A 57,671-nucleotide genomic window follows, 5' to 3' on the forward strand; every position below is an offset into this window, starting at 1 on the left:
GCGGGGTTCATCACCTCCGACGCCATGCACGCCTGGACCTTCGGGACGTGGGAGCAGCGGCTCTCCGCCGACACCTGGCGCAGCTTCTACACGGTGAAGGCGCGCGACGTTCTCGGCGTCCCGCTGATCGTGCTCGCAGCCCTCGTCGGCGTGGGGCTCGCCCGACGCCGCATCGGCCTCTTCGTCGCCGCGGTGCTGCTCTTCCTGCTGCCGCTGGTGCTGTTCGTGAACCTGCACCTCGTCCACGACTACTACACGTACGCGAACGGCTGCTTTCTCGTCGCCGCCGTCGGCGTCGCCGTGCTCGCGCTGCTCGAGGCGGGCGGATGGCGGCGATGGGGCGGCGTCGTGCTGCTCCTCGCCGCCGTCCTCGCAGGCGGTGGCGGCTATCTTCGCGACCGGCGGCCGACGCAGCTCCGCGCCGTGCCGGACCTCGGCCGCTCGGAGCTTGCACGGGCGGTACGGGCGTCGACGCACCCGAGCGACGTCCTCGTCGTCTACGGTGAGGACTGGTCGTCGGTGCTGCCGTACTACCTCGAGCGGCGCGCCGTCATGGACCGCGGTGCGCGCGATCCGGCGGCGCCGCCCGAGCTCGCCGGCGCCCTCGATCCGCTCGGCCCGCCGATGCAGGCGGCGCTGCGGCGCGTGGGGATGGATCGCGTCGCGGCGCTGCTCGCATGCAAGGGGACGCGGCAGCAGGACGCCCTCCTGCGCCGGCTGCTCGCGGCGCTGGAGCTCGAGGGCGCGCGCCGCGTGCCCACCCGGCGCTGCGACGTCTACTTCCGCAGCCGCTCGGAGCCGGGCTGAGGCGTCGGGTTGCCTCGCCGGCCGGCGCGCCGTACCGTCGTGTCGTGTCGCGCTCCCGCCGCCGTGCGCTGCTCCTCACCGTGCTGCTCGCGGTCGGGTTGCGCGCCGGCCACGCGGCCCCCGCGCTCGCGGCGGCGCAGGTCCGTGCGGTCGCCTGCTGCGCGGCCCACGAGAAGGCGGCGCCGCCCGTGCGCGAGGCGGAGCGCTGCTGCCAGATCGCGTCGGACGCCGGCGACCCCACGCTGCCGGGCGCCGGGCACGCGCTGCCGCCGCCGCTCCTCTCGGGCGCGGTGACGCTCCCCGTCGGCGTACCCGCCCTGGCCCTGGCGCTCGTGCCGCTCGCCCGCACCGGCGATCGCGCGACCGGGCCGCCGCGCTACCTGCGTCTCCTCACGCTGCTGCGTTGAGCGGGCGTCCTCGCCCGTTCACCCGGCGCTCCGCTGCGTGCGGGGCGTCAACCCGCCGGCACGGGTGTGCCCGCGGGCAGACGCCGGACCACGTCCGGCCGAGGAGACCCCGCCATGCATCCCGCTCTTCCCGCCGTGGCGCTCGCGCTCGCGAGCGTCGCCACGGCCTGCTCGCTCGCGCCGCGTGCCGCGACCACGGAGCGCCAGCGCGCCGAGGCCGCCGGCGGCGCGTGGATCGTACCGCGTGCCGACCGGCACCTTCCCGCGCTTCCGCTCGCGCCCGGCTGGCGCGACGTGGTCGGACGGGCGCTGGTCGCCAACGGCGAGCTCGAGGCCGCCTACCGGGAGTGGCAGGCGGCGCTGGCCCGCATCGACGCGGCCGCCGCCTACCCGAACACGAACGTCTCGGTGGGCTTCGAGTACCTCGTGTCCGGGCAGGGCCTCTCGGCCTGGGATCGCACCACGCTCGAGTTCGGGTTCGACCCGATGCAGAACCTCGCCTTCCCGACCAAGGTGCTCGCCGCCGGCGAGATCGCGCTGGCGGAGGCGCGCGCGGCCGGAGAGCGCTTCGCAGCGGCGCGGTTCGCGCTGAAGCGGCGGGTGCTCACCACCTGGTGGCAGCATGCCCTCGCCGGCGAGCGTGTGCGCCTGGCGTACGACGCGCAGGCGCTCGCGCGACTCGCCGTCGCGACGGCGCGCGCCGCGACCGGCGCCGGAGCCCAGGCGGCCGACGCGGTCACCGCCGACGCCGCGCTGCTCGAGGCGGGCGCCGAGATCGGGCGGCTCGAGGCCGAGCGCACGGCGTTGCGTGCGACCCTGAACGCGCTCGTCCTCCGTGCCGCCGACACGCCGCTCGACCCCCCGGCGACGCTGCCCGCGCCGCGCCCGCTTCCCGTGCCGGACGGGCGCGGCATCGCGGGCAACCCGGGCCTGCGCGCACTCGCCCACGACCTCGCCGGACGCGAGCACGCGCTCGACCTCGCCTGGCAGCAGATCATCCCCGACGTGAACCCGTTCGTCGGGCTCACCGGCAGCATGGAGCGGGCGGCGGGGGTGGTGCTGTCGATTCCCGTGCGCATCCCGCTGATCCGTGCCGGCATCGCCGAGGCGCGGGCGATGCTGTCGCGGGCGGAGGCCCTGCGCGACCAGGCGGGACACGACCGCGACGCGGACCTCGTCGCGACGCTGGCGGCACTGCACGACGCCGATCGGCGAGCGACGCTGTGGTCGGAGCGGATCGTCCCCGCGCTCGCCCAGGCGGCGGCGACACGGCGGGCCGCCTACGCCGCCGAGGCGGGCGGGCTCGGGGATCTGCTCGACGCGGAACGCGCCGTCGTCGATGCGCGGCTCCTCGCCGCCGAGCTGCACGTGGCGCGCGAAACGCGTCTCGCCGAGCTGGAGGAGCTCGTCGGCGCCGACGCCGAGACGCTCGCGGGAGGTGCGTCGTGAAGGCCCGCGTCGCCGTCGCCGTCGCCCTCGCGGCCGGCCTGGCCGGAGGCTACTTCCTGCGCGGCACGCCGGCACCGGCGTCGCCCGACCTCGCCGCCGCGCCGGAGCAGCTGTGGACCTGCGGCATGCATCCGCAGGTGCTGCGCCACGAGCCGGGCAGCTGCCCCATCTGCGGCATGGCCCTGACCCCTCTCCGGCACGAGGCCGCGACCCCGGGGACGCGCGAGGCGGTCACCATCGATCCGGTGGTGGTGCAGAACATGGGCGTCCGGGTGGCGCCGGTGCGGCGCGGCGCGCTCGCGGCCTCGGTCCGCGCGGCCGGCGTGCTCGCCGAGGCGCAGCCGGCGCAGCACGACGTCACGCCGCGGGTCGGCGGCGTCGTGACGCGGCTGTGGGCCGACACCGACGGCATGCACGTGCAGCAGGGCGCACCGCTCTTCGCGCTCCAGAGCCCCGAGCTCGACGCCGCCGTCGGCGAGCTGATCGCAGCGCGACGCGCTGCCGAGGAATCCCCGACCGCCGCGTCGTCCACCGCCGCCGCCGTGCGGACGGCGGTGGAGCGCAAGCTCGCCCGCTGGGGCGTGGCGCCGGACGACGTCGCGCGTCTGGCCCGCCTCGACGCACCGCCGCCGGCGGTCACGTTCCGCAGCCCGATCGACGGCCACGTCGTGATGAAGGAGGTCGTCGAGGGCGACGGCGTCGAGGCGGGGAGGACCGTGCTGCGGATCGTCGACCACCGGGCGCTGTGGCTCGAGGCGCGGGTGTTCGAGCGCCAGCTCGGGGCCGTGCGCCTCGGCCAGCCGGCGACGGCGACCCTCGACGCCGACCCCGGCCGGCCGATCACCGGCACGGTGTCGTTCGTCCATCCACATCTCGATGCGGCAACGCGGACCGGCATGGTGCGGGTCGCGGTGCCGAACCCCGACCTCGCGCTGCGCCCCGGCATGTTCGCCACGGTGGAGCTGCACGGCGAGGTCGCTGCCGACGCCGTGCTCGTGCCGCGCGAGGCGGTGATCGACACCGGGACGCGCCAGCTCGCCTTCGTCGCCCGGCCGGGCGGCCGCTTCGAGGCGCGCACGCTACGGCTCGGCGAGGCCGGCGTCGGACCGGACGGGCCGGCGTTCGCGGTCCTCGACGGGCTCGCGCCGGGCGACGACGTCGTCGTCAGCGGCCAGTTCCTGCTCGACGCGGAGAGCCGTCTGCGCGAGGGCATCGCCCGCTTCCAGGCGACGGAGGCGGGGCGGTGATCGCCCGCGTCATCGCGGCCTCGGTCCGCAATCGCCTGCTGGTCGTGCTCCTCACCCTGCTCCTCGTCGGGCTCGGCCTGCACGCCACGCGCACGATCCGGCTGGACGCCATCCCGGACCTCTCCGACGTCCAGGTGATCGTGGTCACCGACGTACCCGGTCAGAACCCCCAGGTGGTGGACGATCAGGTCACCTATCCGCTCGCCAACCTGATGCTCGCCGTCCCGGGCAGCACGGCGGTGCGCGGCTTCAGCATGTTCGAGCTCTCCTTCGTCTACGTGCTCTTCGAAGACGGGACGGACCTCTACTGGGCACGCAGCCGGGTGCTCGAAGCGCTCAGCGCGGCGCGCGAGCGCCTGCCTCCCGAGGTGCAGCCCCGCCTCGGGCCCGACGCGACGGGCGTCGGCTGGGTGTACCAGTACGTGCTGTACCCCGGCTGGTACTGCGCGTCGGCTCCGCGCGGCGTGTGGCGCGACGATGCCGCCGATCGCTGGTGGGCGCGCCCCGACGACGCGCCGCCCGACCGCCGGCCGGCGCTGCGACGGGTGCGCGGCTTCGCCGATCCGGGGACGTGCCCGCTCGACGGCTCCCCGCTCCGGGCCTCCGATCAGGACCTGAGCTCGCTGCGCGCGCTCCAGGACTGGTACGTGCGCCAGCCGCTCAACGCCGTGCCGGGCGTGGCCGAGGTGGCGTCGATCGGCGGTTTCGTCCGCGAGTATCAGGTGGTGCTCCGTCCCGAGCGGCTGCTCGCCCTCGATCTGCCCATCGGCGACGTCGTGCGCGCGGTCGAGCGCTCCAACCGCGACGTCGGCGGCGCCGTCGTCGAGATGGCGGAGCACGAGTACATGGTGCGCAGCCGCGGCTACCTCGGCGGCGTCGACGATCTCGCGCAGGTGCCCGTGCGCGTCGGTGCCGACGGTACGCCCGTGCTCCTCGGCGACGTGGCGACCATCCAGGTGGGCGGCGCGGCGCGGCGCGGCGTCGGCGAGCTCGACGGACGGGGCGAGGCGGTGGGGGGCGTCGTCGTCGCCCGCTTCGGCGAGAACGCCTACCAGGTGATCCAGGCGGCGAAGGCGAAGCTCGCCGAGCTCGAGGCGGGGCTTCCGCCCGGCGTCTACGTGCTGCCGACGTACGATCGCTCGGCGCTGATCGAGCGCGCCGTCGGCACGCTACGGCGCGCGGTGATCGAGGAGCTGATCGTGACCGCGCTCGTCTGCCTCGTCTTCCTGGCGCACGTGCGCAGCGCGCTGGTGGCGATCGTGGTGCTGCCGATCGGGCTCCTGGTGTCGCTGCTGGTGATGCAGCTGCTCGGCATCAACGCCAACGTCATGAGCCTCGGCGGCCTCGCGCTCGCGGTCGGCGTGATGGTCGATTCCGCCGTCGTCATGATCGAGAACGCGCACAAGCACCTCGAGCGCGAGCGGGCACGGGTGGGGGCGGGCGGCACGCCGCGCGGCCAGGCGGCGGTCGTGCTCGCGGCGGCCGTCGAGGTCGGACCGAGCCTCTTCTTCTCCCTGCTCGTCATCACGGTGTCGTTCCTGCCGATCTTCGTCCTCGGCGAGCAGTCGGGACGGCTGTTCGGCCCGCTCGCCTACACGAAGACGTTCGCCATCGCCGCCGGCGCCGTCCTCGGCATCACCGTGGTGCCGGCGCTGATGGTGTGGCTGGTGCGCGGGCGCATCCCGTCGGAGGCGGCGAACCCGCTGAACCGCGCCGGGACGCGGCTCTACGAGCCCGCCTTCCACCTGACCATGCGCCATCCCGTCGCCACCCTGGCCGTGGTCGCCGTGCTGGGCGCGTCGGCCCTGTGGCCGCTGTCGCAGCTGGGTGAGGAGTTCATGCCGCCGCTCGACGAGGGCGACCTCCTCTACATGCCGACCACCGACCCGGGCATCGGCGTCACCGCGAGCACGGCGCTGCTCCAGCAGACCGATCGGCTCATCAAGACGTTCCCCGAGGTCGTGCGCGTGCACGGCAAGATCGGTCGCGCCGAGACCGCCACCGACCCGGCGCCGCTCTCGATGATCGAGACGGTCGTGCAGCTCGAGCCCGACCCGGCGCGCTGGCGCACGCGGACGGTCGCCCGCTTCCATGACGGCTGGCCCGACTGGCTCGCCGCGCCGCTGCGCTGGATCTGGTCGAGCCGGCGCACCATCACGCGCGAGGAGCTGACCTACGGATGGACCGAGCCGGACGGCACGCGGCATCCGGGGCTCCACCAGAGCGTCAGCTTCCCCGGGGTCGCCAACGCCTGGCCGTATCCGATCGAGAACCGCCTGCAGATGCTGACCACCGGCATCAAGACGCCCGTCGGCGTGAAGGTCCTCGGGCCCGACCTCGACGTCCTCTCCGCCCTCGCCGAGCGCACGGCCAACGTGCTCCGCACCGTGCCCGGAACGGTCAGCGCGTACCCGGAGCGCACGACCGGCGGCTACTACCTCGACGTCGACGTCGACCGCGGGGCGGCGGCGCGCTACGGCCTCACCACCGGCGACGTGCAGGACGTCGTCCAGACCGCCGTCGGCGGCATGGCGGTGACGACCGCCGTCGAGGGGCTCGCCCGATACCCGGTGACGGTGCGCTACGCGCGCGAGCTGCGCGACGATCTGCCGGCCCTGCGGGCCGTCCTCGTGCCCACGGCGACCGGTACGCAGGTGCCGCTCGGGCAGCTCGCCACCCTGCGCGTGACGCCCGGCCCGCCGATGATCCGCAGCGAGGACGCGCGCCGGAGCAGCTGGGTCTACGTCGACATCACGGGACGCGACCTCGGCGGCTACGTGCGCGAGGCACGCGCCCGCGTCGACGCCGAGGCGCCGCTGCCGCCGGGGTACACGCGACTCTGGTCCGGCCGTTTCGAGCAGCTCGAGCGCGCGAACGCCCGCCTCCGCGTGGTCGTGCCGATCACGCTCGTCCTCATCGTGCTGCTGCTCTACGCCGCGAACGGCAGCTGGCTGCGGGTCGGCATCGTGCTCCTCGCCGTGCCCTTCAGCCTGATCGGCGCGTTCTGGTTCCTGTGGATCCTCGACTACGACCTCAGCCTCGCGGTCTGGGTCGGCATCATCGCGCTGCTCGGCATCGACGCCGAGACCGGGCAGGTGATGCTCCTCTACCTCGACACCACGCTCGAGCGCTGGCGCGACGCGGGCCGGCTGCGGACGGCCGACGACCTGTACGCGGCCATCCACGAGGGCGCGGTGCAGCGCCTGCGGCCGAAGACGATGACCGTGGCGACGGACCTGATCGGGCTGCTGCCGCTGCTGTGGGTCACGGGCACCGGCGCCGACGTCACCCGGCGTCTGGTCGCGCCGCTGGTCGGCGGCATCACGGTGAGCTTCGTGATGGAGCTGCTCGTCTACCCGGTCGTCTTCTACCTCGCGCAGCGCCGGCGGCTGCGCCTCGGGTGAGGCTCGGGCCGAGCTCAGGACGCGCGCGGCGACGGCGCCGGTTGCTGCGGCTTCGCGGCGACCCAGTCGGGGTTCAGCGCCACCAGGTCGCGCGCCATGCCGAGCGCCTGCGGGAGGTCGCGCGCGAACACGACGCGCTCGTGCGCGGCCTCCCACTGCGCGCGCGCGAAGACCCGGCGCGGCTCGGGCAGGGGTCCCGCCACGATGACCAGACGCCGCTCGCGCGTGAGGCGCGCGAGCGCGCTCTCGAGCGCGACGAGCCCGGTCGCGTCGATCACCGGCACGCGGCCGAGCCCCAGCACGACCACCTGGGCGCTGGCGCCGATGGCGTCGAGCGCCGCGACGGCCTTCTGCGCCGCGCCGAAGAAGAGCGGGCCGGCGATCTCGTAGACCGCGATGCTCGGCGGCAGCGCGCGGTCCTCGGCTTCCGGGCTCTCGTCGACGAGGATGCGGGCGCGGGTGAGGACCGCCATGCGGTTCATGAAGAGGAACGCCGCCAGGACCACGCCGACGCCCACCGCCATGACCATGTCGAACGCCACGGTCAGGGCGAAGCAGGTGACCAGGACGAAGACGTCGCTGCGCGGCGCCACACGCAGCATGTGCGCGACGTGCTGCCGGTCCGACATGTTCCAGGCGACGAGCAGCAGCAGCGCCGCCAGCGAGCCCATCGGCAGGTGCGCGACGAGCGGCGCCAGGACGAGGATCGCCCCGAGCACGACCGCGGCGTGGACGAGGGCCGCGACCGGCGAGCGTGCGCCGCTGCGGACGTTGGTCGCGGTGCGGGCGAGGGCGCCGGTCGCGGCGATGCCGCCGAAGAACGGTGCGATCACGTTGGCGAGCCCCTGGCCGACGAGCTCGGCGTCGGGGTCGTGACGCTTGCCGGTCATGCCGTCGGCAACCACCGCGGAGAGGAGCGACTCGATCGCCCCGAGCATGGCGATCGCCATCGCCGCCGGCAGCAGGGACGCCACCAGGTCGAAGCTCAGGTCGCCGCCCCAGGGCAGATGCGGCAGCGGCGGCAGCGGCGGGATGCCCACGAACGGATGGCCGTCGATCGTGCCGTGGAAGCGCGAGCCGATCGTCGCCACCGGCACGCCGAGGGCCCAGACGCAGGCGCCGACCAGCGCGAGCGCCACGAGCGGCCCCGGCACCCGCGGCACCAGGCGCGGCGCGACCAGGAGGAGCCCGAGCGTCGCCAGGGTGACGCCGAGCTCCACGGCCGACCACGTCCCGCGCGCCTGCCACAGCGCCGCGACCTTCTCCGGGAAGCGCTCCGGCAGGCGGTCGACGCGGAGCCCGAAGGCGTCCTTCAGCTGGAGCGTCGCGATCACCGTCGCGATGCCCGCGGTGAATCCGGTCGTCACCGGATAGGGGATGAACTCGACGAAGCGGCCGAGCCGCGCCACGCCCATGGCGACGAGGATGAGTCCGGCCAGCAGGCCCGCGACGAGGAGTCCGGCGAGCCCGTGCGCGCCCACGATCGGCGCCAGCACGACCACGAATGCCGCCGTCGGCCCGGTCACCTGGAACTTCGAGCCGCCGGTCAGCGCCGCGACCGCGCCCGCGACCACGGCCGTGTAGAGGCCGTGCTGGGGGGGGACGCCCGAGGCGATGGCGAGCGCCATCGAGAGCGGGATCGCGACGATGCCGACGACGCTTCCCGCGAGGAGATCGGCCCGCAGGTCCTGCGCGCCGTAGCCGGCGGCGAGCGCCCGGCGCAGCCCGACGGCGAAGGGGCGCGTGGTCGGGCGCGGCGGCTGGTCGCCGTCGAGCGACGCGCGCAGCCGACTAGGCATCGCACGTCGATCGCGCCGCGGTATCCATGCCGTCACAGTGGCACACGGCCCCGGCCAGATGAAACCCGGGCGTCGGCGGCACGGTGCACCGCCGCTCGACGCGCACCCGGCGATGTATGCGCATCCATGCCCGGCGCCGGACGTGCGAGACGAGCGCCAGCCCGCAGGCGTCGGTGGGACGCTGGCGTCGCGAGCTGCCGGCGGAGCTGGCGGCGTTCCTCACCGCCGAGCTGCGCGACGAGCTCGCGCGCTTCGACTACGACGCGGACGCCTGACCGGCGCTCGCGGCGTCCTCGGCCTTGCCCGCGCTGCCGAGGAGCATGATGCGCTCCATGGTCGCGGCGCGGATGGCACGCTCCATCTCGCCCATGAGCTCGTAGAGGTTGAAGAGGTCGGGCCGCTCGCTCAGGACCTGGCGCAGCCGGCCGAGGGCGGCGAGGCGGAGGTCGGAGTCGGTGTTCACCTTGGCGACGCCGAGCGCCACGGCCTCGGCGATGAGATCGGGCGGAATGCCCTGGGCGTGGGGCAGCGTCGCACCGTAGCGCTCGGCGAGGGCGACGCCCTCGGCCGGCAGCGTCGAGGCGCCGTGCAGCACGAGCGGCTGGGGGACGCGGGCGGCGATCTCGCGCAAGCGCTCGAAGTCGAGGTACGGCGTGCCCTTGAACTTGTAGGCGCCGTGCGACGTACCGATGGCCACGGCGAGCGCGTCGACCTGGGTCTCGGTCGCGAAGCGCACGGCCTGATCGGGGTCGGTCAGCATGGAGCGGCCGCTCTGCTCGCCGAGATCCTCGATGCCGGCCAGCGTCCCGAGCTCCGCCTCGACGTGGACGCCGCGCGTGCGTGCGTAGCTCACGATGTCGCGGGTCTCGCGCTCGTTCTCCTCGAACGTCTCGCGCGACGCGTCGATCATCACCGACGGGTAGCCCGCGTCGATCGCGGCGCGCGCCAGCTCGACGCTCCTGCCGTGGTCGAGGTGCAGCGCGATCGGCGCCTGCGTGCCGCTCGCCAGCTTCGAGACGATGGCGACCATGGTCTCGAGCCCGGCGTGCTTCACGGCGCCCTCGGACGTCTGCACCAGGACCGGCGCCGAGAGCGCGTCGGCGGCGGCGATCACCCCGCGCGTCGATTCGAGATCGTAGACGTTGAAGCCGCCGAGCGCCCAGCCTTCGCGGCGGGCGCGGATCAGATACTCTCGCGGATTCACCAGCATGTCCCCTCCCTGGCACGGCGCCGGCCCCGGCGCGAGGGGGGGCACGCCGCTCATCCCGCCACGCCGAAGAGGAGGAGCGAGCGGCTCGTCACCTCGTAGAGCGTGCCCGCGGCGAAGCGCCCGCCGTCGGGGCGGTCGGGCTCGTGCGTATCCACGAGCACGCTCCACGTCCCGTCGCCCGGAACCGGCGGCAGGGTGAAGAGGACGACGTCGTGATGCGCGTTGAGGACGAGGAGGATGGTCGCGTCCTCGCCCCGCTGGTGGACGCCGGTGGTCTGCGCGCGGCCGTCGAGGAGCATGCCGAAGCAGCGCGTGTTGCCGTCGGCCCAGTCGGTCTCCTGCATCTCGGCGCCGGTGGCGTTCACCCAGGTGACGTCCTTGGTCCCGAGCTCGGGGTCGAACCGGCCGTCGACGAAGCGGGTGCGGCGCAGGGTCGCGGTGTCGCCCCGCAGGCGGGTGAGACGGCGGACGAAATCGGTCAGCGCCTCCTCGTCCGCGTCGCGCTGCCAGCGCACCCAGCTGATCTCACCGTCCTGACAGTAGGCGTTGTTGTTGCCGCGCTGGGTGCGGGCGCACTCGTCGCCGGCGAGCAGCATGGGCGTGCCCTGGCCGAGGAGCAGCGTCGCGAGGAAGTTGCGACGCTGGCGCGCCCGCAGCGCCACGACCTCCGCATCGTCGGTGGGACCCTCGATGCCGCAATTCCAGGAGCGGTTGTCGGACGTGCCGTCGCGGTTGTCCTCGCCGTTGGCCTCGTTGTGCTTGTCGTTGAAGGAGACGAGGTCGTGCAGCGTGAAGCCGTCGTGGGCGGTGACGAAGTTGACGCTCGCCCAGGGCTTGCGGCCGCGATGCTTGAACTCGTCGGGCGACGCGCACAGCCGCGGCGCCATCGCGCTCGCCGGCGCGTCACCGCGCCAGAAGTCGCGCGTCGTGTCGCGGAACTTGTCGTTCCACTCGGCCCAACCCGGCGGAAAGCCGCCGACCTGGTAGCCGCCGGGACCGCAGTCCCAGGGCTCGGCGATCAGCTTGACGGTCGCGAGCACGGGGTCCTGGCAGCAGGCCTTCAGGAAGCCGCTCTGGGTGTCGAAGCCGTCGGGCTCGCGCGCGAGGATCGTGCCGAGGTCGAAGCGGAAGCCGTCGACGTGCATCTCGGTCACCCAGTAACGCAGGCTGTCGGTGACCATCTGGATGACGCGGGCGTGGCTCAGGTTGAGCGTGTTCCCGGTGCCGGTGTCGTTGATGTAGTAGCGCGGCTCGTCGGGCAGCAGGCGATAGTAGCTGACGTTGTCGATGCCCTTGAACGACAGCGTCGGCCCGCGCTCGTTGCCCTCGGCGGTGTGGTTGTAGACCACGTCGAGGAGCACCTCGAGGCCGGCGTCGTGGAAGCGGGCCACCATCTCCTTGAACTCGCGCAGGCTGTTCGGGACGTCGGCGGCGTAGCGCGGATCGGGCGCGAAGAAGCCGATGGAGTTGTAGCCCCAGTAGTTGACGAGACCCTTCTCGAGCAGATGGCTGTCGTCGACGAAGGTGTGGATCGGCAGCAGCTCGACCGAGGTCACGCCGAGGCTCTTCACGTAGTCGACGACCTCGCGCACGCCGAGCCCGGCATAGGTGCCGCGCAGGTGCTCGGGGACGCGCGGGTGGAGCTTCGTGAAGCCGCGGACGTGCGTCTCGTAGACGATGGTGCGGTCCCAGGGGACCGCCGTACGTCCGGGCTCGCCCCTCCAATCGAAGTCGGGGTCGACGACGACGGAGCGGGGCACGAACGCGGCGCTGTCACGCTCGTCGAAGGTGCGGTCGTCGGTGGTCTCCATCTGGTAGCCGAAGACCGCCGGGTCCCAGCGCAGCGCGCCGGCGTGGGCGCGAGCGTACGGATCGAGGAGCAGCTTGCTCGGGTTGAACCGGTGCCCGGCGTCGGGCTCGTACGGGCCGTGGACGCGGTAGCCGTAGAAGGTGCCGGGGCCGACATCGGGCAGGTAGCCATGCCAGACCTCGTCGGTGAACTCCGGCAGCGCGATGCGCTCGAGCTCCTGCGCGCCGGTCTGGTCGAAGAGGCACACCTCGACGTTCGTGGCGTTGGCGGAGAAGAGCGCGAAGTTCGTGCCCTGACCGTCCCAGGTCGCGCCGCGCGGGTAGGGCAGCCCCTCGCGGATCGGACGTGCTCTGCGGTTCGCCACGACGCCTCCCCCGCACCGCCGCAGCGCGGGCGACGCGTGGCGCGGAGGGTAGCAGCCGCACGCGGGCTGACAATGCGGGTCGTGCCGCGGCGGGCGGGCCGGGATCACGCAATCGTCACGCCTGCGCCCGCTCCGGCGTCACACGTACGGGGTAGAAACCCGCCGTGCGCGAGGACGAGGTACGCGGGCCCGAGACGATCGCGTGTCCGCGCTGTCTCTGGGCGCGGATGGCGCAAGGAGCCGATGCCTGCCTGCGCCTGCGCGTCGGCCTGCGCGCGCACCTGGCCGTCTGCCACCCGGGAGTCCCGGAGGCCCGCGCGTCCGCCGTCGCCGACGGCCTGGCGGCCCGCCCCGCGCCGCCCCCGCGCCGCCCGCCGAGCCTCCCCACCGCGCTGCCCGCAGCGATCGGCTGACGCGCCGATCGTCCCGCCGCCCCGTCGTGTCCGCCGCGCGTCCTGCGGCGGACACGACGCCCGCCGCGCGCGTCGTGAAGACCGTCGCGAACCCTGCTACAAGCCCGCCCCGGCGATCGGGCTCGGGGAGAGGGAACGCCGACATGAGCGAGACGACGGCGGAGGTATACGGCGAACGGACGGCGACGGTCGACGAGGTGCGGGCCGAGCGCTTCGTGCTGGTCGACGGCGACGGGCGCCGGCGTGCGGCGCTCGGCCCGGCCGACGACGGCGCGACCGGGCTGCTCCTCTACGACGCGCAGGAGCGGGCGAAAGCGCAGCTCGTGCTCGACGGCAGCGGCGCCGCGCACGTGAAGCTGCACGAGCGCGACGGCGACGTCGCCGCCTGGCTGGCGGTGGCGCGCAGCGGCTCGCCGAGCCTCTACCTGCGCGGCGTCAGCCGGCACGACCGGGGTGTGCGCGGCCACGCCGAGGTGTGCGTCGACGAGCACGGCTGCCCGGTCCTCAGCCTGCACGACCGCGAGGGCCAGGCCCGCGTCCTGCTCAGCCTCGACGACCGCGACGGCCGCCCGAGCCTCAGCTTCTCCGATGCCCAGGGCAACTCGCGCCTGGTCCTGAGCGAGGACGGCAGCGGTGGCCTCCTCTACCTGTTCGATCGGGCGGGGGAGCCGCGCGGCGACGGCGTGCCCCACCTGCCGCTCGCCGAGCCGGCGCCCGCGGCCCCGGAGGCCACGCCGCCGCCGGTCGCGCCCATGGTCGCGCCGGCCCCGGCGGCCGACCCCAGGCGCTGGCCGCCCGGTCGCGCGGCTCGAGCGCGGGCGTTGGCGACGTCGCCTCGCGACCATCGCGGTGGCGCTCGTCGCCGCGGGCGGCGGCGCGCTCGGCGGCCGACTGCTGCCGCCGCTGGCGCCGCCGGCGAGTCGCCCCTGGCGCTCGCCACCACCGCGCCGGCCCCGGCGGCACCGCCCATCGTCGCAAGCGCCGGGCCGCGGCTCGAGGCCGAGGAGTTCGTGCTGCGCGACGCCGCCGGGGGCACGCGCGGACGCCTCGGGCTGCTGCCCGACGGCGCCCCGTATCTCCAGCTCGCGGGCGCCGACGGCGCCGGGCTCGTACAACTGGCCGTGCTGCCCGGCCCCGACGTCGTCTTCCAGCTCACCGCGGGCGACAGCGCGCTCCTCCTGAGCGCGGCGCCCGACGGGGCACCCTCGATCAGTCTCTACGAAGGCGATCGCGTCGTCTTCCAGGCCCCCGCCGGCGTCTCGCGCTTCCCCCCGCCGAGCGTCTGGCCCTGACGCCGGCGACCAGGCGTCAGCGCTTGCGGCTGCCGTAGTCGCCGAAGGGATCGTCGCGCTCGCGCACCGCCTGGCGGAAGCCCACCCCCTGCGCGCGCGACACGAAGTCGAGCCCTTCCTGCGTGTGGCGCGCGATGCCGTCGAACAGCGTGCCGAGCAGACGGCTGTTCGCGAAGCCCATGTGCTCGACGCTCTGGTTGCAGAGGAGCTTCAGCATGACGAGCTGGTTCAGGGGCACGCGGGCCATGCGCTCGGCGAGCGCGGTCGCGTGCGCCTCCAGGCGGTCATCGGGCACGGCCTCGAGGACGAGGCCCAGCTCGACCGCGCGGCGCGCGGGGATCTCGTCGCCGGTGAGGAGGTAGCGCTTCGCGCGCTCGAGGCCCATGCGGTAGACCCACATGGCGGTCGTCGGCGTGCCCCATACCCGCGACGGCGGGTAGCCGAAGCGGGCGCCTGCGCCGGCGACGATGAGGTCGGCGCACAAGACCATGTCGGTGCCGCCGCCGATGCACCAGCCCTGCGTCGCCGCGATCGTCGGCTTCTGCGCGTACCAGAGCTTCATGTAGGTATCGACGAAGCGCTTCATCATCCGGTAGTCGGCCACCGAGTCCCACGCGCGCTCGCGGCCCGCGGTCGCGCCCTCGGTCTCGGCGGCCTGCGCGACGGTCGACCAGTCGAGCCCGTAGCCCGCGCAGAACGCCGGCCCCTCGGCACGCAGCAGGATGACGCGCGCGTCGCGCTCGGCGTCGCCCGCATCGACCGCCGCGGCGAGCTCGTCGCGCAGCGTCGGCGTGATCGTGTTGTACTCGGCGGCGCGGCTGAGAACGATGTGGAACACGCCGTTGCGGGTCTCGGTGCGCAGCGTCTGCATGCGACGACCCTAACCCGGCAGACGCTGCAGCGGAACGGCACGACTCGACAGCAACGCCGCCCTCGTCGATGCTACGGCGCCATGCCGGGGCTCCTGGTGGCCGCGCTCGCGCTGGCGGGCGCCCTGACGACGCCCGCGGCCGCGCAGGTCCCGGGCGCCACCGCGACGGTGCTGCCGCCCGTCACACCGGCGGCCCGCGACCACGGCCCGGCGCGCAAGCTCGACCGGCGGCTGCGCCGGCTCGCCGAGGCGCCGGCCAGCAGCACGGCGCGGCAGACCGAGACCGTGGCGGTCACGGTGCGGCTCGGCGATCCCACGGGCCTCGATCGGCTCGCCGGGCTCGGGCTCGTCGTCGAGCGTCGCGCCGGCCGCGTCGTCGAGGGCCGCATCGCCCTGGAGGCGCTGCCGGCGCTCGCTGCGGACGCCGCCGTGCGCACGGTGCGGCCGACCGAGCGCGGCGTCCTCCGCGCCGGGGCCGTGGTCACCCAGGGCGATGCGGCGAGCGGCGCCGACCTCGTGCGCGCGCAGCGCGGGTTCACCGGCAGCGGCGTCACCGTCGGCGTGATCTCGGACGGCGTCGACTCCGCCGCGGCCGCGGCGGCGCGCGGCGAGCTGCCGCCGGTCGTCGTGCCCGCCGACGCGCGCTGCGCCAACGGCAGCGGCGACGAGGGTACGGCGCTGCTCGAGATCGTCCACGACGTCGCCCCGGGAGCGAGCCTGCTGTTCTCCGGCGGACTGTCGAGCCCGCTCGGCTTCGCCGACTCGGTGCGCTGCCTCACGGCGGCCGGGGCGCAGGTGATCGTCGACGACATCGCCTTCTTCTCCGAGCCGTTCTTCGAGGACGGTCCGGTCGCGCAGGCGGTGCGCGAGGCGGTGGGCGGCGGCGTCTCCTTCCACAGTGCGGCCGGCAACCAGGCGGGGACGCACTGGGAGGGACCGTTCCGCGCCTCGCCGGGCACGGGCTTCCACGACTTTCGCGGTGGCCCCGTCGACAACGTCGCCGAGGTGCTCGTGGCGCCGCAGGGCAGCGTCGGCTGCGCGCTCCAGTGGGACGATCCCTTCGGCGCCTCGGGCAACGACTACGATCTCTTCCTCCTGCGCGAGCCGTTCGCCAACTTCGACGCCGTCGACACCAGCGAGAACGTCCAGAGCGGCGACGGCGACCCGTTCGAGCTGGTGTCGGCGCGCAACAACACGTCGGGGACGCTGCGGCTCGGGCTGGCGATCCGGCGGCGCAGCGGCGCCGCGGCGCGCACGCTCGAGCTGGTCTGCTTCCGCAACGTCTCGGGCTTCGAGTTCCCCGTCCCGGCGGGCAGCATCGTCGGGCACCCGGCGGTGCCGGAGGTGGTCGCGGTGGGCGCGATCGACGTCGCCGATCCCGGCCTCGACACGGTCGAGGGCTTCAGCTCGCAGGGCCCGTCGCGCATCGTCTTCCCGGCCCCGGCGATGCGCACGAAGCCGGACCTCGTGGCCTTCGACGGCGTCGCCACCTCGGTTCCCGGCTTCGCCCCGTTCTACGGCACCTCGGCGGCGGCGCCGCACACGGCCGCCGTCGCGGCGCTCATGCTCCAGAAGAACCCGTTCCTGCGCCCGGCGGAGATCGCGAGCGCGCTCACGACCTCCGCCATCGACATCGGCGCGCCGGGCGTCGACACGGTCTCGGGCGCCGGACGCCTCGACGCGCTCGGCGCCGTCGACGCCACGCCGGCGCCCGAGTGCTTCACCGACGCCGACCCCGACTGCGTCGACGGCGACCCCTGCACGCAGGATCGCTGCGAGCGCGGGCGCTGCGTCCACCCGCCCGTCCCGTGCGACGACGGCGACCCGTGCAACGGCATCGAGACCTGCGAGCCCACGACGGGCGCGTGCCTCGCGGGCACGCCGCAGCCGGACGGCACGCCCTGTCCCGACGGCGACGTCTGCGACGGCGACGAGGTGTGCGCCGGCAGCGTCTGCCGCCCCGGCGTCGCGCTCGAGTGTCGCGACCCCGACCCGTGCAGCATCGACGCCTGCGACCCGGCAGGGGGGTGCTTCTTCCCGCCGCAGCAGGGCTTCGACGCCGTCCTCTGCCTCCTCGGCCAGGGCCTCCCGGACTGCGACGGCGAGGCGCTGCCGCGGCTCGTCGAGCGCCGCTTCGCGCGCGCGAACGTGCTCGTCGAGCGGGCGACGCAGGCGAAGAAGGTCCGCAAGCAGCGGCTCCGCCTGCGGCGGGCCGCGCGGCAGCTCGAGCGCGCGGCGGCGCGCGTGCGGCGGGTCGTGCGACGCGGGCGGCTCTCGGAGAGCTGCGGCGCCGCGGTGCAGGCACGGCTCGGCGAGGGCGCGGGCCGCGCGCGCGGGATCGCGGCGTCGCTCTAGTCCAGCTCTCGTCCGCCGGTGCGGCTCGGGACCGCGCGGCGATGGGCTTCGCCGCGTCGGCGCGCGGATCGCGAACGGCGGCGCGCGCCCGCGGGCGGTCGACGTCGGGCCTGGCATGCGTGCTACAGGTCGCGCCGATGCGGTCGTCGCCGTTCCTGCGTGCGCTCGAAGCCGGGCTCGCGCCCGTCGCGCCGGGCGAGCATCTCGTCCTCGCGGTATCGGGGGGCCCCGATTCGACGGCGATGCTGGCGGGCGTCGCCGCGCTCGCGGGGGCGCGGGGCTGGACGGTCACGGCGGTGCACGTCGACCACGGCCTCCGCGGCGCCGAGAGCGCCGACGAGGGGGCGCGCGTCGCCGCGCTCGCGGCACGGCTGGGCGCCGCCTGCGTGCGCCGCACGCTGGCGATGACGCCGGGCCCCGGCCTCGAGGCGCGGGCCCGGCGCCGGCGTTACGCGGCGCTGCTCGGCGTCGTGTCCGAGCTCGGCGCGACGCGCCTCTGCACGGCGCACACGCGCGACGATCAGGCCGAGACCGTGCTGCTGCGCCTGCTACGCGGGGCAGGGCGCCGCGGCCTCGGCGGCATGCGCCCGCGCCGCGGCAAGCTCCTGCGTCCGCTGCTCGGTGCCAGCCGTGCCGACGTCCGGCGCTATCTCGCCGAGCGCGGCCTCGACGCCGCCGTGGACCGCACCAACGCCGACCTGCGCCACACCCGCAACCGGGTACGGCGCCTGGCGCTGCCGTTCCTGGCGGCAGAGTTCGACGCGCGGCTTCCGGAGCGTCTCGCGGCGCTCGCGATGCGCCTGCGCGACGAGGACGACCTGCTGGCCGCGCTGGCGGCCGAACGCCTGCGGGCGCTCGCCGACGCGACGGGCCTCTCCGTCGCAGCCGCGGCCGAGCCGCCGGCGCTGGCCCGCCGCGTGGTGCGTGCCTGGCTCGAGCAGGGCCGGCGCGCCGACGTCGATGCCCGTCACGTCGAGCGGGTCCTCGACCTGGCCGCCGGCCGGGAACGCGGCACGATCGCGATCCCCGGGGCGTCGCGGGTGGTCCGCGAGGGCGATCGGCTCCTCCGCCGGGTCGGGCGCGCGGCCCCGCCGGCGGTGCCGTTCGCACTGCGCGTGATGCCGGGCGAGACCATCGAGGCGCCGGACGGGGAATGGCGGATGGCGCTGTCGGCGGTGCGGGCGCGGGCCGAGGACGAGTGGCGTCCACCACCGGGTCCGCAGGCGCTCTTCGACGCCGCCCGCCTGCCGACCGGACTCGTGGTCCGGCCGCCGCGGCCCGGCGATCGCGTCCGCATCGCCGGCGTGGGTACCCGCAAGCTGAGCGACGTCCTGATCGACCGCAAGGTACCCCGCGAGGCGCGTGGCCACCTCCCGGTGCTGGTCGGTGACGGCACCGTCCTGTGGGTCCCCGGGGTCGTGCGCGCCGCGACCGCGCTCCTCGAGAGCGACACGAGGTGGGTCGTCGCGGCGACCTGGGTCACGAAAGGCTGAGCTGCATTGCCCCTGAAAAACCCCCGTGGTAGCTTTTCGAGACGCGCAACGGTGAAGAGGAATCCTTGACCCCGGTCTCCCGTAATCTCGGACTCTGGCTGCTCCTTCTCCTCATGGGCCTGCTGCTGTGGTCGATCGTGACCAAGCAGGCGCCGCGCGAACCCGAAATCAGCTTCTCCCGCTTCATGCAGGCGGTCGAGGAGGGACGGGTTCAAGAGGTGGTGATCCAGGGCCAGAACATCAAGGGCCGCTACCGGGCCGAGCGCGGGGAGGGCGGCGAGGGCTTCAAGACCTTCACCCCGCAGGACCCGAACCTGGTGTCGACGCTGCGCGAGAAGGGCGTCGAGATCGAGGCCCGACCGGAGGACTCGGAGCCCTGGTACGTCGTCGCCCTGGTGCAGTGGGCCCCGATGCTGCTCCTGATCGGCGTCTGGATCTTCTTCATGCGCCAGATGCAGGTGGGCGGCGGCAAGGCGATGTCGTTCGGGAAGAGCCGCGCCAAGCTGCTCTCCGAGAACCAGCACAAGGTCACCTTCGCCGACGTCGCCGGCATCGACGAGGCCAAGGCCGAGCTCGAAGAGATCATCGCCTTTCTGAAGGACCCGAAGAAGTTCACGAAGCTCGGCGGCCGCATCCCGAAGGGCGTGCTGCTGGTCGGCCCCCCCGGCACGGGCAAGACGCTGCTCGCGCGCGGCGTCGCCGGCGAGGCGGGCGTGCCCTTCTTCTCGATCTCGGGCTCCGACTTCGTCGAGATGTTCGTCGGCGTCGGCGCCTCGCGCGTCCGCGACCTCTTCGTACAGGGCAAGAAGAACGCCCCCTGCATCATCTTCATCGACGAGATCGACGCCGTCGGCCGGCACCGCGGGGCGGGGCTCGGCGGCGGACACGACGAGCGCGAGCAGACCCTGAACCAGCTCCTCGTCGAGATGGACGGCTTCGAGACCAACGAGGGCGTCATCCTCGTCGCCGCGACCAACCGTCCCGACGTGCTCGATCCGGCGCTGCTGCGGCCCGGCCGCTTCGACCGCCGCGTGGTCGTCGCGCGCCCCGACGTGAAGGGCCGCGAGGGCATCCTGCGCGTGCACATCAAGCGCGTGCCCACCGCGGAAGACGTCGACGTCGAGCTGCTCGCGCGTCAGACGCCCGGCTTCGCCGGCGCCGACCTCGAGAACCTCGTCAACGAGGCGGCGCTGCTCGCCGCGCGCCAGGACAAGGACCGCGTCGCCATGCGCGACTTCGAGCTGGCGAAGGACAAGGTCCTCATGGGCACCGAGCGGCGCTCGATGATCATCAGCTACGAGGAGCGCAAGAACACGGCGTACCACGAGTCCGGCCACGCGCTGGTCGCCAAGCTGCTGCCCAACGCCGACCCGGTCCACAAGGTGACCATCATCCCGCGCGGCATGGCCCTCGGCCTGACGCAGCAGGTCCCGATGGACGATCGCCACACCTACGACCGCGGCTTCCTGCAGGACAACCTCGCCATCCTCTTCGGCGGGCGCGTCGCCGAGGAGCTGGTGCTCGGCCACCAGACCACCGGCGCGGGCAACGACATCGAGCGGGCCACCGAGATGGCGCGCAAGATGGTCTGCGAGTGGGGCATGAGCGAGAAGCTCGGCCCGATGACGTTCGGCAAGAAGGAAGAGGAGATCTTCCTCGGCCGCGACTTCACGCAGCGGGTCGACTACTCCGAGAGCACGGCGGTGCAGATCGACGGCGAGGTGCGCCGCATCCTCATGGAGGCGTACGAGCGCGCCAAGCTGCTCCTGCGCCGCAATCTGAACGTCCTGCACAAGATGGCGGAGGCTCTCTTGGAGCGCGAGTCGCTCGACGGGCCGGAGATCGACGAGATCATCCGCGCCAGCGCGGCCGAGCAGGGCGCCGTCGCGGCGTCGGCCTAGCGAGGACGTGGGTCGGGCCGTCGCTGCTGCGCCGCCGTCGCCTGCGGGCCACGGCGGTCAGGGGAGCGCGGGGAGGGGGGAGTGAGCGAGCTGATCCTGGGCTTCCGCTGGCAGGACGGCGTCGACATCGTCCTCCTGACCATCGGGATCTATTCCGGGATCAACCTGATCCGCGGGACCCGCGCGGCGCCGATGCTGATCGGCCTCGCCATGGTCTACGGGGTCTACTTCCTCTCGGCGCAGTTCGAGATCTACACCGTCAACGTCCTCCTCAACTACGTCCTCGGCTGGTCCCTCGTCCTCGTCTTCATCGTCTTCCAGAACGACATCCGCCGCGTGCTGACGCAGGTGGGGACCGGGCCGCTGTTCTCGCAGCGCGACCGCGTGCAGCAGAACCAGGCGGTGGAGGAGCTGGTGAAGGCGGTGTCGCACCTGGCGGGCCGCCGCACCGGCGCCCTCATCTGCCTCCAGAACGAGGTCGGCCTGAACGAGTACGTCGACGTGGGCACGCGGCTCGACGCGCGCGTCTCGCGCGAGCTCGTGACCAGCATCTTCCTCCCCGACTCGCCGATCCACGACGGCGCCCTCATCATCCAGCACGGCCGCATCACCGCCGCCGGCTGCTTCCTGCCCCTCACCACCAACCCCAACGTTTCGAAGACCCTCGGCACGCGCCACCGCGCCGCCATCGGCCTCACGGAGGAGACGGACGCCGTCGTGCTGGTCGTCTCCGAGGAGGACGGCACGATCTCCCTCGTCCGCGAGGGCAAGATCACGCGCGACGTCGACGCGGCCACGCTGCGCACGACCTTGCAGCAGCTGCTCGTAGGATGAGCGGACCGCGATGAGGCTGCCCGATCTCCGACTGCGGCGCCGGCCGCGCCGCGACGGCGGCGACGAGCCGGGCGGGTGGCAGCTGCCGGAGTGGCTGCGGCCGCGGCTGCCGCGCCCGGGTCAGCTGCGGGCCTCGTTGCGCCACAACAGCGGACTCAAGCTGATCTCGCTGATCCTCGCCTGCTTCCTCTGGTACTCGATCAACGCGCTCGAGCGCGACGCCGAGCGCAGCATCGAGGTGCCGGTGTCGATCCGCCGCACGCCGCCCGACCTCATCGTGACGACGCCGCCCACGAAGCCGGTCATGGTGACGCTGCGCGGGCCGCGGACCATCCTCGACGGCGTCGACGAGGGCAAGTCGCGGCTCGTCGTCGACCTGTCCGGTGCCGCCCCGGGCGAGGCTCGGGTCGAGCTCAACGAAGGCATGCTCCAGCCCGAGATGCCGCGCCGTCTGAAGGTGCTGCGCATGCAGCCCGCGCGGCTCAAGGTCCGCGTCGAGCCGCTGGCGAAAAAGCGCCTGCCCGTGCGGCTCAACCTGGCAGGCTCGCCGGCCCTCGGCTATAGGATCACCGGCTCGAGCATCACGCCCGACCACGTCGAAGTGAGCGGCCCGAGGAGCAAGGTGGACGGCCTGACCGAGATCGCCACCGAGTCGGTCAGCCTGCATGGGCTGGCGAAGCCGCTCGACCGGGGCGTGCCGCTCGAATGGGTCGCGGACTACGTATCGGTGGTGCCGGACCGGGTCCGCGTGCAGGTACAGTTCGAAGAGGAGATGGTCGTCCGCGAGTTCCGCAACGTACGGGTACACGTGCTGAACGCGGACGACGCCAAGATCAGCCGGGCCATGGTGGACATCGCGGTTTCGGCGCCGCAGCGCCTGCTGCACAACTTCAAGCTGAGCGGCCAGGTGGCGACGGTGGACGCCGCCGGGCTCGAGCCGGGCGTGCACCAGCTGCCGGTGCAGGTGAACATGCCGCCGGGATTCGACGTGACGGCGGTCGAGCCGCAGACGCTCGAGGTGACGCTGCCGCCGGCGTCGGGGGGACGTTGATGGGAGAGCGACGGTTGTTCGGAACGGACGGCGTGCGGGGCATCGCCAACGTCGAGCCCATGACCTCCGAGACCGCCCTGCGGCTGGGGCGGGCGCTGGCCTACGTCAGCAAGCGCTCGTCCCACCGCCACAAGATCCTGATCGGCAAGGACACGCGCCTCTCGGGCTACATGCTGGAGACGGCGATGGCGTCGGGCATCTGCTCGATGGGCGTCGACGTGCTCCTCGTCGGCCCGCTGCCGACGCCCGGGATCGCGTTCCTCACCCGCTCGCTGCGCGCCGACGCCGGCGTGGTGATCTCCGCGTCCCACAACCCCTTCCAGGACAACGGCATCAAGTTCTTCTCCTCGCAGGGGTTCAAGCTGCCCGACGACGTCGAGGAGGAGATCGAGCGGCTCGTCGGGTCCGACTCGATCGACGCGCTCCGGCCCACGGCGACCGAGATCGGCAAGGCGTTCCGCATCGACGACGCGACCGGCCGCTACAACGTCTTCGTGAAGAACGTCTTCCCGCGCCAGCGGACGCTCGAGGGCCTCGCCGTCGCCGTCGACTGCGGCAACGGCGCGGCCTACCGCATCGCCCCCGAGGTGCTGGCCGAGCTCGGGGCGCGCGTGGTACCGCTCGGCGTCGAGCCCGACGGGGAGAACATCAACCGCGACGGCGGCGCGCTCCACCCGGGCGCGCTCCAGGCGGCGGTGCGCGCGCACGGCTGCCAGGCCGGCATCGCCCTCGACGGCGACGCCGACCGCTGCATCCTCGTCGACGAGCAGGGCGACGTGGTCGACGGCGACGCGGTGATGGCGCTCCTGGCGACCCACCTGAAGGCGCGCGGCGAGCTGCGCCACGACACGCTGGTCGCGACGGTCATGAGCAACCTCGGGCTCCACGTCGCGATGCGCGAGCGGCAGATCCGCGTCGTGACGACCGCCGTGGGCGACCGCTACGTCGTCGAGGAGATGCTGAAGAGCGGCTACAATCTCGGCGGCGAGCAGTCGGGCCACGTCGTCTGCCTCGACCACAACACCACCGGCGACGGCCTGGTCACGGCGCTGACGGTCCTGGCGCTCATGCTCGAGACCGGCAAGCCGCTCTCCGAGCTGCGCCGGATCATGGAGCGCTTCCCGCAGGTGCTGATCAACCTGAAGGTGCGCAGCAAGCCCGACGTGGCGACGCTGCCGGCGGTGGCGACGGCCATCGCACAGGCGGAGCGCGAGCTCGGCGACCGCGGCCGCGTGCTGGTGCGCTACTCGGGCACCGAGTCGCTGCTGCGCGTGATGATCGAGGGCGAGCGCGAGCCGGCGATCCAGCGCATGGCCGAAGGCATCGCCGAGGCGGCGCGGGCGGCCATCGGCGCGTGACGCTGGTCACGGCGGCCGAGATGCGCGCGCTCGATCGCTTCGCGATCGAGCACGGCACGCCGGGACGGGTCCTCATGGAGCGGGCCGGCGCCGGCGCGGCGCGCGCGCTGCGGGCCCGCTTCGGCCGCGTGCGCGGGCCGGTGGTGATCGTCTGCGGCAAGGGCAACAACGGCGGCGACGGCTTCGTCGTCGCGCGCCACCTGAAGGCGGCGAAGCGGCCCGTCGATGTGTGGTTGGCGGGCCGCCGCGAGGACCTGCGCGGGGACGCGGCCTGGGCCGCCGGACGCTGGCGCGGGCCGGTGCAGCACCTCGCCGGCGACGGCGACGTCGCCCGGCTCGCGGTGCGCCTGGCGCGGGCCGGCGTGGTGGTCGACGCGCTCCTCGGAACCGGGCTCGACAAGCCGGTGACGGGGACCTTCGCCCGCGTCATCGAGGCCATCAACGCGAGCGGCCGCCCGGTGCTCGCGATCGACCTGCCCTCGGGGATGCACGCCGACACCGGGGCGCCGCTCGGGGTCGCGGTGCAGGCGACGGCCACGGTCACGTTCGCGTTCGCGAAGATCGGGCAGGTGACGTACCCGGGGCTCGCACGCTGCGGCCCGCTCGACGTGGTCGACATCGGCATTCCCGACGCCGCCCTCGCCGCGGTCGCCCCGCGTGCCCGTCTGCTCGACGACGCCGGCGTCGGCGCCCTCCTCGCGCCGCGGCGCCCGGACAGCCACAAGGGGACCTACGGCCACGTGCTCGTCGTCGCCGGCTCGCGCGGCAAGGGCGGGGCGGCGGTGCTGTGCTCCCATGCCGCCGGGCGCACGGGCGCCGGACTGACGACCCTGGCGCTGCCGGCGGCGCTCCAGCCGCAGCTCGAAGCCCGGGTCCCCGAGATCATGACCGCGGACCTGCCCGACGGGCCGGACGGCACCGCATCGGCAGGCGACGGCGGCGCCATCGACCGGCTGCTCGCCGGCCGCGCCGCGGTGGTCTGCGGGCCGGGGCTCGGGCAGAACCCGGGGGTGAAGGCGCTCGTGGCGCGCGTCCTCCAGGGCACGACCGCGCCCCTGGTGCTCGACGCCGACGGCCTCAACGCCGTCGACGCGGCGCTGCTGCGCCGCCGGAGCGCGCCGACGATCGTCACCCCGCACCCCGGCGAGATGTCGCGTCTCGTCGGCCTGCCCACGGCCGAGGTGCAGGCCGACCGTCCGGGGGTAGCGCGGCGGTTCGCGGCCGACACGGGCGTGGTCGTCGTGCTGAAGGGCGCGCGCACGCTGATCGCCGCTCCCGACGGCACGCTCGCCGTCTGTCCGACCGGCAACCCCGGCATGGCGACGGGCGGCATGGGCGACGTCCTCGCGGGGGTCACGGGCGGGCTCCTCGCCCAGGGCCTCGCGCCGCTCGACGCGGCCTGTCTGGCGGTGTACCTGCACGGCGCGGCGGCGGACGCGGTCGCGGCGCGTCGGGGACAGGTCGGCCTCCTGGCCGGGGACCTGCTCGACGAGCTGCCTCCCACGCTGGCGCGCCTGCAGCAGGCCGCCCGTCATGACTGACCACATCGTCGAGCTCACCACGAACGGTCCCGAGGAGACCGAAGCCCTCGGCCGCGCCCTCGGCCGCGCCGCCCGCGGCGGCGAGCTGCTCGGCATGACGGGCGAGCTCGGCGCCGGCAAGACCTGCCTCGTGCGCGGCCTCGCGGCCGGCCTCGGCGCCGACCCGGAGCTGGTCCACAGCCCCACGTTCACGACCGTCACCGAGTACCGCGGCGGGCGCCACGTGCTCCAGCACGTCGACTGCTACCGGATGGAGGGCGCCCTCGCAGATGCCACGTTCCTCCGCGAGGTGCTCTGGGGCGACGGCATCGCCGCGGTCGAGTGGATCGAGCGCCTCGGCCCCGACGTCGCCGGCGACGCGCTGCTGCTGACCCTCGGCTACGGCGGCGGCGACGTGCGCACGATTCGCTGCGAAGCCCGGGGCGCGCGCCATGCCCGTTGGCTCGCAGACTCGCTCCGGGACCGGTAAGGATACGCGGGACCCATGGCCCTCATCGTACAGAAGTACGGCGGCACCTCCGTCGCCGACCTGGATCGCATCCGCCACGTCGCCGGCCGCGTCGCCCGTACCCATGCCGCCGGCCATCGGGTCGCGGTGGTGGTGTCGGCGATGGCCGGCGAGACCAACAAGCTCGTGGCGCTCGCCAAGAACGCCGCGCGCATGCCCGACGAGCGCGAGACCGACGCGCTGCTCGCCACCGGCGAGCAGGTCACCGCGGCGCTGACCTCCATCGTGCTCCAGGGCATGGGCGTACCGGCGCGCTCGTTCATGGGCCACCAGGTGCGCATCACGACCGACAGCGCCTACGGCCGCGCACGCATCCAACGCATCGACGCCGACGCGCTGCGGAGCACGTTCGACGCCGGCGGCGTCGCCGTCGTCGCCGGCTTCCAGGGCGTCGACGACACCGGCAGCATCACCACGCTCGGCCGCGGCGGCTCCGACACCAGCGCGGTCGCGCTGGCGGCCGCCCTCGGCGCCGACGTCTGCGAGATCTACACCGACGTCGACGGCGTCTACACGAGCGATCCGCGCGTCGTCCCCGCGGCGAAGAAGCTGCACCGCATCTCCTTCGACGAGATGCTGGAGCTGGCGGGGCTCGGGGCGAAGGTGCTCCAGATTCGCTCGGTCGAGTTCGCGAAGCGCTACGGCGTCCCCGTCCACGTCCGCTCGTCGTTCGACGAGTCGGAGGGCACCTTTGTCGTCGAGGAGGAGCAGTCCATGGAAGAGGTCACCGTCACCGGGGTGGCCAGCGACACCAACCAGGCGAAGCTCACGATCGCGAAGGTTCCCGATCGTGTCGGCGTCGCCGCCCGGGTGTTCGGCGCCATCGCCCAGGCCAACATCGTCGTCGACATGATCATCCAGTCGGCGGCCGCGGACGGCTCGAACGACATCTCCTTCACCGTGCCGGAGACGGACTACGACAAGGCACGGCCGCTGGTCGAGCGGATCGCGAAGGAGGTCGGCGCCGAGGGCGTCACCGGCGAGCCCGACATCGCCAAGGTGTCGATCGTCGGCGTCGGCATGCGCACGCACGCCGGCATCGCGGCGCGCATGTTCGCGGTGCTGTCGGACGAGGGGATCAACATCCAGATGATCTCAACGTCCGAGATCAAGATCTCCGTCGTCGTGCAGTCGAAGTACACCGAGCTGGCGATGCGGGCGCTGCACAAGGAGTTCGTCGAGCGCGCCGCATGACCGCCGCTCCGCCCACCGTCCAGCTCTACGACACCACGCTGCGCGACGGCTGCCAGTCCGAGGACGTCAACTTCACCCTCGACGACAAGCTGCGCGTCGTCGAGCTGCTCGACGAGCTCGGTGTGGCGATCGTCGAGGGCGGCTGGCCGGGCTCGAACCCGCGCGACGAGGAGTTCTTCCGCGCGATGAAGACGCGCCGCCTGGAACAAGCGCGCATCGCCGCGTTCGGCGCCACGCGCCGCGCCGGCGTCACCGCCGATCGCGACCGCAACCTCGAGGCCTGCCTGCGCGCCGGCACGCCGGTGGTGACCCTCGTCGGCAAGACGTGGGACCTCCACGTCCGCGAGGACCTGCGCATCCCGCTCGAGGAGAACCTCGACGTCATCCGCGACTCGATCGGGTTCGTCGCGGCGCGCGTCGACGAGGCCATCTTCGACGCCGAGCACTTCTTCGACGGCTTCGCCGCGAACCGCGACTACGCTCTGGCGGCGATCGCCGCCGCGGCCGAGGCCGGTGCCGCCATCGTCTGCCTGTGCGACACGCGCGGCGGCTCGCTGCCGGCGCAGATCGCTGCCGCTGTCGACGCCGCGCGCGCCGCCGTGCCCGCGGTCCGTCTCGGCATCCACTGCCACAACGACTGCGAGCTGGCGGTCGCGAACTCGCTCGCCGCCGTCGAGCACGGCTGCGTCCAGGTGCAGGGCACCATGAACGGCTTCGGCGAGCGCTGCGGCAACGCCAACCTCTGCTCCGTCATCCCGGCGCTCCAGCTGAAGCAGGGCCGCCGCGTCGTCGGCGACGCGCAGCTGCGGCGACTCGCCGACGTGTCGCGGGTGGTCTACGAGCTCGCGAACCTCGAGCCGAACAAGCGCCAGGCGTTCGTCGGCCAGAGCGCCTTCGCGCACAAGGGCGGGCTGCACGTCGCCGCCGTGCAGAAGAACCGCGCGACCTACGAGCACATCGACCCGGCCGTGGTCGGCAACGCGCAGCGCGTACTGGTCTCGGACCTGGCCGGACGCTCGAACCTGCTCGCGAAGGCGCGCGAGTTCGGGCTCGACCTCGCCGACGACCAGCCCGCGGTGCAGCGCCTGCTCGGCGAGCTGAAGGAGCTCGAGGCGCGGGGCTACGCGTACGAGGGCGCCGACGCGTCGTTCGAGCTCTTGATGCGCAAGGCGCTCGAGGGCGGCCGCCGGCGCTTCTTCACGCTGATCGGCTTCCGCGTCATCGACGAGAAGCGGCACGAGGGCGAGCCGCCGATCGCCGAGGCGACGATCATGCTGAGGGGGCCGGACGGCCGCGTCGAGCACACCGCGGCCCAGGGCGAGGGCCCGGTGAACGCGCTCGACACCGCGCTGCGGAAGGCGCTGGCGAAGTTCTACCCCGAGGTCGATGCGGTTCGGCTGCACGACTACAAGGTGCGCGTGCTCGGCGGCGCCGAGGGCACCGACGCGCTCGTGCGCGTGCTGATCGAGTCCGGCGACGAGCACGCGCGCTGGGGCACGGTCGGCGTCTCGCACGACGTCATCGAGGCGAGCTGGCAGGCGCTCGTCGACAGCGTGGACTACAAGCTCCACCGGGCACGGCCGGAGTGAGGCGTGCGCATCTATCTCGACCACAACGCCGGCGCGCCGCTGCGGCCCGAGGCGCGCGACGCGATGCTCGCGGTGCTCGGCCCGGCGGCGAACCCGTCGGCCGCCCACCGCGAGGGGGCGCGCGCGCGTGCGCTCGTCGCCGACGCCCGTGCCGCCGTGGCGGCGCTCATCGGCGCCCGCCCAGGGGAGATCGTCTTCACCAGCGGCGCCACCGAGGCCAACAACCTGGCGCTCGCGGCGGCGCCGGACCGGCGGGTGATCACCACGGCCATCGAGCACGCCTCCGTGCTGGTCCCGGCCGAGGCGCGCGGGGCGCTCGCGGTGGGTGTCGACGGGCGCGGGCGCGTCGATGCCGGCGCGGTGATCGCGGCGGCGACCGGGGCACGCGCCGGGCTCGTCAGCGTCGGGCTGGCGAACGGCGAGATCGGCACGCTCGCCCCGGTGGCGGACATCAGCGCGGGGCTGCGCGGCAGCGGCACGCTCGTGCACACCGACGCCGCCCAGGCGGCGGGCCGCGTCCCGCTCGACGTGCACGCGCTCGGCGTCGATCTGCTCTCGCTCTCGGGGCACAAGCTCGGCGGGCCGGCCGGCGTCGGCGCGCTGTGGGTGCGCCCCGGCGTGACGCTCGAGCCGCTCGTGCGCGGCGGGCCGCAGGAGCGCGGCGGCGCGCCGGCACCGAGAACGTCGCCGGGCTGGCCGGCTTCGGCGCGGCCGCCCGCGCGGCGGCGGCCGAGCTCGAGGCGACCGCGTCCCGGCTCGCCGGGCTCACCGAGCGCCTGTGGGCCGGCCTGCGCACCGGCGTGCCCGAGCTGCGCCGCCACGGCGACGGAGCGCGGCTCCCGAACACGCTCAACGTGGGCGTGCCGGGCTGCGCGGGCGAGAGCCTGCTCGTCCTGCTCGATCTGGAGGGCGTCGCCGTCTCCCTGGGATCGGCCTGCGCCGCGGGCGCGCCGGAGCCGTCGCACGTCCTCGTGGCGCTCGGGCTCGACCGCGAGGCGGCCCGCGGCGGCCTGCGCTTCAGCCTCGGCCCCACGACGACGGCCGACGAGGTCGACACGGTCGTCGCCTGCTTCCCGCGGCTCGTCGCCCAGGTGCGGAGGCACGCGGCGTGAGGGTGGTCGTGGCCATGAGCGGCGGCGTCGACAGCGCGGTGGCGGCCGCCCGCTGCGTCGCCGACGGGCACGACGTCATCGGGCTCTCGCTGCGTCTCGCCCGCGGCGGCGACGGCGGCTGCTGCTCGCTCGACGACTTCGAGGACGCGCGCGCCGTGTGCGAGCGTCTCGGCGTGCCGCACTACGTGCTCGACTTCACCGACGCCTTCGAGGCCGCCGTGGTGCGGCCGTTCGTGGCCGAGTACCTGGCCGGCCGCACCCCCAACCCGTGCGCGCGCTGCAACCAGCACGTGAAGTTCGACCGCCTGTGGCAGCGGGCCCGCGAGCTCGGTGCGGACGCGCTCGCGACCGGCCACTACGCCCGCGTCGCGCTCGACCCGGCGACCGGCCGGCGCCGCCTGCGCATGGCGGTCGACGCCGGCAAGGATCAGACGTACTTCCTCTTCATGCTCGACCACGCGGCGCTCGGCCGCACGCTGTTCCCGGTCGGCGAGCTGACCAAGACCGAGGTGCGCGCCCAGGCGGCCGCCCTGGGGCTGCCCGTCGCCGACAAGCCGGAGAGCATGGAGGTGTGCTTCGTGCCCCGCGGCGACGCCGCGGCCTTCGTCGCCGCCCAGGCGCCGGCGTCGGCGCTGCGCCCCGGGCGCATCGTCGACGGCGACGGCACCCTGCTCGGCACCCACGCGGGCGTGCACCGCTTCACGGTGGGCCAGCGGCGCGGGCTCGGCGTCGCCGCCGGTGCCCCGCGTTACGTGCGGGCCCTCGACGCGGCCAGCGGGACGGTGACGGTCGGGACCGCGGGCGAGCTGGCGGCACCGGGGCTGGTCGCACGCGAGTGCACCTGGAGCGGCGGCGCACCCCCCGTGGGGACGCCACTCGCGGTGCGCATCCGCCATCGCCACCGGCCGTTGCCCGCGCGGCTCGAGGCCCTCGCCGGCGAGCGCGCCGCCGTCCGCTTCGAGACCGCCGGGCCCGCGGTGACGCCGGGGCAGGCGGCGGTCTTCTATCAGGGCGACGTCGTCCTCGGCGGCGGCTGGATCGCGGAGGCGCTGTCGTGAGCGGTCCGCGCGTCGCCATCGCCACCCTCGGGTGCAAGGTCAACGCCTACGACACGGCGACGATCGCCGACCGCCTGCGCGCCGCGGGCTGCACGATGGTCGACGCGGCGGCACCCGCCGACGTGTTCATCGTCAACTCGTGCACCGTGACCGACGTCGCCGACGCCGAAAGCCGCCGGCTGGCCCGGCGCGCGCGGCGCCGGAACCCCGACGCACGCGTGATCCTGACCGGCTGCTACGCGCAGACGAAGCCGCAGGAGGCCGCGCGCGAGCAGGCGATCGACCACGTGATCGGCCTCAATCGGCTCGACGCGCTGGTCGCGGCGGTGACGGCGGCGGTGCCGGCCGTCGCGCGCGTCGAGGTCGGCGACAGTCGGCGCGAGGCGCGCGTCGCCACCTTCGGCGCGCGCACCTTCAGCGGGCAGACGCGGGCGTTCCTCAAGGTGCAGGAGGGCTGCGACCTCTTCTGCACCTTCTGCATCGTGCCGATGGCGCGCGGGAAGAGCCGCAGCCTCGGCCCGCGCGAGATCCTGGCGGAGCTGGAGGGGCTCGCGGCGCGCGGCTTCGAGGAGGTCGTCCTGACGGGCGTCCACCTCGGGGGGTGGGGCGAGGATCTGTCGCCGCGCGTCGGGCTCGCCTGGCTGCTCGACGCGCTCGTCGAGCAGGGGCTGTTCCGGCGCATCCGGCTGTCGTCGATCGATCCGCACGAGGTCGACGAGGCGCTGGTGCGTCGCATGGCCGCGTCGCCGGCCATCTGCCCCCACTTGCACGTGCCGCTGCAGGCGGCCGACGACGGCGTGCTGGCGCGGATGCGCCGGCGCTACGACACGGCGCTGGCGGCCGAGCGGCTCGCGATGATCCGCGCGCTGCTCCCCGACGCGTCCATCGGTACGGATCTGATCGCGGGCTTCCCCGGCGAGGACGACGCCGCCTTCGAGCGCACGCTCGCGTTCGTCGCCGAGAGCCCGCTCACCTATGCGCACGTCTTCCCGTACTCCGTGCGCAGCGGAACGACCGCGGCGAAGCTGGACGGCCGAGTGCCGGCACCCGTCGTCACCGAGCGCGCGCGCCGGCTGCGTGCCCTGATGGACGAGAAGCGGACGGCGTTCGCGCGCCGCTTCGACGGCGCCGACGCCGAGGTCCTCGTCGAGACGACCCGCGATCCGCAGACGGGCACGCTGCGCGGCTACACACGCAACTACCTGCGGGCGCGGCTCGCGGGCCCGGACGGCTGGATGGGGCAGGTGGTGCCGGTGCGACTGCGGGTCACCGGCGGGGGACGGGTCGAGGCGACGGCGGCGGCATGACGGAGGAGCTGCGGGCGGCGCTCGAGCCCCTCCTACCGTATCGCTTCGTGCGTCCGGAGCACCTCGTGCTCGCGGTCACGCACCGCTCGCTCAGCCCCGAGCTGCCGAACAACGAGACGCTCGAGTTCCTGGGCGACGCCGTCCTCGGGCTCGCCATGTCCGACCTCCTCATGCGCCGCTTCCCCGATGCCCGCGAGGGCGACCTCTCGAAGCGCCGCGCCGCGCTCGTCAACGCCGGGGTGCTGGCGCGCAAGGCGCGCGCCATCGACCTCGGCCGCTGGCTGCGCCTCGGCAAGGGCGAGGAGAAGACCGGGGGGCGCGACAAGGAGTCGATCCTGGCGGCCGGTTACGAGGCCGTGCTCGGGGCGATCTACCTCGACGGCGGCTACGAGGCGGCGCGCGGGGTGGTCGAGGCGCAGTTCGGCGTCGAGGCCGCGGACGAGATGGCCGCGGGCCAGGAGGACTGGAAGACGCGTCTCCAGGAGCTCTGCCAGCGGCGCTGGCGGGAGACGCCGGTCTACGTGCTGGTCGAGGAGAGCGGCCCGGACCACGCGAAGCGCTTCGTGTCCGAGCTGGCCGTGCGCGGCGAGCTGCGCGGACGCGGCGTCGGTCACAGCAAGAAGGCGGCGGAGCAGGCCGCCGCGCGCGAGGCGCTCACGGCGCTCGCCGCGCTGGGGGAGACGTGAGCGCGCCCCGCGCCGCAGCGCTGGCGGTGCTGCTCGCCTTGGGCCTGGGGGCGCCGGCGACGGCCGTCGTGGGACCGAGCGTCCCGCGCGGGCTCGGAACCCTGCAGGCGCTCGGCGACGCGCCGGACGCACTGCCGCTGCCGCGCGTCCTCGTGCACCTCGGCGTCCGCGACCCGGCCGGCCTCGCGGCGGTCGTCGCCGCGCAGCAGGATCCGCGCTCGCCGACCTATCGCCGTTGGCTCGAGCCGGCCGAGATCGCCGATCGCTTCGGCGTGCCGGTGGCGGACTACGAGCGCGCCCGGCGCTGGTTCCGGACGCACGGCTTCGCGATCGTCGCCGACTCGCCGTTCCGCACCGGCTTCGCGATCGCCGGCACCGCCGGGCGGGCGCGCAGCGCGCTCAAGACCCGTCTCGCCCTCTACCGCATGCGCGGGCGCGTGCGCCGCGCCCCCGTGACGGAGCCGCGCGTCCCCGCCGCGCTCGGCGTGCGCGGCTTCTTCGGCCTCGACGATCTGCCGGCGATCCAGCCGCTGGCCCGACTCGGCGACGGCAGCCTCCGCCTCGCGCCCGCCGACTTCGCCACCGTCTACGACGTCGGTCCGCTCCACGCCGCCGGCCTGTCCGGCGCCGGCAGCAGCGTGGCCGTGGTCGCGCGCAGCGACTTCCAGGACGCCGACGTCGCCGCGTTCCGCACCCGCTTCCAGGCCGGCGCGCCGGCGCGCGTCGCCCGCATCCTGGCGGGCCGGCACAACCCGGGCATTCGCCCCGAGCGGGTCGAGCAGGTCGAGGTGACGCTCGACACCGAGTGGGCCGGTGCGCTCGCCCCCAACGCCAACGTCTTCGTCGTGCTCGGGTCGCCGGCCGGCGACATCCAGGAGGCGCTCGAGCGCACCGTCACGGAGCGCATCGGCGACGTGATCTCCATCAGCTTCGGGCTCTGCGAGCCGCTCGCGAATCGCGTCGGCGTCGAGGTCTTCGACGCTCTCTACGGCATCGCCGCGCTGCGCGGGCAGACGGTGGTGGTGGCGGCGGGCGACGCCGGGGCGACCGATTGCGCACCCGACCTGCCGGGCCGGGCGGCCGTCAGCGGCATGGCCTCGTCGCCCTACGTGATCGCCGTCGGCGGGACCGCCCTGCGGCCGGTGTTCGATCCCGCGGGCGACGCGGTCGCCTTCGGCGAGGAGACGGTGTGGAACGACGCGAGCGGCGCCGGCGGCGGCGGCGTCAGCGCGGTCTTCGCCCGGCCCACCTACCAGCTGCTCGCCGGCGCCTTCGCGGGACGCGCCTTGCCGGATCTCAGCCTGGCGGCGTCGCCGAGCACACCCGGCTACGTGATCGTGCAGGACGGCGCGTCCATCTCGATCGGCGGCACCAGCGCCGGGGCGCCGGCGTTGGCGAGCGTCCTCACGCTGGCGAACGAGCGCGCCGGCACGCAGGGGCTCGGCAACGTCGGGCCGACGCTGTACCGCATCGCGGCCGACGCCGCCGCCGGCCGCCGCCCGGCCGTCTTCCGCGACGTGGTTGCCGGCAGCAACGGCTATCCGGCGGGACCGGGGTTCGATCTCGCCTCCGGTTGGGGCTCTCCCTTGGCGAGCGCGCTCGTGGAAGCGCTCGCGACGACGGCGCCGGAGGTGTGCGACACGCCGCTCGCGTGCTTCGTGCCGGGGACGGGGGGCGCGCGCCGCAACTGCCTCGGCGGCTGGCTCGTCGAGCAGCCGAACCTGCGCCGCTCGCGACGCGGCATCCCGCTGCGACGGCAGACGTGTCGCGACGGCGATCCGTCGTGCGACGCCGACGGGCGCGCCGACGGCCGCTGCCTAGTGCGGGTCGCGATGTGCGCCAACGTCTTCGACGCGCGCGACCCGGCCCCAGACGGGCTGTCGCGCTGCACGACGCGGCCGCTGCGCCGCATCCGGCTGGTGACGCCGCGCACGCAGGCGGCCGGCGAGCGCGGGGCGGCGGCGGCGGAGCTGGCCGGCGCGCTGGCGGCGCTGCCGCTTCCCGACGACCGCGCCGGCGCCTGCACGGCGACAGTGCCGGTCGTGGTGCCGGTCGGCCGCGGCGGGCTGCGGCTGGTGGCACAGGTGCGCGCGCAGGGCGCGCGCACGCAGGCGACGCTGCGTCTCGTGTGCGAGGCGGCGGCGCAGGGAGACACATGACGCATCGGGCGGGATTCGTGGCCATCGCGGGGCGGCCGAACGTCGGTAAGTCGACGCTCCTGAACGCCCTCGTCGGCACCAAGGTGGCGATCGTGACGCCGAAGCCGCAGACCACGCGCAACCGCGTCGCCGGCATCCGCACGCTGCCGCAGGCGCAGGCGGTCTTCCTCGATACGCCCGGACTGCACGCGGCCCGCTCGCCGATCAACAAACGCATGGTCGAGGTGGCGCGGCAGACGCTCGCGGAGGCCGATGCGATCCTCTTCGTCGTCGACGCCACGGTCGGCCTCGGCCCGGGCGACCGCGAGCTCGCGACCGAGCTGGCCGCGGGGCCGCGCCCGGTGATCGTGGTCGCCAACAAGATCGACCGCGTCGCCAAGCCGAAGCTGCTGCCGCTGATGGCGTCGCTCGCGGCGGTGCTGCCCGGGCGCGACATCGTGCCGCTGAGCGCGCGCTCGGGCGACGGCGTCGCGCGCCTGCTGGAGATCGCCGTGCCGCTTTTGCCCGAAGGGCCGGCGCTCTATCCGGACGACGAGTTCACGCCCGAGACGCAACGCTTCCTCGTCCAGGAGCTGGTCCGCGAGCAGGTGTTCCTGGCGATGCACGAGGAGATCCCGTACGGGACGGCGGTCGTGGTGGAGCACTGGGAGGAGAAGCCCGAGAAGGAGCTCGTCGTCATCGACGCGACCATCCTCGTCGAGCGCGACACGCACAAGGGCATGATCGTCGGCGGCGGCGGCAGCCGCCTGAAGGACATCGGCACGCGCGCGCGGCACGAGATCGAGGCGCTCCTCGACCGCCGCGTGTTCCTCGAGCTGTTCGTGCGCGTGGAGCCCAACTGGTCGCGCAGCGGCCAGCGCCTGTCCGAGCTGGGGCTGCGATGAGCCGGGTCCAGGCCGTCGCCTCCGGTCTGCCCGTGGTGGCGATCGTCGGTCGTCCGAACGTCGGCAAGTCGACGCTGTTCAATCGCCTCGTGCGCGCCCGTCGCGCCATCGTCGACGACGCGCCGGGGGTGACGCGGGACCGCGTCGTGGCGGCGGCGGAGTGGGCCGGGCGTCGCTTCCTGTGCGTCGACACCGGCGGCTTCGAGGCCGACGCACCGCGCGACCCCGCGGCCCTCGACGCGCAGGTGCGCACGCAAGCGCTCGCGGCCGTCCTGGAGGCGGACTGCGTCGTCTGCGTGCTCGACGCGGTGGCGGGGCTCACACCCGGCGACCGCGACACGGTGCGGCTGCTCCAGCGGGCGGGGCGCCCGGTCCGCTTCGTGGCGAACAAGGTGGACGGTCCCGGGCGCGACGCCCTCGTCGCCGACTTCTACGCCGCCGGCATCGAGACGGTGTTCCCCGTCTCGGCCGCGCACGGGCGCGGCATCGACGAGCTGCTCGACGCGGTGGTCGGTGCGTTCCCGCCGTCCGTCTCGCCCACGCCGGCGGTGGGCGAGGGGACGCGGCTGGCGCTCATGGGGCGACCGAACGTCGGCAAGTCGTCGCTGCTGAACCGGCTCCTCGGCCAGGCGCGCGCCGTGGTGTCGCCGATCGCGGGCACCACGCGCGACGCGGTCGACACGCCGGTGAGCGTCGACGGGCGCCCGTACGTCCTCATCGACACCGCCGGCATCCGGCGCCGCGGCCGCGTCGACGATCCCCTCGAGCGCCACGGCGCGGTGCGCGCGCTCGGCACGTTCGAGCGCACGGACCTCGTGCTCCTCGTCCTCGACGCCACCGACGGCATGACCGATCAGGACGCGCGGCTCGCCGGCCGCGCCCTCGAGGCTGGGCGGGGGATCGTGCTGCTGGCGAACAAGTGGGACCTCCTGCCGCCGCCGGAGCGCAGCCGCGAGGCCTTCCGCAAGCACCTGGTCGCACTGCACCCCGCGTTCGCCTCGCTGCCGCTGCTTCCCGTGTCGGCCGTGAGCGGCGACGGGCTCGGGAAGCTGTGGACGCTCGTCCGCCAGGTCGAGGACGGCTATCGGGCCGTGGTCGGCACGCCGGTCCTGAACCGCGTGCTGCGTGCGGCGGTCGAGAGCGTGGCCCCGCCGAGCCCGGGCGGGCGGCCGCTGCGGCTGTTCTACGCCACGCAGACCTCGACGGCGCCGCCGGCAGTGACCGTGTTCGCGAGCGCCCCGGCCAAGGTGCCGGCCGCCTACGTGCGCTATCTCCAGGCACGGTTCGCCGAGGCGTTCGGCGTCGTCGGCGTGCCGCTCACGGTGACGTTGCGTGCACGGCGCGAGGAGCGGGCCACCGCGCCGCCCCGCGCGGGACGACGGCGCCCTGTAGCGGCGGTGCCGCGACGTGCGCACGCGGCGGGGCAGGGCGCCGCCGAGGGACCGGCGCCGGGCGCGACGAAGCCCCGCACCCGCGGCACGCCCCGGGAGCCGGGCAAGGAGGCGCGGAGCGGCCCGCGGCACGCACCCGGGAAAGGCCCCCGGGCGAAAGGCCCGAAGAGGAAGGGCCCGAAGCACGGCTCGACCAAGGCCTCCGCGAAGAGCCCGCGCACGCCCCGCGGCAGGAAGCCCGGCGGCGGACGCTCGTCCGCCTCGCGCGGCGGCGGCAAGGCGGGTGGCCGCACACGCGGCCGCGGTCGCTGATCCCGCCTCAGCCCGGGCGTGCGACGACGATGCGATAGCCGAGGTCGAGCGCCTCCCGCTCGCACAGGTCGGCGTAGCGCGCGTGCCAGCGCCCCGACGCGAGATCCGCGGCGAGCGCGTCGAGCCCGCGCGCGATGCGTGGGTCGGGGCGGCGCACCGGGCGGTAGCCGACGCCGAGCCGGTCGTAGAGCGCGGCGTCGCGACTCACGGCCGCGCCGCGCGGTACTCGCGCGCCAACGCGACGTAGTTGTCCGCCGCCGCCTGCATGGTGGCGAGCTCGGCGTCGCTCACGTCGCGCACGCGGCGCGCGGGGCTGCCGAGGATCAGCGAGCGCGACGGGAAGCGCGTGCCCGGCGTCACCAGCGCGCGCGCCGACGAGGCTCTCCGCGCCGATCTCGCAGCCGTCCATCACGACGGCGCCCATGCCCACGAGGCAGCCGTCCTCGACCACGCAGCCGTGGACGATGGCGCCGTGGCCGACGGTGACGCCGGCACCGACGATGGTCGGGAAGCGATCGCGCGTCACGTGGATCGTGCAGTTGTCCTGCACGTTGGTGCGCGCGCCGATGCGCACGTGATGGATGTCGGCGCGGATCACGGTGTGGAACCAGATGCTCGCGTCGGCACCGAGCGTGACGTCGCCGACGAGGACCGCGGTCTCATGCACGGTGCTCGTCGGATCGAGGTGGGGCGTGTGGCCGCGGAAGGGAACGATCACGCCTCGCCCCTAGCACCTCACGGCTGCGGATGGCACCGCGTCGCGCGCCGTCGGCGCGCCTTGCCCCACCGGAACCCGCCTGCTATCGGATCGCATGGCGCACCCGAACGGTCCCTGGAGGTCACGATGATGGACGTCGATCTCCGTGAGGGACTCACCTTCGAGGACGTGCTGCTGGTTCCGGCGTCGTCCGAGCTGCTGCCCCGCGACACCGACGTCAGCACCTGGATCACCCGCCGCGTGAAGCTGAACGTGCCGGTGATCTCGGCGGCGATGGACACCGTCACCGAGGCCCGCATGGCGATCGCGTTGGCGCAGGAGGGCGGCCTCGGCGTCGTCCACCGCAACCTGCCGATCGTGGAGCAGGCGCTCGAGGTCGAGAAGGTGAAGAAGTCCGAGAGCGGCATGATCGTCGACCCGGTGACGGTCAGCCCCGAGCAGCCGATCGCCCAGGCGCTCGAGATCATGCAGCGCTTCCACATCTCGGGCCTGCCGGTGACGCGCGAAGGAAAGCTCGTCGGCATCCTCACGAACCGCGACCTGCGCTTCGAGAAGCGGCTCGACCGCAGCGTCGGCGAGGTGATGACGCGCGAGCGGCTGGTGACGGCGCAGCCGGGCATCACCCTCGACGAGGCGAAGGAGATCCTCCACCGCTGGCGCATCGAGAAGCTGCCCGTGATCGACGAGCGCGGCACGCTGCGCGGCCTCATCACGGTGAAGGACATCGAGAAGGCCATCCGCTACCCGAGCGCAGCGAAGGACGAGCTCGGACGCCTGCGGGTCGGCGCCGCCATCGGCACCGGGCCGGATCGCGAGGAGCGCGCCGACGCGCTCGTGCGCGCCGGCGCCGACGTGCTCGTCATCGACACCGCGCACGGGCACTCGCTCTCGGTGATCGAGACCGTGCGGGTCGTGAAGTCGGCCTTCCCCAACGTCGACCTCGTCGCCGGCAACGTCGCCACGGCCGAGGGCGCGCAGGCGCTGGTCGACGCCGGCGCCGACGGCATCAAGGTCGGCATGGGGCCGGCGTCGATCTGCACGACCCGCGTCGTCTCCGGCGTCGGCGTGCCGCAGCTGACGGCGATCGCCGATGCCTTCGGCCCGGCCGAGCGCGCCGGCATCCCGATCATCGCCGACGGCGGCATCAAGTACTCCGGCGACATCACGAAGGCGCTCGCCGCAGGCGCGCGCACGGTGATGATCGGCGGGCTCCTCGCCGGCACCGAGGAGAGCCCGGGCGAGACGATCCTGTATCAGGGCCGCACCTACAAGCTGTACCGCGGCATGGGCTCGCTCGAGGCGATGCGCGAGCGCGAGGGCAGCCGCAACCGCTACTTCCAGGACGAGGAGGGCAGCGCCGAGCTGGGCATGAAGCTCGTGCCCGAGGGCATCGAGGGCCGCGTCCCCTACAAGGGCGCCGTGTCCTTCATCATCGCGCAGCTCGTCGGCGGCCTGCGCGCCGGGATGGGCTACGTCGGCACGCGCACGCTGGAAGACCTGCGCGCCGACGCCCGCTTCATGAAGGTGTCGTCGGCCGGGCTTCGCGAGAGCCACGTGCACGACGTCTACATCACCAAGGAAGCGCCGAACTACCGGCTCGAATCGTGATCCTCGTCCTCGATTTCGGCTCGCAGTACACCCAGCTGATCGCACGTCGCATCCGCGAGCAGCACGTCTACTGCGAGATCCACCCGTTCGACGTCTCCCTCGACACGATCGAGAAGCTCGCGCCCGCGGGCATCGTGCTCTCCGGCGGCCCCGCCAGCGTCTACGACGAGGACGCGCCGATGCCGCGCCGGGAGGTGCTCGATCTGTGCCTCGGCGGCTCGCTGCCCGTGCTCGGCATCTGCTACGGCATGGGCGTCCTCAACCTGGCGCTCGGCGGGCAGGTGGAGCGCTCGACGCACAAGGAGTTCGGTCCCGCCGACGTGCGCATCGTGCGCATGGACCCGCTGCTCTCGATCGGCGGGCGCGCGACCCGCGTGTGGATGAGCCACGGCGACAAGATGGTGCGTCTCGGCACCGACCTCGACACGCTCGCCGTCAGCGACAACTCGCCGCACGCGGCCTTCCGCCACCGCGACAAGCCGCTCTACGGGCTGCAGTTCCATCCCGAGGTCACCCACAGCGTCGACGGCCGCGAGATCCTGCGCAACTTCGTGCTCCGCGTCTGCGGCGCGCGACCCGACTGGACGATGGAGGGCTTCGTCGACGGCTGGGTGCCGCGCATCCAGCAGATGGTCGGCGAGCGGCGGGTGATCTGCGGCCTCTCGGGCGGCGTCGACTCGACGGTCGTCGCCGCGCTCGTCCATCGCGCCATCGGCGACCGGCTCACGTGCATCTTCGTCGACAACGGTCTGCTCCGCGCCGGCGAGGCAGACGACGTCGTCGCGACGTTTCGCGAGCACATGAGCCTCGACGTGCGCGCCGTCGACGCGGGCGCGCTCTTCCTGAGGAACCTCGCCGGCGTGGAAGACCCCGAGAAGAAGCGACGCATCATCGGCCTCACCTTCATCGAGGTCTTCGAGGAGGCGGCCAAGACCCTGCCCGACGCCGACTTCCTCGCCCAGGGTACGCTCTACCCGGACGTCATCGAGTCGGTGTCCGTGCGCGGGCCGTCGGCCACCATCAAGAGCCACCACAACGTCGGCGGGCTGCCCGAGCGCATGCGCATGGAGCTGCTCGAGCCGCTGCGCGAGCTGTTCAAAGACGAGGTGCGCGAGCTCGGCCGCGTCCTCGGCGTGCCGGAGGCGATCGTCGGCCGCCAGCCGTTCCCTGGCCCCGGCCTGGCGATCCGCATCATCGGCGCCGTCGACGAGGAGGGCCTGCGCATCGTGCGCGACGCCGACGCGGTGGTGCAGCAGGAGATCCGTCGCGCCGAGCTGTACGACACGCTGTGGCAGGCGTTCGCGCTCTTGATCCCGGTGCACACCGTCGGCGTCATGGGCGACGAGCGCACCTACGACCACGTCATCGCGGTCCGGGCCGTGCGCTCGACCGACGGCATGACCGCCGACTGGGCGCGCCTGCCGGACGACGTCCTCGCGCGCATGTCGAGCCGCATCATCAACGAGGTGCGGGGCGTCAATCGCGTCGTCTACGACATCTCGTCGAAGCCGCCGGCGACGATCGAGTGGGAGTGAGCCGTAGCGGCGCGACCGCGCCCCGGCTCAGCGCTCGCGGCTGAAGAGCCGCTCGATCGCGCGGGCCGTGCCGCGGGCCGTCGCTTCCAGCCCGGTCGCGCCCGCCGTGCCGAGCGCGCCGGCCCCCTCTGCGACGCCGACCGGGGCGGCTCCGAGAACGGCGCCGAGCGCGGCGGCGACCTCGCTCCCCGGGCGGTCGGAGATCACGAGGCGCGGGGACTCGAGCGGCCCTTCGAGGACGAAGCGCACCCGCACCCGGCCACCGGCGCCGGTGACGGCGCGGAAGGCGGTGTCGCGGGGCAGGGCGAGCAGCCGCTGCATGAGGCCGTCGCGATCGCCGCCGAACGAGAGGCGCCGGATCGTCAGCCGACCCGGCGCGTCGATGATCCCGTCGCGGATGGTCGACTCCATGGACACGTCGACGATGCCGCCGCGGATCGGCGTCCGCTGGCGGCGCAGCCAGGGACGGAACGTCGCCAGGTCCACGCCGACCAGGACGGTCTTGAGATGCGCGGTGCCGGCGCCGAGCGCGACGGTGCCCTCGACGGTGAGCTCGCCGGGGGCCTTCGGCCCGCCCAGCTCGGCGTCGAGCCGCACGCGGCTGCGGCGGCCGAGGGCCGGCGTCTCGATGTCGGTGACGCGCCCCTCGACGGCGGTGAGCGCCGTGCGCTCGGGCGGCGTCGCGACGGTGGCGTCGAAGAGGTCGAAGGCGCCGGCGCGGAACGCGACGCGCTCGATCGTCACGCCGCGGCGCTCGGCGTCTTCGTTCGCCGCGGGTGCCGGACCCCGTCCGCGGCCGCGCGGCAGATCGATGCCGGGCAGCACCTCGAGGGGCTCGCCGGGACGGCGGCGCGCGGCGAGGTAGAACCCGTCGATCTCGACCGCGTCGATGACGAGGCGGCGTCCGAGGAGCGTCGTCAGCCGGGGGCGCAGCGTGATGCGGCGAACGCGCAGCGCGTCGGGTACCGGCCATCCGTCCGGCGCGGGCAGACGCAGGCCGGCCAGCTCGAGCGTCCGCCAGCCGACGTCGATGCGATCGACCGCGAGCCGGCCGCCGAGCCCCTCGCGCACGCGATCCTCGACGGCCTGCACCGCGAGGCGTGGACCCAGGGCGACGACAGCCGCCGCCACGAGGGCCGCACCGCCGAGCACGATACGGGTCCGCCGCGTCATCCGTCCTCCATCGCGAGCCTCCTCCGGAGGCGTGTCAGTAGCAAGCACGGCGCGACGGCGGCGGGGAGCGGTTGACCCGTGCGGCGAGCGCGCGCTACCGTGCTCCCCCCAGCAGGGGAGAACGGTTTTGGGAGGAGGGGCGTAGCGCGTCGATGTCGTTCGTCCACCTGCACCTGCACACGCAGTACTCGCTCCTCGACGGCGCGAACAAGATCAAGGAGCTGCTGCCCCGCGTGAAGGCCGCCGGCATGTCGGCGTGCGCCATCACCGACCACGGCAACATGTTCGGCGCCGTCCAGTTCCACGCCGAGGCGCGCAAGCACGGCGTCCTGCCGATCATCGGCTGCGAGCTCTACGTCGCGCCGAAGAGCCGCTTCGAGAAGGCCGGCCGCATCGACGACTACGAGGCCGGCGGCAACTACCACATGATCGTCCTCGCCACGAACCGCGAGGGCTACCGGAACCTGTGCCGCCTGGTCAGCGCCGGCTATCGCGAGGGCTTCCACTACAAGCCCCGGGTCGACAAGGATCTCATGCGGGAGCTGAACGGCGGGCTCATCGCGCTGTCCGGCTGTCTCCGCGGCGAGGTGGCGCACAACCTCATGGTCGGACAACCCGAGAAGGCGCGGAACGCGGCCGCGGAGCTCGCCGGCATCTTCGACGGGCGCTACTACATCGAGGTCCAGGACAACAAGCTCGACAAGCAGGAGTCGGTGAACGTCGAGCTAAAGGCCCTCGCCAAGCGCATGGGCCTGCCGATGGTCGGCACCAACGACTGCCACTACCTCCACGCCGCCGACTCGGCCGCGCACGAGGTGTTGCTGTGCATCCAGACCGGCAAGACGTTCTCGGACGAGCGCCGCTGGAAGTTCGAGACCGACCAGCTCTACGTGAAAACGCCGGACGAGATGGCGGCGGCCTTCGCCGACGTCCCCGAGGCCTGCGAGAACACCGCCAGGATCGCCGCGCTCTGCGACTTCGAGTTCAAGCAGCGCTGGCGCTTCCCGGTCTACGCCGTGCCGGAGGCGGAGACGCTCGAGACGGCGCTGCGGCGCGAGGCGCGTGCCGGGCTCGACGCGCGCCTCAACGCACGCCGCACGCTCGGCGCTCCGATCGACGAGAAGCCGTACGACGAGCGGCTCGCCTACGAGCTCGGCGTCATCGAGCAGATGGGCTTCGCCGGCTACTTCCTCATCGTCGCCGACTTCATCAACTGGGCGAAGGACCAGGGCATCCCGGTGGGGCCGGGACGCGGCTCGGCCGCCGGCAGCCTGGTCGCCTGGGCGCTGCGCATCACCGACCTCGACCCGATCGAGCACACGCTGCTGTTCGAGCGGTTCTTGAATCCCGAGCGCCGGTCGATGCCCGACATCGACGTCGACTTCTGCTTCGTCCGCCGTGACGAGGTGATCCGCTACGTGCGCGAGAAGTACGGCGAGGACCGCGTCGCGCAGATCATCACCTTCGGCACCCTCAAGGGGAAGCAGGCGATCAAGGACGTCGGCCGCGTCCTCGACTTCTCCTTCGCCGACACCGACCGCATCACGAAGCTCTATCCCGAGCCGAAGCAGGGCAAGGACTTCCCGCTCGCGAAGGCGCTCGAGATGGAGCCGCGTCTCGAGGCCCTGCGCACGCAGGGCGAGCGCGAGACGCGGCTCTTCGACCTGGCGCTGCGTCTCGAAGGGCTCCTGCGCAACGCGTCCAAGCACGCCGCCGGCATCGTCATCTCGCCGCGGCCGCTCACCGACGACCTGCCGCTGTGGGTCGACAAGGACGGCGCGGTCGTCACGCAGTACTCGTTCGGCGACGTCGAGGCGATCGGGCTGATCAAGTTCGACTTCCTCGGTCTCAAGAACCTGACCCTGATCGAGGCGATCCTGCGCCGCATCCGCGAAGGCCGCGGCGTCACGATCGACCTCGACCGCCTGCCGCTCGACGACGGGCCGACGTACAAGGTCCTCTCCGACGGCGACACCGTCGGCGTGTTCCAGGCCGAGTCGGGCGGCATGCGGCGCATGCTGATCCAGCTGCGGCCGTCGTGCTTCGCCGACGTCGTCGCGGCGCTGGCGCTCTACCGGCCGGGTCCGCTCGACAGCGGCATGGTCGATCAGTTCATCAAGCGCAAGCACGGCCAGGAGCCGATCCGCTACCTGCATCCGCTGCTGGAGCCGATCCTCCGCGATACGTACGGGGTCATCGTCTATCAGGAGCAGGTGATGCAGATCGCCCAGGCGCTGGGCGGTTACTCCCTCGGAGACGCCGACAATCTCCGCCGCGCCATGGGCAAGAAGAAGGCGGAGGAGATGGCCAAGGAGCGGCAGCGCTTCATGGCCGGCGTCGAGCAGACCCGGACGGCGGATCCCGACTTGGCCGGGCAGATCTTCGACCAGATGGAGACGTTCGCGGCCTACGGCTTCAACAAGAGCCACTCGGCTGCGTACGCCGTCATCACCTACCAGACCGCCTATCTGAAGGCGCACTACCCGACCGAGTTCATGGCCGGGCTCCTGTCGCTGGAAGCCGGCGACACCGACCTCACGTACAAGAACATCGCCGAGTGCCGGCAGCACGGCATCGCGATCCTGCCGCCGGACGTGAACGAGAGCGAATACGACTTCACGAGCCTCGGCGGCTCGATCCGCTTCGGCATGGGCGCCGTGAAGGGCGTCGGCTCGAAGGCGATCGACGCCATCATCGCCGCGCGCAAGGAGTCCGGGGCGTTCTCCACGCTGCACGAGTTCTGCCGGCGGGTGCACGGCCAGCAGGTGAACCGACGCGTGGTCGAGAGCCTCATCGCGTGCGGCGCCTTCGACTCCCTGCACCGCAACCGGGCGCAGCTGTGGAACGCCGTCGAGGACGTCATGCGCTGGGCCCAGGCCCGGGCCGAAGAGGCCGCCAGCCCGCAGTTCGGGCTCTTCGGCGGCGGCGGCGGACGCGCGCTCGACGAGACGCCGCCGCCGCTCCCGGACGCGCTCGCCTGGAAGGCCGACGAGGAGCTCCAGCACGAGCGGGAGACGCTCGGCTTCTTCATCACCGGGCACCCGCTCGACCGCTACGAGAAGGACCTGCGCAAGTTCACGAACGTCACCGTGTCGACGCTGCGCACGCGCGGCCACGATCTGCCGCCCGCGCACGCCGCGCGGCCGGGGCGCGACGCCCGGCCACGCGTGCGCATCGGCGGCGTCATCCATTCGCTGAAGCTGCGCAACTCGAAGAAGGGGCAGCGCTACGCGACCTTCCTGCTCGAGGACAAGGAGGGCGTCGTCGAGGTGATCGCCTGGCCGGACACGTACCAGAAGCACGAGAGCGTCATCCAGGCGGGCATTGCCGTGGTCGTCGCCGGCGGACTCGACCTCTCGGCCGACCGCTGCCAGATCATCGCCGACGAGCTCTCGGCGCTCGACGCCGCCCGCGCCGACGCCATCCGACAGATCCACGTCCGCGTCGCGCTCGAGGCCGTCGGACGCGAGGGGCTGGAGCAGCTGCGCGCCGTCCTCACCGCGCATCCGGGGCCGTGCGAGGCGTTCCTGCACCTCCAGCGCGGCGACGCGACCGAGACCACCCTCGCGCTGCCGGCGACCATCCGCGTCTCGGCGAGCACCGACGTCCTCGAGGCGGTGGAGCGCGTCGTCGGCGCGGGGACGACGACCTTCCGGTGACGGGGCGCCTGCATCAGACGGCACGCATCCGCGAACGGGGCATCCTGGTCGGCGCGGATCAGCCCGGCAGCCCGATCCCCGTGCGGGAGTCGCTGGCGGAGCTCGGGCGGCTCGCCGCGACCGCGGGGCTCGCGACGGTGGGCGAGATCGTCCAGGTCGTGAAGCGCCCGAGCCCGGCGACCTTCATCGGCGCCGGCAAGGTCGAGGAGGTGAAGGCGCTGGTCGCGGCGCAGGACGCCAACGTCGTCCTCTTCGACGATCCCCTGGCGCCCGCCCAGCAGCGCAACCTCGAGAAGGCGATCGGGGTGAAGATCGTCGACCGCAGCGCGCTCATCCTCGACATCTTCGCGATGCGGGCACGGAGCACCGAGGGCAAGCTCCAGGTCGAGCTGGCGCAGCTCCAGTACCTGATGCCGCGTCTGACGCGCGCCTGGACGCACCTCTCACGTCAAGCGGGCGGCGGTGTCGGCACGCGCGGGCCGGGCGAGACGCAGCTCGAAGTCGACCGGCGGCGCGTGCGTGAGCGCATCGCGCACCTGCGCCGGCGTCTCGAAGACGTCGAGCGCACCCGCAACGTGCAGCGGGAGGAACGGGGCGCGCTGCCGACGCCCACCGTCGCCCTCGTCGGCTACACGAACGCCGGCAAGTCGACGCTCATGAACGCGCTCACGAAGGCGGGCGTGCTGGTCGAGGACAAGCTGTTCGCGACGCTCGACCCGACCGTGCGCCGCCTGCGCCTGCCGGACGGCCAGACCGTGCTGCTCGCCGACACGGTGGGGTTCATCCACAAGCTGCCGCACCAGCTGGTCGAGGCCTTCAAGAGCACGCTCGAGCAGGTACGCAGCGCCGACCTCCTGGTGCACGTGGTCGACGCCTCGCATCCGGGATGGGCGGAGCAGCGGGTCGTGACCGAGCGCGTGCTGGGCGAGATCGGCGCCGGCGAGGTGCCCGTCGTGTTCGCGTTCAACAAGTGCGACGTGCAGGGGCTCGGGGCGCCGCCGACCGGCGCCCCGCCCGATGCGGTCTGCCTTTCGGCGCGGGCGGGGGAGGGGTTGCCGGCCCTGCTGCGGTCCATCGAGGAGCGTGTGTCGAGCGGCCTCGCACGCGTCCGGCGCACGATGCCCGCGGACCGCGGCGACCTGCTCGCCCTCCTGCGCCGCACCGGGCGCATCCTCGAAGAGTACTACCGCGACGGCGAGGTCACGGTGACGGCCCTCGTCCCGCCGCGCGTCGCCGGGCAGCTCGACCATGCGCTGCGGGTCGGTCGGGGCTGAGGGATGCTGAACGTCCCGAACCTGCTCACGCTGCTGCGGCTGATCGCCATCCCCGTCTTCCTGATCCTGCTGATGGACTTCCGCTGGGCCGAAGCGCTCGGCGTCTTCGTGGCGGCGGGCGTCACCGACGCGCTCGACGGCGCCATCGCGCGCCTCACCCACACGAAGACCACGCTCGGCGCCTATCTCGATCCGGCCGCCGACAAGCTGCTCCTCATGGCGGCGTTTCTGGCATTGGGCTTCATGCAGGAGGTGCCGCGCTGGCTCGTCGTCATCGTCATCTCGCGCGACGTCATCCTGGTGCTCGGGTACTTCCTCCTCTTCGTCATGACCCAGAGCGCGATGGAGGTGCGACCGTCGGTCGCGGGCAAGCTGAGCACGTTCTTCCAGCTCTCGACGGTCGCCGTGGTGCTGCTCGGGCGGGTGGCGCCGGCGGCGGTGCCGGCCTGGGCGGAGCTGGCGCTCTGCTGGACGACCGGCGTCGTCACAGCCGTGGCCGGCCTCCAGTACATGGCCCGCGGCCTCCTCTGGCTCCAGGGGCACGACGAGCCCGCGGCGTGAGCGGGGGCGCGCGGCCGCTTGCCGCCGACGCCCGCTTCGGGGCAAGGACGCAGGCATGACGAGCGCCGTGCTCCAGCTCCTGTTGCTGCTGGGCCTCGTGGCCCCGCTTCTGGCTGGCACAGCGGCCAGCGGCGACGAGATCCTCCGGCGCTGGAAGGCGCTCAACGACGGCGAGCGGAACTGGGCCACGCGCCAGCAGGAACTCCAGTTCGACATCGAGGGCAAGTTCGGCAGCCGCAAGCGCGAGCTCACGGTCTACGAGCAGCGCCTCGCCGTGCCGCAGGACGGCATCGACAAGCGATCGATCGTCTTCTTCTCCGCGCCGCCCGAGGTGAAGGGCACCGCGTTCCTCGCCTACACCTTCGCCGACGGCAGCCCGGCCAGCCAGTGGCTCTACCTGCCGGCGCTGAAGCGCGTGCGCGTGCTGGCCGGCAACTCGCGGCGCGAGAGCTTCGTCGGCTCGGACCTGAGCTACAACGACCTCGACCTCCTCGAGGCGCTCGACGCCTGGCCCACGAAGCACGGTAGCGCGACCCTGCTCGGGCAGGAGGTCGTCGACGGCGTCGCCTGCGACAAGATCGAGCTGCCGGTGAAGGAGAGCACCGAGGCGGGCAAGGAGTACGCACGCCTGGTCCTCTGGCTCGGCAGCGCCGACCTCTTCCCACGCCGGCTCGAGTTCTACGAGCGCAGCGACGCGAAGGTCCTGCGCAAGCGTCTCACGCAGGGCGACGTGGTGATGGAGGGCAATATCCCCGTGGCTCGTCGCGTCGTCGTCGAGACGCCGGAGAAAGGCAGCCGGACGCAGATACTGGCGCCCGCGACGCGCTTCGATCCGGAGCTCCCCGACGACCTCTTCGAGCAATCGGCCATGGAGCGCGGAAAGCCGTCTTCGTGACGCCGCCCATCGGGCGCGCGTCGCTCGAGCGGCTCGCCCGACGCGCCGGCCTCGTCGCGCGCCGCTACGCGCAGCGGCTCCGCCCGCAACGCAAGGCCGACGATTCGCTCGTGACGGTCGCCGACCGCGCCGTCGAGCGCTTCCTCACCCGCGAGCTGGCGCGTGCCGTGCCCGCGGCGGGGATCACGGGCGAGGAGGGGACCCACCGTCCGCCCCAGGGCGCATGGCGGTTCGTGCTGGATCCGATCGACGGAACCGCGGCCTTCGTGTCGGGCCTGCCGACCTGGTGCATCTGCATCGCGCTCGTCCACCGCGACGTCCCCGTGGGTGGGGTAATCCACCTACCGGTCTCCGGCGAGACCTTCTCCGCGATGGGCGGGCGCGCGTTCTGGAACGGCCGGCCCCTGGCGCGGCTGGGCCGACGGCCGGGGCAGGGCGACCCCTTCCTCGCCGCGTACTCCAAGCTGCACCGGCGCTACCACGTCGCCTGGCCGGGCAAGATCCGCTCCGTCGGCTCGGCGGCGTATCACGCGGCGCTCGTCGCGCGCGGCTCGGCACAGGCGGCGATGCTGGGGCGCGTCGGTGCTTGGGACGTCGCCGCGGCCATGCCGCTATTGGCCGCGGTCGGGGCACGGCTCGAGTATCTCGGCAGCGGGCCGGTGACGCTGGCCGCGCTCGAGGATCCCGGCGGCGTGCGCGACGCGGTGATCGCCGGGGCGCCGCGGGCGCTGGCGACCTTGCGGACGTCGCTCACGCCGCGCGCGCCCGCGTGACGCGGCCCGGACGCCTGGGCTAGGGTCCGCCGCATGCAGCTGGCGGGGCGCTGGGCGCTGGTCACGGGAGCCGCTAAGCGGGTGGGACGCGTCGTCGCACGCGAGCTCGCCGGGCGCGGCGCGAACGTCGTCGTGCACTACAACCAGTCGGCGAACGACGCTGCCGATGCCGTCCGCGAGCTCGAGGCGATGGGTGTGCGGGCGCTGGCACTGCGCGCGGAGCTGGGCGTGTCAGCCGCGGTGACGGCGCTCGCCCTCGAGGCCGAGGCGCGCACGGGCGGCGTCGCCGTGCTGGTGAACAGCGCGTCGAACTACCTGCGCGTGCCGTTCGACGCCCTCACCGAGGACACCTGGGACGCGAGCCTCGACGTCAACCTGAAGGCGCCGTTCCTGCTCGCCTGGCACCTCGGGCGGGCGATGCGCGCCCGCGGCGAGGGCACGATCGTCAACCTCGCGGACTGGGCGGGCGAGCGGCCATACGAGGACTACCTGCCGTACTGCGTGTCGAAGGCGGGCCTGATCTGCCTCACCAAGGCGCTCGCGAAGGAGCTCGCACCCGCGGTGCGCGTGAACGCCATCGCCCCGGGGCCGGTGCTGCTGCCCGAGGATTTCGGGCCCGAGGCACGCGCGGCCGTCGAGCGCGCGACGCCGCTGCGCCGGGTGGGGACCCCGGAGGACGTCGCACGCTGCGTCCGCTTCCTCGTGGAGGAGGCGACGTTCTCGACCGGGGCCATGTTCCACGTCGACGGCGGGCGCGCGATCGCCTGAGCTGCCGGGGCGGCAGCCGCGTCCACTCGCCGTTGGTTTCACTGCCCGAACCCGTGTGTTAGCGTCTCGGCCCGAGGTTTCCCTGCATGTTCGCGAACATCGACGACGTCATCGAGCGCCTCGGCGCGCAGCAGTACATCGCCAGCCGGACGATCGGCACGGTCGCCTTCCTCGCCAGCCGGCTGGAGAAGCCGATCCTCGTGGAGGGGCCCGCCGGCGTCGGCAAGACGGAGCTCGCGAAGGTCGTCGCGAAGGCCCTCGGGCGCGGCCTGATCCGGCTCCAGTGCTACGAGGGGCTCGACGAAGCCAAGGCGCTGTACGAGTGGGAGTACGCGAAGCAGCTCCTGTACACGCAGATACTGCGCGACAAGATCGGCGAGGTGGTCGGCAACGCCCCCTCGCTGCGCGAGGCCGTGCAGCGGATCGCGAACGAGGACGACGTCTTCTTCAGCGACCAGTTCCTCCTGCCACGGCCGTTGCTGCGCGCCATCACGGCGGACGAGCCGGTGGTCCTCCTGATCGACGAGATCGACAAGTCGGACACGGAGTTCGAGGCCTTCCTGCTCGAGGTGCTCTCCGACTTCCAGGTGAGCGTGCCGGAGCTGGGGACGCTCCAGGCCAAGCACAAGCCGATCGTCGTCCTCACCAGCAACAACGCCCGCGAGATGTCCGACGCCCTGAAGCGACGCTGCCTCCATCTGTACGTCGACTTCCCGGAGAAGGCCCAGGAGCTCGCGATCGTCCAGCTGAAGACGCCGGGGATCAGCGAGCAGCTCGCCGGCGAGGTCGTCGCGCTGATCCAGCGCGTGCGCAAGCTCGACCTGAAGAAGGTGCCGAGCATCAGCGAGACGCTCGACTGGGCGCGGGCGCTCATGCTGCTCAACGTCAACACCCTCGACGACGCGCTCGTCGGCGATACGCTGTCGGTGATCCTCAAGTACGAGGCCGACATCCGCAAGGGCCAGCAGGAGCTGAAGGAGTACGTCGCGCTCCAGCGGGCCAAGCAGGCCGCGCCCCCCGCCGGCGACAAGGACGCGCTCCACTAGCGCGCGACGGCGGGCACGCCGATGGACACGAAGCTCGTCGAGTTCGCCGGCCTGCTCCGACGCAACGGCATCCGCGTCTCGCTCTCCGAGACGATGGAGGCGTTCCGCGCCCTGTCGCTCGTCGGCCTCGACGACCGCGCGACGGTGCGCGCCGCACTGCGCGCCGCGGTCGTGAAGCGCGGCGTCGACGTGCCGAGCTTCGATCGGCTCTTCGACCTGTACTTCACGGGGATGGGCGAGACGATCCGCGACGTCACCCAGGCGACCCAGGCCGCCATGGACCTCGACCCGGAGCAGTTCCAGGATTTCCTCGAGCAGCTGGAGCAGCTCCTCGAGGAGAAGGGCATCGACGTCTCCGAGCTCGCCAGGGCGCTCCTGCGTGCGGATTCGGGGGCGCTCGAGCGCCTGCTGCGCGAGGCCGCCGAGCAGGGGAACCTCGGCCAGATCGAGCACGGCTTCCAGGAAGGACGCTTCACCCACGCCATCGCCGGTGCGCTCGGCCTCGGCGAGGTCGGCGCCGAGCTCGACCGCCTGCGCCAGCAGCTCGAGGGCGTCTCGCCGGACATGGCGCAGCGCCTGGAGCGGTACTTCGACCGCCGCCTGCGCGACCTCCAGGACCTGCTGCGCAGCATGGTGCGGCAGGAGCTGGACCGACACGACGTCAACCGACAGGATCGACAGGGGCTCCAGACGCTCGCCGAGAAGAGCTTCTTCTATCTCACCGAGGACGAGATCCGGCGCATGCAGGAGGCGGTGACGAAGCTCGCGCATCGCCTGCGCAACGTGGTGGCGATCCGGCGCAAGCGTGCCCGGCGCGGGCGCTTCGACTCGAGCGAGACCATGCGCCGGAACCTCCAGTACGGCGGGGTGCCGTTCCGCGTGGTCTTCGACAAGAAGCGCAAGGAGCGACCGCAGGTGATGGTGCTGTGCGACGTGTCGGACTCCGTCCGCAACGTCTCGCGCTTCATGCTCCAGTTCGTCTACGCGCTCCAGGACCTCTACTCGAAGGTCCGCAGCTTCATCTTCGTCGCCGATCTCGGCGAGGTGACGCAGATATTCCAGGATCGCGAGATCGGCCAGGCCCTCGACGCGGCACTCCAGGGCAATCTCATCAACATCTATGCGCACTCCGATTTCGGGCGTGCCTTCCGCAGCTTCCACCGCGACTACCTGGGCGCGGTGAGCAAGCGGACCACGGTCATCGTGCTGGGCGACGCCCGCAACAACTACAACCTGCCGCACGAGTGGGTGCTGCGCGACGTCCAGCAGCGGGCGAAGCAGGTGATCTGGCTCAACCCGGAGAACCGCATGACCTGGGGCTTCGGCGACAGCGAGATGGACCGCTACGCGCCCTACTGCACGATCGTCGAGGAGTGCCGGAACCTGAACCAGCTGTACCGCGTCATCGACCGCATGGTGATGGGGTAGGGCTCCGCGCCGGACGCCGCCCCGGGCTTCATCCGATTGACGTCCCGGGGAGCCTTCGACATGATGCAAACTGCATGAATCGGGAGGATTTCATCCTGATGACGGTGGGAGGGCTGACGCTCGATCCGGTCACCAAGACACCCATCGTGATTCTCCGGGACCCGGACAACAAGCTGAACCTCCCGATCTGGATCGGGCTCCTCGAGGCCACCTCGATGGCGACGGAGCTCGAGGGCATCAAGATGGCCCGCCCGATGACGCACGACCTGCTGCGCACGTTCCTCGAGGAGCTGGGCGCGAGCGTCGAATGGGTCGAGGTCACGGAGCTCCGCGACAACACGTACTACGCCATGATCTATCTGCGCGTCGGCGACCGGCAGCTGAAAATGGACTCGCGGCCGTCCGACGCGATCAGCCTGGCACTCCGTACGAAGAGCCCGATCTACGTCGCCAAGGCGGTCCTCGAAGCATCGAGCGTCCTCCAGCAGATGGAGGAGGGCAAAGAGCAGGACCTGTCGAACGTGTCCCGCGACAAATGGGCCGAGATCCTCGAGAAGATGTCCCCCGAGGATTTCAAGTATAAGATGTAGCTTGGCTGGAGGCGCATGGCGACGAGCGAACGGGTCAAGATCGACCGCAAGGCACTGCGGCAACCCGACGAGTTCCAGACCCTCACGACGCAGGCGGCGGCGTGGGCACAGGAGCACCAGACGACGCTCGTCGCCGTCGGTGTCGCGCTCGTCGTGCTCGCGCTCGCGGCCGGCGGCATCGGCTGGTGGCGCGGTCGTCAGGCCGAGGCCGCATCGATCCGCTTCCGCTCGGCGCATCAGGCCTTCGAGGCCAGCCGATGGGCCGAAGCCGCCGAGGGGTTCGCCAGCGTGCGCGCCGACTACGGCAGTACACCGTACGGCCGTCTCGCGAGCCTCTACCGCGGCCACGCGCTCGCGCGCGCCGGCGATGCCGCCGGCGCCGCCACGGCCTACGGCGAGTACCTGGCCGCAGGCCCCGAGACCGAGTACCTGCGCCAGGAAGCGCTGGCGAGCCTCGGGCGGGCGCGCGAAGCGTCCGGCGATGCCGCGGCCGCTCGCGATGCCTTCGACCAGGCAGCGGCGATGCCCGGGCCGTTCCGCGTCGAGGCGCGGCTCGGCCAGGCGCGGCTCGCCGAAGCAGCCGGCGACACGGAGCGCGTCCGAACGATTTACGGCGAGATGCTGGCCGAGGCGCCAGCAGGTCCGCTACGGGCGTTCCTCGAGGCGAAGGCACCATCCGGAGCCGTCCCGGCGGCAACACCGGCGAGCCCTCCGGCAGCGCCCGCGGAGGCTCCCGCAGCCGTGCCGCCGGCGGCTGACGCCGCGGCGCAGTGACCCCGGGTCGCCTCCGACGCCACCGGAGCCCGGATGCGACGGCGTCCCGCGGAGTGGGATGGGCGCGGCTGTCGGCCACCGACCGCCACGCGGCGCACGTGGCCGTGACCCGGGCGGTGCAGCGGTGGCGCCCGCGCGGCGCATGATGCGCCGGTGCTAGCAACGATCGGCGTCGCGGCGCTCGTGGTCGTGGCGCTGGGCATGTGGCCGCTGGCCCGCGCGACACTGGGACGGGCGGCGGAGACGGGGGCCGAGCTGGCGGCGGCAGCCGCGGTGTTCGTGGTGCCGGCCGCGGTCGGTGCGGTCGGCGCATGGGCCGTCGGGGCGCCGTGGCACGACGGGGCCGGGATCGGGTTCGCGGCGGGCGTCGCGGTGCTATTCGTCGTCGCGGCGCGGACGCGCGGCTTCTGGGAGCCCGCTAGGGCGCCGTCTCCCCGATGAATCCGAACGCCCCGTCGTCCGCCTCGCCGCAGGTGAGGGCGACGACGACGCGCGGTGCGTCGGCCGGCGGCGCGGTCTCCCACAACCGCACGTCGGGCTCCCGGGTCGTGAGCGAGCCGGAGACCGTGCAGCGGCGCCGGCCGATCCGAAGCGTGCCGGCGAAGTCGCCGGGGTGCGCGGTGCGGGCGCGCAGCAGGCCGGTGCGGCCGGGGCACCGGCCGTGGGAGGGACCGCGGCGGCAGCGGTAGCGGGCGCGGAGCGACCAACAGGGGGTGGCGATGGCGCACGGTTCCGGCGCCCAGCGCAGGGCGACCAGCGACGACGGGGCGAGGCCGCTGGTGACGCCGAGGTAGCGCGGGCGAGGGGCAGCGGGGCCGAGGGCAGCAGCGCCGAGGGTGAGGGTAATGAGCGCGGTACCAAGCAGGCGGACGTGCATGGGGGAGCCTCCCGAGGAGACTATCGGCGGCGGGGGCGGCGCGCTTGAGGCGAGGGGGCGGGGAGGGACAGGGGCGGTGCCGGCGCGGCAAGCGAAGGTCGCGGCGGCGAGGAAATGCCGGGGCGGTGGATGGGCGTGATGTCGGTGGGCACGGCGGGCGCCGGCGCGTTGGCCACATGCTCGGCGAGGCGGTCGTCGAGAAGGAGCGCCTGGCGGCATTTCTGCCGCACCAGGATGCGCAGCGCTGTCGGGTTGTAGCGTTGCGCCTCTGCGGCGACTAAGAGCTGGCTCAGGATCGCACGCAGGCGCTCGATTTCTTTGAGCCCTTCGAGCATCAACCGTAGTATCGACGGGGAGAATACAGAGGATGATATCCCATCGGGGGCATAGGCGTTGCTGGGGGTGTCAGAAAGGGAGCTGGATTGATGCTGGGGCGGATGGCAAGCCAGCAACGTCCGATAAGGAGCGTTATGTAAACCTTTGCGCCTGCGGCCGGCGGCGCGGGCGCAGCGCGGCTCGGTGCCCTACCCCCTACAGAACCACCTGCGGAGGCTCGGCGGCGAAGTCGCAGCGCAGGCGCTGGCCGAGATGGCCCAGCCGCTGCGGCCCGTGCGGACGATGCGCGAGTGGCTCCAGCAGAGCTTCGGGCCGACGTTGGCGGCGCGCTTCTTCGATCCGTTCCATCGGCTCTACACGGCCGGCCTCTACGACCGCATCGCGCCGCAGGACGCCTACAAGTCTCCCGTCGATCTCGGGCTCGCCATCCGCGGCGCGCTCTCCGATACCCCCGCCGTCGGCTACAATGCCACGTTCGCGTATCCCGACGGCGGGCTCGACGTGCTCGCGCGCCGGATGGCCGCGGCGGGATGCGTCGAGTACGGCAAGCGCGTCGTACGCATCGAGCTCGCGGAGCATGCCGTACACTTCGCCGACGGGACCGCACAGCGCTACGACACGCTGCTCTCCACGCTCCCACTCAACCGGGTGCTCGAGATGGCCTCGCTCGCCACCGAGGCGCCGCCCGATCCGTTCACGTCGGTGCTCGTGCTGAACGTCGGGGCCCAGCGCGGCAAGCGCTGCCCGCGCGACCACTGGATATACCTGCCGCACAGCCGCGCGGGCTTCCACCGCATCGGCTTCTACGACAACGTCGACGTCGCCTTCCTGCCGGCGGCGACGCGCGCGCAGCACGATCGGGTCGCCATCTACGTCGAGCGGGCATGGGTGGGCGGCGAGCAGCCCGATGCCGAGGCCACCCGCGCATACGCCGAGGCAGTGGTGCGCGAGCTCCAGGACTGGGACCTCATCGGCGACGCCGAGGTCGTGGACCCCACCTGGATCGACGTCGCCTACACCTGGTCATGGCCTGGATCGACGTGGGTGGCGGAGGCGACCGGCGCCCTGCGCCGGGCCGACGTGCTGGCCGTCGGACGCTACGGGCGCTGGGTCTTCCAGGGCATCGCCGAATCCATCCGCGAGGGATTCGCCGCCGGCGTCGCGCTGCGCACGCTCTGAGCCGGATGCGCTCGCATCCCGCGCCGCGAGCGGGCACGGGCGAGTCGCGTTCCGGGGCAGTTGGTGGCACCATCCCCCGATCCATGCTCCGCGTCCTCGTGGCCCTCGGGCTGCTCGTGGTCGGGCCCGGGGTCGCATACGCGGCCGGCCGACCCGACGTCGTCTTCCTGCTCCTCGACACCACCCGTGCGGACCGCCTCGGCGTCTACGGCAACCCGCGACCGACGAGCCCCGCGCTCGATGGGCTGGCGCGGGACGGCGTCGTGTTCGAGCGGCACTATGCCAACTCGCATGCGACGCGACCGTCCATGCCCCAGCTGGCCAGCGGGCGTTACTATCACGAGAACGTCCTGCGCTCGTTCGAGCCCCAGGCGCACCCGCGCGAGTTCCCGTGGAATCGTCCCGATCCGACGGCGGTGCTGCTGCCGGCGCTGCTGCGCGACGCCGGCTATCGTACCCTCGGCGTCAGCGCACACCCCTGGGTGGTCGCGAACAGCACTTTCGGCGCCGGCTTCGCGTCACTCGAGCTGGTGCCCTTCGAAGATGCCGACGGGCACGGCGATGCGACCCAGGTGGTCGACCGGGCCCTCGCGCTCTGGGACGCCCGCGATCGCTCGCTGCCGACATTTCTCTACCTGCACTTCATGGACGCCCACCTGCCCCGCCGCATC

At 73.4% G+C, this 57,671-nt stretch carries 47 protein-coding genes and 2 pseudogenes (2 of these 49 running past the window's edge); 40 read left to right on the forward strand and 9 right to left on the reverse strand.

The features are described from left to right. The 5 genes from KIT14_14650 to KIT14_14670 form a co-directional block, all read left to right on the forward strand. A protein-coding gene (locus tag KIT14_14650) for a hypothetical protein (GenBank protein MCW5891768.1) crosses the window boundary here: on the forward strand, positions 1-807 show its end. 828 nt of this gene lie to the left of the window's left edge; 807 of the gene's 1,635 nt are visible here — the last part of the coding sequence; its start codon lies off the left edge, out of view; its stop codon occupies positions 805-807. 44 nt (positions 808-851) lie between these two features. Then, positions 852-1,214 carry a hypothetical protein gene (locus KIT14_14655; protein MCW5891769.1) on the forward strand — a complete coding sequence of 121 codons (363 nt, stop codon included), beginning with the start codon at positions 852-854 and terminating at the stop codon, positions 1,212-1,214. A 114-nt stretch (positions 1,215-1,328) separates the two neighbouring features. Next, complete coding sequence (locus KIT14_14660) at positions 1,329-2,663, forward strand: TolC family protein (protein ID MCW5891770.1); 1,335 nt, start codon at positions 1,329-1,331, stop codon at positions 2,661-2,663. Beyond that, the gene (locus tag KIT14_14665; protein MCW5891771.1) at positions 2,660-3,910 is read left to right on the forward strand and encodes an efflux RND transporter periplasmic adaptor subunit; all 1,251 of its coding nucleotides are present in this window, start codon (positions 2,660-2,662) and stop codon (positions 3,908-3,910) included. Before KIT14_14660 ends, KIT14_14665 begins: the two co-directional genes overlap by 4 nt. Continuing rightward, entirely contained in the window at positions 3,907-7,314 is a 3,408-nt protein-coding gene (locus KIT14_14670) for an efflux RND transporter permease subunit (protein ID MCW5891772.1), read from the forward strand. The genes KIT14_14665 and KIT14_14670 overlap by 4 nt, the downstream gene beginning before the upstream one ends. Positions 7,315-7,328: 14 nt before the next feature. Here KIT14_14670 and dauA read toward each other — a convergent pair whose 3' ends face one another. After that, complete coding sequence (gene dauA / locus KIT14_14675) at positions 7,329-9,113, reverse strand: C4-dicarboxylic acid transporter DauA (protein MCW5891773.1); 1,785 nt, start codon at positions 9,111-9,113, stop codon at positions 7,329-7,331. Between the two features lie 116 nt (positions 9,114-9,229). Between dauA and KIT14_14680 the strand changes: the two genes are divergently transcribed. After that, positions 9,230-9,388 (forward strand): hypothetical protein, encoded by a 159-nt coding sequence (locus tag KIT14_14680; protein ID MCW5891774.1) that lies wholly within the window; start codon positions 9,230-9,232, stop codon positions 9,386-9,388. Here KIT14_14680 and KIT14_14685 read toward each other — a convergent pair. Together KIT14_14685 and glgX are read right to left on the reverse strand one after the other, a co-directional pair. Then, the gene (locus tag KIT14_14685) at positions 9,370-10,323 is read right to left on the reverse strand and encodes a class II fructose-bisphosphate aldolase family protein (protein ID MCW5891775.1); all 954 of its coding nucleotides are present in this window, start codon (positions 10,321-10,323) and stop codon (positions 9,370-9,372) included. The genes KIT14_14680 and KIT14_14685 overlap by 19 nt on opposite strands. Before the next feature lie 50 nt (positions 10,324-10,373). Beyond that, positions 10,374-12,497: a glycogen debranching protein GlgX gene (glgX, locus tag KIT14_14690; protein ID MCW5891776.1), complete on the reverse strand. Its 2,124-nt coding sequence runs from the start codon at positions 12,495-12,497 to the stop codon at positions 10,374-10,376. A 164-nt stretch (positions 12,498-12,661) separates the two neighbouring features. Here glgX and KIT14_14695 point away from each other — a divergent pair, with 164 nt between their 5' ends. Together KIT14_14695 and KIT14_14700 are read left to right on the forward strand one after the other, a co-directional pair. Continuing rightward, positions 12,662-12,910 (forward strand): hypothetical protein, encoded by a 249-nt coding sequence (locus KIT14_14695; GenBank protein ID MCW5891777.1) that lies wholly within the window; start codon positions 12,662-12,664, stop codon positions 12,908-12,910. A gap of 143 nt (positions 12,911-13,053) precedes the next feature. Then, complete coding sequence (locus KIT14_14700) at positions 13,054-14,202, forward strand: hypothetical protein (protein ID MCW5891778.1); 1,149 nt, start codon at positions 13,054-13,056, stop codon at positions 14,200-14,202. Positions 14,203-14,218: 16 nt separating this feature from the next. On the opposite strand, the gene KIT14_14705 is transcribed toward KIT14_14700, so the two are convergent. Continuing rightward, positions 14,219-15,073, reverse strand: coding sequence for a crotonase/enoyl-CoA hydratase family protein (locus tag KIT14_14705; GenBank protein ID MCW5891779.1), 855 nt, complete (start codon positions 15,071-15,073; stop codon positions 14,219-14,221). An 81-nt stretch (positions 15,074-15,154) separates the two neighbouring features. Between KIT14_14705 and KIT14_14710 the strand changes: the two genes are divergently transcribed. The 17 genes and pseudogenes from KIT14_14710 to der all read left to right on the forward strand — a co-directional run bounded on the left by KIT14_14710 (position 15,155) and on the right by der (position 37,806). Continuing rightward, on the forward strand, positions 15,155-17,428 hold the full coding sequence (locus KIT14_14710) for a S8 family serine peptidase (protein MCW5891780.1): 2,274 nt from the start codon (positions 15,155-15,157) through the stop codon (positions 17,426-17,428). Positions 17,429-17,565: 137 nt separating this feature from the next. Then, on the forward strand, positions 17,566-18,921 hold the full coding sequence (tilS, locus tag KIT14_14715; protein MCW5891781.1) for a tRNA lysidine(34) synthetase TilS: 1,356 nt from the start codon (positions 17,566-17,568) through the stop codon (positions 18,919-18,921). Positions 18,922-18,986: 65 nt separating this feature from the next. Then, entirely contained in the window at positions 18,987-20,822 is a 1,836-nt protein-coding gene (gene ftsH / locus KIT14_14720) for an ATP-dependent zinc metalloprotease FtsH (GenBank protein ID MCW5891782.1), read from the forward strand. 81 nt (positions 20,823-20,903) lie between these two features. Continuing rightward, on the forward strand, positions 20,904-21,656 hold the full coding sequence (gene cdaA, locus KIT14_14725; protein ID MCW5891783.1) for a diadenylate cyclase CdaA: 753 nt from the start codon (positions 20,904-20,906) through the stop codon (positions 21,654-21,656). 10 nt (positions 21,657-21,666) lie between these two features. Next, a complete protein-coding gene (locus KIT14_14730) occupies positions 21,667-22,707 on the forward strand; it encodes a hypothetical protein (protein MCW5891784.1) in 1,041 nt (346 codons plus the stop codon). Beyond that, positions 22,707-24,065: a phosphoglucosamine mutase gene (locus KIT14_14735; protein ID MCW5891785.1), complete on the forward strand. Its 1,359-nt coding sequence runs from the start codon at positions 22,707-22,709 to the stop codon at positions 24,063-24,065. The genes KIT14_14730 and KIT14_14735 overlap by 1 nt, the downstream gene beginning before the upstream one ends. Next, the gene (locus KIT14_14740; GenBank protein MCW5891786.1) at positions 24,062-25,606 is read left to right on the forward strand and encodes an NAD(P)H-hydrate dehydratase; all 1,545 of its coding nucleotides are present in this window, start codon (positions 24,062-24,064) and stop codon (positions 25,604-25,606) included. Before KIT14_14735 ends, KIT14_14740 begins: the two co-directional genes overlap by 4 nt. Further along, positions 25,599-26,075 carry a tRNA (adenosine(37)-N6)-threonylcarbamoyltransferase complex ATPase subunit type 1 TsaE gene (gene tsaE, locus KIT14_14745; GenBank protein MCW5891787.1) on the forward strand — a complete coding sequence of 159 codons (477 nt, stop codon included), beginning with the start codon at positions 25,599-25,601 and terminating at the stop codon, positions 26,073-26,075. Before KIT14_14740 ends, tsaE begins: the two co-directional genes overlap by 8 nt. A gap of 15 nt (positions 26,076-26,090) precedes the next feature. After that, positions 26,091-27,308: an aspartate kinase gene (locus tag KIT14_14750; protein MCW5891788.1), complete on the forward strand. Its 1,218-nt coding sequence runs from the start codon at positions 26,091-26,093 to the stop codon at positions 27,306-27,308. Continuing rightward, entirely contained in the window at positions 27,305-28,897 is a 1,593-nt protein-coding gene (cimA, locus tag KIT14_14755) for a citramalate synthase (protein ID MCW5891789.1), read from the forward strand. The genes KIT14_14750 and cimA overlap by 4 nt, the downstream gene beginning before the upstream one ends. A gap of 63 nt (positions 28,898-28,960) precedes the next feature. Further along, positions 28,961-30,009: pseudogene (locus tag KIT14_14760) on the forward strand (aminotransferase class V-fold PLP-dependent enzyme). A gap of 14 nt (positions 30,010-30,023) precedes the next feature. Further along, complete coding sequence (mnmA, locus tag KIT14_14765) at positions 30,024-31,067, forward strand: tRNA 2-thiouridine(34) synthase MnmA (GenBank protein MCW5891790.1); 1,044 nt, start codon at positions 30,024-30,026, stop codon at positions 31,065-31,067. Next, positions 31,064-32,374: a tRNA (N(6)-L-threonylcarbamoyladenosine(37)-C(2))-methylthiotransferase MtaB gene (mtaB, locus tag KIT14_14770; GenBank protein ID MCW5891791.1), complete on the forward strand. Its 1,311-nt coding sequence runs from the start codon at positions 31,064-31,066 to the stop codon at positions 32,372-32,374. Before mnmA ends, mtaB begins: the two co-directional genes overlap by 4 nt. Beyond that, positions 32,371-33,060 (forward strand): ribonuclease III, encoded by a 690-nt coding sequence (gene rnc / locus KIT14_14775; protein ID MCW5891792.1) that lies wholly within the window; start codon positions 32,371-32,373, stop codon positions 33,058-33,060. The genes mtaB and rnc overlap by 4 nt, the downstream gene beginning before the upstream one ends. Beyond that, on the forward strand, positions 33,057-35,219 hold the full coding sequence (locus KIT14_14780) for a S8/S53 family peptidase (GenBank protein ID MCW5891793.1): 2,163 nt from the start codon (positions 33,057-33,059) through the stop codon (positions 35,217-35,219). The genes rnc and KIT14_14780 overlap by 4 nt, the downstream gene beginning before the upstream one ends. Next, positions 35,216-36,103 carry a GTPase Era gene (gene era / locus KIT14_14785; GenBank protein ID MCW5891794.1) on the forward strand — a complete coding sequence of 296 codons (888 nt, stop codon included), beginning with the start codon at positions 35,216-35,218 and terminating at the stop codon, positions 36,101-36,103. Before KIT14_14780 ends, era begins: the two co-directional genes overlap by 4 nt. After that, positions 36,100-37,806 carry a ribosome biogenesis GTPase Der gene (der, locus tag KIT14_14790; GenBank protein ID MCW5891795.1) on the forward strand — a complete coding sequence of 569 codons (1,707 nt, stop codon included), beginning with the start codon at positions 36,100-36,102 and terminating at the stop codon, positions 37,804-37,806. The genes era and der overlap by 4 nt, the downstream gene beginning before the upstream one ends. Before the next feature lie 7 nt (positions 37,807-37,813). Here the strand turns inward: der and KIT14_14795 are convergent, their stop codons facing one another. Continuing rightward, positions 37,814-38,014, reverse strand: a complete 201-nt coding sequence (locus KIT14_14795; protein ID MCW5891796.1) for a hypothetical protein — start codon at positions 38,012-38,014, stop codon at positions 37,814-37,816. Next, a pseudogene (locus KIT14_14800) lies at positions 38,011-38,524 on the reverse strand (gamma carbonic anhydrase family protein). Before KIT14_14800 ends, KIT14_14795 begins: the two are co-directional and overlap by 4 nt. Before the next feature lie 126 nt (positions 38,525-38,650). On the opposite strand from KIT14_14800, the gene guaB reads away from it, so the two are divergent. Then, entirely contained in the window at positions 38,651-40,132 is a 1,482-nt protein-coding gene (guaB, locus tag KIT14_14805) for an IMP dehydrogenase (protein ID MCW5891797.1), read from the forward strand. Continuing rightward, positions 40,126-41,667: a glutamine-hydrolyzing GMP synthase gene (gene guaA / locus KIT14_14810; GenBank protein MCW5891798.1), complete on the forward strand. Its 1,542-nt coding sequence runs from the start codon at positions 40,126-40,128 to the stop codon at positions 41,665-41,667. Before guaB ends, guaA begins: the two co-directional genes overlap by 7 nt. A gap of 27 nt (positions 41,668-41,694) precedes the next feature. On the opposite strand, the gene KIT14_14815 is transcribed toward guaA, so the two are convergent. Further along, on the reverse strand, positions 41,695-42,840 hold the full coding sequence (locus tag KIT14_14815) for a DUF748 domain-containing protein (protein ID MCW5891799.1): 1,146 nt from the start codon (positions 42,838-42,840) through the stop codon (positions 41,695-41,697). 152 nt (positions 42,841-42,992) lie between these two features. Between KIT14_14815 and dnaE the strand changes: the two genes are divergently transcribed. From dnaE to KIT14_14870, 11 genes are all read left to right on the forward strand, one after another. Continuing rightward, entirely contained in the window at positions 42,993-46,499 is a 3,507-nt protein-coding gene (gene dnaE, locus KIT14_14820) for a DNA polymerase III subunit alpha (GenBank protein ID MCW5891800.1), read from the forward strand. Then, the gene (gene hflX, locus KIT14_14825; protein ID MCW5891801.1) at positions 46,496-47,773 is read left to right on the forward strand and encodes a GTPase HflX; all 1,278 of its coding nucleotides are present in this window, start codon (positions 46,496-46,498) and stop codon (positions 47,771-47,773) included. Before dnaE ends, hflX begins: the two co-directional genes overlap by 4 nt. Before the next feature lie 3 nt (positions 47,774-47,776). Continuing rightward, positions 47,777-48,334, forward strand: coding sequence for a CDP-alcohol phosphatidyltransferase family protein (locus tag KIT14_14830; protein ID MCW5891802.1), 558 nt, complete (start codon positions 47,777-47,779; stop codon positions 48,332-48,334). 55 nt (positions 48,335-48,389) lie between these two features. Beyond that, the gene (locus tag KIT14_14835; protein MCW5891803.1) at positions 48,390-49,229 is read left to right on the forward strand and encodes an outer membrane lipoprotein-sorting protein; all 840 of its coding nucleotides are present in this window, start codon (positions 48,390-48,392) and stop codon (positions 49,227-49,229) included. Next, a complete protein-coding gene (locus KIT14_14840) occupies positions 49,226-50,002 on the forward strand; it encodes an inositol monophosphatase (protein MCW5891804.1) in 777 nt (258 codons plus the stop codon). Before KIT14_14835 ends, KIT14_14840 begins: the two co-directional genes overlap by 4 nt. Positions 50,003-50,035: 33 nt before the next feature. Continuing rightward, a complete protein-coding gene (locus tag KIT14_14845) occupies positions 50,036-50,770 on the forward strand; it encodes an SDR family oxidoreductase (GenBank protein MCW5891805.1) in 735 nt (244 codons plus the stop codon). A gap of 86 nt (positions 50,771-50,856) precedes the next feature. Continuing rightward, entirely contained in the window at positions 50,857-51,816 is a 960-nt protein-coding gene (locus tag KIT14_14850) for a MoxR family ATPase (GenBank protein ID MCW5891806.1), read from the forward strand. A gap of 21 nt (positions 51,817-51,837) precedes the next feature. Then, the gene (locus KIT14_14855; protein MCW5891807.1) at positions 51,838-53,244 is read left to right on the forward strand and encodes a VWA domain-containing protein; all 1,407 of its coding nucleotides are present in this window, start codon (positions 51,838-51,840) and stop codon (positions 53,242-53,244) included. Positions 53,245-53,318: 74 nt separating this feature from the next. Continuing rightward, complete coding sequence (locus KIT14_14860; GenBank protein MCW5891808.1) at positions 53,319-53,834, forward strand: bifunctional nuclease family protein; 516 nt, start codon at positions 53,319-53,321, stop codon at positions 53,832-53,834. A 15-nt stretch (positions 53,835-53,849) separates the two neighbouring features. After that, the gene (locus KIT14_14865; GenBank protein MCW5891809.1) at positions 53,850-54,608 is read left to right on the forward strand and encodes a tetratricopeptide repeat protein; all 759 of its coding nucleotides are present in this window, start codon (positions 53,850-53,852) and stop codon (positions 54,606-54,608) included. A 153-nt stretch (positions 54,609-54,761) separates the two neighbouring features. Then, on the forward strand, positions 54,762-55,049 hold the full coding sequence (locus tag KIT14_14870) for a hypothetical protein (protein ID MCW5891810.1): 288 nt from the start codon (positions 54,762-54,764) through the stop codon (positions 55,047-55,049). Here the strand turns inward: KIT14_14870 and KIT14_14875 are convergent. Both KIT14_14875 and KIT14_14880 read right to left on the reverse strand, forming a co-directional pair. Next, positions 55,027-55,485 (reverse strand): hypothetical protein, encoded by a 459-nt coding sequence (locus KIT14_14875; GenBank protein ID MCW5891811.1) that lies wholly within the window; start codon positions 55,483-55,485, stop codon positions 55,027-55,029. The genes KIT14_14870 and KIT14_14875 overlap by 23 nt on opposite strands. Positions 55,486-55,505: 20 nt before the next feature. Continuing rightward, positions 55,506-55,820, reverse strand: a complete 315-nt coding sequence (locus tag KIT14_14880) for a hypothetical protein (protein MCW5891812.1) — start codon at positions 55,818-55,820, stop codon at positions 55,506-55,508. A gap of 184 nt (positions 55,821-56,004) precedes the next feature. Between KIT14_14880 and KIT14_14885 the strand changes: the two genes are divergently transcribed. Both KIT14_14885 and KIT14_14890 read left to right on the forward strand, forming a co-directional pair. Further along, positions 56,005-57,000, forward strand: coding sequence for an FAD-dependent oxidoreductase (locus tag KIT14_14885; protein MCW5891813.1), 996 nt, complete (start codon positions 56,005-56,007; stop codon positions 56,998-57,000). 83 nt (positions 57,001-57,083) lie between these two features. After that, positions 57,084-57,671, forward strand: partial view of a sulfatase gene (locus tag KIT14_14890; GenBank protein ID MCW5891814.1) — the 5' end (the start) only. Its footprint extends 1,248 nt past the window's final position; the window shows 588 of its 1,836 coding nt (coding positions 1-588); it begins with the start codon at positions 57,084-57,086; its stop codon lies off the right edge, out of view.

The organism is bacterium (assembly GCA_026129405.1).
Lineage (GTDB): Bacteria > Desulfobacterota > Binatia > DP-6 > DP-6 > JAHCID01.

Coding starts and splice junctions, on each gene's coding strand:
- KIT14_14660 (MCW5891770.1), top strand. CDS start 1,329: ATGCATCCCGCTCTTCCCGCCGTGGCGCTCGCGCTCGCGAGCGTCGCC.
- dauA (MCW5891773.1), bottom strand. CDS start 9,113: ATGCCTAGTCGGCTGCGCGCGTCGCTCGACGGCGACCAGCCGCCGCGC.
- KIT14_14680 (MCW5891774.1), top strand. CDS start 9,230: ATGCGCATCCATGCCCGGCGCCGGACGTGCGAGACGAGCGCCAGCCCG.
- KIT14_14685 (MCW5891775.1), bottom strand. CDS start 10,323: ATGCTGGTGAATCCGCGAGAGTATCTGATCCGCGCCCGCCGCGAAGGC.
- KIT14_14700 (MCW5891778.1), top strand. CDS start 13,054: ATGAGCGAGACGACGGCGGAGGTATACGGCGAACGGACGGCGACGGTC.
- KIT14_14705 (MCW5891779.1), bottom strand. CDS start 15,073: ATGCAGACGCTGCGCACCGAGACCCGCAACGGCGTGTTCCACATCGTT.
- KIT14_14710 (MCW5891780.1), top strand. CDS start 15,155: ATGCCGGGGCTCCTGGTGGCCGCGCTCGCGCTGGCGGGCGCCCTGACG.
- tilS (MCW5891781.1), top strand. CDS start 17,566: ATGCGGTCGTCGCCGTTCCTGCGTGCGCTCGAAGCCGGGCTCGCGCCC.
- KIT14_14730 (MCW5891784.1), top strand. CDS start 21,667: ATGAGGCTGCCCGATCTCCGACTGCGGCGCCGGCCGCGCCGCGACGGC.
- KIT14_14735 (MCW5891785.1), top strand. CDS start 22,707: ATGGGAGAGCGACGGTTGTTCGGAACGGACGGCGTGCGGGGCATCGCC.
- tsaE (MCW5891787.1), top strand. CDS start 25,599: ATGACTGACCACATCGTCGAGCTCACCACGAACGGTCCCGAGGAGACC.
- KIT14_14750 (MCW5891788.1), top strand. CDS start 26,091: ATGGCCCTCATCGTACAGAAGTACGGCGGCACCTCCGTCGCCGACCTG.
- cimA (MCW5891789.1), top strand. CDS start 27,305: ATGACCGCCGCTCCGCCCACCGTCCAGCTCTACGACACCACGCTGCGC.
- mnmA (MCW5891790.1), top strand. CDS start 30,024: ATGAGCGGCGGCGTCGACAGCGCGGTGGCGGCCGCCCGCTGCGTCGCC.
- rnc (MCW5891792.1), top strand. CDS start 32,371: ATGACGGAGGAGCTGCGGGCGGCGCTCGAGCCCCTCCTACCGTATCGC.
- era (MCW5891794.1), top strand. CDS start 35,216: ATGACGCATCGGGCGGGATTCGTGGCCATCGCGGGGCGGCCGAACGTC.
- der (MCW5891795.1), top strand. CDS start 36,100: ATGAGCCGGGTCCAGGCCGTCGCCTCCGGTCTGCCCGTGGTGGCGATC.
- guaB (MCW5891797.1), top strand. CDS start 38,651: ATGATGGACGTCGATCTCCGTGAGGGACTCACCTTCGAGGACGTGCTG.
- KIT14_14815 (MCW5891799.1), bottom strand. CDS start 42,840: ATGACGCGGCGGACCCGTATCGTGCTCGGCGGTGCGGCCCTCGTGGCG.
- dnaE (MCW5891800.1), top strand. CDS start 42,993: ATGTCGTTCGTCCACCTGCACCTGCACACGCAGTACTCGCTCCTCGAC.
- KIT14_14830 (MCW5891802.1), top strand. CDS start 47,777: ATGCTGAACGTCCCGAACCTGCTCACGCTGCTGCGGCTGATCGCCATC.
- KIT14_14835 (MCW5891803.1), top strand. CDS start 48,390: ATGACGAGCGCCGTGCTCCAGCTCCTGTTGCTGCTGGGCCTCGTGGCC.
- KIT14_14845 (MCW5891805.1), top strand. CDS start 50,036: ATGCAGCTGGCGGGGCGCTGGGCGCTGGTCACGGGAGCCGCTAAGCGG.
- KIT14_14850 (MCW5891806.1), top strand. CDS start 50,857: ATGTTCGCGAACATCGACGACGTCATCGAGCGCCTCGGCGCGCAGCAG.
- KIT14_14855 (MCW5891807.1), top strand. CDS start 51,838: ATGGACACGAAGCTCGTCGAGTTCGCCGGCCTGCTCCGACGCAACGGC.
- KIT14_14860 (MCW5891808.1), top strand. CDS start 53,319: ATGAATCGGGAGGATTTCATCCTGATGACGGTGGGAGGGCTGACGCTC.
- KIT14_14865 (MCW5891809.1), top strand. CDS start 53,850: ATGGCGACGAGCGAACGGGTCAAGATCGACCGCAAGGCACTGCGGCAA.
- KIT14_14875 (MCW5891811.1), bottom strand. CDS start 55,485: ATGCACGTCCGCCTGCTTGGTACCGCGCTCATTACCCTCACCCTCGGC.
- KIT14_14880 (MCW5891812.1), bottom strand. CDS start 55,820: ATGCTCGAAGGGCTCAAAGAAATCGAGCGCCTGCGTGCGATCCTGAGC.